53 protein-coding genes (2 of these 53 running past the window's edge) are annotated in these 55,629 nt (G+C 68.7%); 33 read left to right on the top strand and 20 right to left on the bottom strand.

The genetic code is table 11. The annotated features are described in order from the left end of the window. On the top strand, positions 1-94 hold the 3' end of the coding sequence (locus BGP17_RS11480; protein WP_286712014.1) for a TonB-dependent receptor. Its footprint begins 1,961 nt before the window's first position; 94 of the gene's 2,055 nt are visible here — the last part of the coding sequence; the start codon falls outside the window, past its left edge; its stop codon occupies positions 92-94. A gap of 6 nt (positions 95-100) precedes the next feature. On the opposite strand, the gene BGP17_RS11475 is transcribed toward BGP17_RS11480, so the two are convergent. Continuing rightward, positions 101-1,195: a glycosyltransferase gene (locus BGP17_RS11475; RefSeq protein WP_286712013.1), complete on the bottom strand. Its 1,095-nt coding sequence runs from the start codon at positions 1,193-1,195 to the stop codon at positions 101-103. 189 nt (positions 1,196-1,384) lie between these two features. Here BGP17_RS11475 and BGP17_RS11470 point away from each other — a divergent pair, with 189 nt between their 5' ends. The 3 genes from BGP17_RS11470 to BGP17_RS11460 are packed head-to-tail and all read left to right on the top strand — an operon-like array spanning position 1,385 to position 4,058. Next, the gene (locus BGP17_RS11470; protein ID WP_208413598.1) at positions 1,385-2,317 is read left to right on the top strand and encodes a hypothetical protein; all 933 of its coding nucleotides are present in this window, start codon (positions 1,385-1,387) and stop codon (positions 2,315-2,317) included. Beyond that, positions 2,314-2,847, top strand: a complete 534-nt coding sequence (locus tag BGP17_RS11465) for a DUF2141 domain-containing protein (RefSeq protein ID WP_286712012.1) — start codon at positions 2,314-2,316, stop codon at positions 2,845-2,847. Before BGP17_RS11470 ends, BGP17_RS11465 begins: the two co-directional genes overlap by 4 nt. An 11-nt stretch (positions 2,848-2,858) precedes the next feature. Next, positions 2,859-4,058 (top strand): glycosyltransferase, encoded by a 1,200-nt coding sequence (locus tag BGP17_RS11460; RefSeq protein WP_167300377.1) that lies wholly within the window; start codon positions 2,859-2,861, stop codon positions 4,056-4,058. Here BGP17_RS11460 and BGP17_RS11455 read toward each other — a convergent pair. Then, a complete protein-coding gene (locus tag BGP17_RS11455) occupies positions 3,995-5,545 on the bottom strand; it encodes an ArnT family glycosyltransferase (protein WP_286712011.1) in 1,551 nt (516 codons plus the stop codon). The two genes, BGP17_RS11460 and BGP17_RS11455, sit on opposite strands and share 64 nt — an antisense overlap. 162 nt (positions 5,546-5,707) lie before the next feature. Here BGP17_RS11455 and BGP17_RS11450 point away from each other — a divergent pair, with 162 nt between their 5' ends. Beyond that, positions 5,708-7,327 carry an alkaline phosphatase D family protein gene (locus BGP17_RS11450; protein WP_167300379.1) on the top strand — a complete coding sequence of 540 codons (1,620 nt, stop codon included), beginning with the start codon at positions 5,708-5,710 and terminating at the stop codon, positions 7,325-7,327. 47 nt (positions 7,328-7,374) lie between these two features. Here the strand turns inward: BGP17_RS11450 and BGP17_RS11445 are convergent, their stop codons facing one another. The 3 genes from BGP17_RS11445 to pepN form a co-directional block, all read right to left on the bottom strand. Further along, the gene (locus BGP17_RS11445; RefSeq protein WP_286712010.1) at positions 7,375-8,886 is read right to left on the bottom strand and encodes an ABC1 kinase family protein; all 1,512 of its coding nucleotides are present in this window, start codon (positions 8,884-8,886) and stop codon (positions 7,375-7,377) included. Between the two features lie 37 nt (positions 8,887-8,923). Next, complete coding sequence (locus BGP17_RS11440; RefSeq protein WP_167300381.1) at positions 8,924-9,409, bottom strand: methylated-DNA--[protein]-cysteine S-methyltransferase; 486 nt, start codon at positions 9,407-9,409, stop codon at positions 8,924-8,926. Positions 9,410-9,481: 72 nt separating this feature from the next. Continuing rightward, complete coding sequence (gene pepN, locus BGP17_RS11435; protein WP_167300382.1) at positions 9,482-12,070, bottom strand: aminopeptidase N; 2,589 nt, start codon at positions 12,068-12,070, stop codon at positions 9,482-9,484. A gap of 120 nt (positions 12,071-12,190) precedes the next feature. On the opposite strand from pepN, the gene BGP17_RS11430 reads away from it, so the two are divergent. The 4 genes from BGP17_RS11430 to BGP17_RS11415 all read left to right on the top strand — a co-directional run bounded on the left by BGP17_RS11430 (position 12,191) and on the right by BGP17_RS11415 (position 18,051). After that, positions 12,191-13,879 (top strand): M28 family metallopeptidase, encoded by a 1,689-nt coding sequence (locus tag BGP17_RS11430; RefSeq protein ID WP_286712009.1) that lies wholly within the window; start codon positions 12,191-12,193, stop codon positions 13,877-13,879. Positions 13,880-13,881: 2 nt separating this feature from the next. Then, a complete protein-coding gene (locus BGP17_RS11425) occupies positions 13,882-15,489 on the top strand; it encodes a M20/M25/M40 family metallo-hydrolase (RefSeq protein ID WP_286712008.1) in 1,608 nt (535 codons plus the stop codon). Further along, positions 15,486-17,120, top strand: a complete 1,635-nt coding sequence (locus tag BGP17_RS11420) for a M28 family metallopeptidase (RefSeq protein WP_286712007.1) — start codon at positions 15,486-15,488, stop codon at positions 17,118-17,120. The genes BGP17_RS11425 and BGP17_RS11420 overlap by 4 nt, the downstream gene beginning before the upstream one ends. Before the next feature lie 118 nt (positions 17,121-17,238). Continuing rightward, the gene (locus tag BGP17_RS11415) at positions 17,239-18,051 is read left to right on the top strand and encodes a Rossmann-fold NAD(P)-binding domain-containing protein (RefSeq protein WP_286712006.1); all 813 of its coding nucleotides are present in this window, start codon (positions 17,239-17,241) and stop codon (positions 18,049-18,051) included. On the opposite strand, the gene BGP17_RS11410 is transcribed toward BGP17_RS11415, so the two are convergent. The 6 genes from BGP17_RS11410 to BGP17_RS11385 form a co-directional block, all read right to left on the bottom strand. Continuing rightward, positions 17,961-18,878: a DMT family transporter gene (locus BGP17_RS11410; RefSeq protein ID WP_286712005.1), complete on the bottom strand. Its 918-nt coding sequence runs from the start codon at positions 18,876-18,878 to the stop codon at positions 17,961-17,963. The two genes, BGP17_RS11415 and BGP17_RS11410, sit on opposite strands and share 91 nt — an antisense overlap. Positions 18,879-19,044: 166 nt before the next feature. After that, on the bottom strand, positions 19,045-20,046 hold the full coding sequence (locus BGP17_RS11405; protein WP_167300387.1) for a threonine aldolase family protein: 1,002 nt from the start codon (positions 20,044-20,046) through the stop codon (positions 19,045-19,047). A 90-nt stretch (positions 20,047-20,136) separates the two neighbouring features. Then, positions 20,137-21,138, bottom strand: coding sequence for an alpha/beta fold hydrolase (locus BGP17_RS11400; RefSeq protein WP_286712004.1), 1,002 nt, complete (start codon positions 21,136-21,138; stop codon positions 20,137-20,139). 52 nt (positions 21,139-21,190) lie between these two features. After that, entirely contained in the window at positions 21,191-23,323 is a 2,133-nt protein-coding gene (locus BGP17_RS11395) for a transglycosylase domain-containing protein (protein ID WP_380926322.1), read from the bottom strand. A gap of 270 nt (positions 23,324-23,593) precedes the next feature. After that, positions 23,594-25,180 carry a serine hydrolase gene (locus BGP17_RS11390; protein WP_286712002.1) on the bottom strand — a complete coding sequence of 529 codons (1,587 nt, stop codon included), beginning with the start codon at positions 25,178-25,180 and terminating at the stop codon, positions 23,594-23,596. Positions 25,181-25,252: 72 nt separating this feature from the next. Further along, the gene (locus tag BGP17_RS11385; protein ID WP_086127452.1) at positions 25,253-25,819 is read right to left on the bottom strand and encodes an HNH endonuclease; all 567 of its coding nucleotides are present in this window, start codon (positions 25,817-25,819) and stop codon (positions 25,253-25,255) included. Positions 25,820-25,917: 98 nt separating this feature from the next. Between BGP17_RS11385 and BGP17_RS11380 the strand changes: the two genes are divergently transcribed. The 6 genes from BGP17_RS11380 to egtD all read left to right on the top strand — a co-directional run bounded on the left by BGP17_RS11380 (position 25,918) and on the right by egtD (position 30,785). Next, the gene (locus BGP17_RS11380) at positions 25,918-26,880 is read left to right on the top strand and encodes a glutamyl-Q tRNA(Asp) synthetase (RefSeq protein WP_286712001.1); all 963 of its coding nucleotides are present in this window, start codon (positions 25,918-25,920) and stop codon (positions 26,878-26,880) included. Positions 26,881-26,889: 9 nt separating this feature from the next. Then, positions 26,890-27,123, top strand: coding sequence for a twin transmembrane helix small protein (locus tag BGP17_RS11375; RefSeq protein WP_086127450.1), 234 nt, complete (start codon positions 26,890-26,892; stop codon positions 27,121-27,123). 55 nt (positions 27,124-27,178) lie between these two features. Further along, positions 27,179-27,814 (top strand): LysE family translocator, encoded by a 636-nt coding sequence (locus tag BGP17_RS11370; protein WP_286712000.1) that lies wholly within the window; start codon positions 27,179-27,181, stop codon positions 27,812-27,814. Between the two features lie 65 nt (positions 27,815-27,879). Further along, the gene (locus BGP17_RS11365; protein WP_167300392.1) at positions 27,880-28,425 is read left to right on the top strand and encodes a cob(I)yrinic acid a,c-diamide adenosyltransferase; all 546 of its coding nucleotides are present in this window, start codon (positions 27,880-27,882) and stop codon (positions 28,423-28,425) included. A 52-nt stretch (positions 28,426-28,477) separates the two neighbouring features. After that, positions 28,478-29,752, top strand: a complete 1,275-nt coding sequence (egtB, locus tag BGP17_RS11360; protein WP_286711999.1) for an ergothioneine biosynthesis protein EgtB — start codon at positions 28,478-28,480, stop codon at positions 29,750-29,752. Positions 29,753-29,807: 55 nt separating this feature from the next. After that, positions 29,808-30,785, top strand: a complete 978-nt coding sequence (gene egtD / locus BGP17_RS11355; protein ID WP_167300394.1) for an L-histidine N(alpha)-methyltransferase — start codon at positions 29,808-29,810, stop codon at positions 30,783-30,785. 101 nt (positions 30,786-30,886) lie between these two features. Here the strand turns inward: egtD and BGP17_RS11350 are convergent, their stop codons facing one another. After that, positions 30,887-31,564 carry a queuosine precursor transporter gene (locus BGP17_RS11350; RefSeq protein ID WP_286711998.1) on the bottom strand — a complete coding sequence of 226 codons (678 nt, stop codon included), beginning with the start codon at positions 31,562-31,564 and terminating at the stop codon, positions 30,887-30,889. A gap of 239 nt (positions 31,565-31,803) precedes the next feature. Here BGP17_RS11350 and BGP17_RS11345 point away from each other — a divergent pair, with 239 nt between their 5' ends. Together BGP17_RS11345 and BGP17_RS11340 are read left to right on the top strand one after the other, a co-directional pair. Beyond that, a complete protein-coding gene (locus BGP17_RS11345; protein ID WP_286711997.1) occupies positions 31,804-33,099 on the top strand; it encodes a NupC/NupG family nucleoside CNT transporter in 1,296 nt (431 codons plus the stop codon). 216 nt (positions 33,100-33,315) lie between these two features. Beyond that, positions 33,316-34,197 carry a PilZ domain-containing protein gene (locus BGP17_RS11340; RefSeq protein ID WP_167300397.1) on the top strand — a complete coding sequence of 294 codons (882 nt, stop codon included), beginning with the start codon at positions 33,316-33,318 and terminating at the stop codon, positions 34,195-34,197. Here BGP17_RS11340 and BGP17_RS11335 read toward each other — a convergent pair. Continuing rightward, positions 34,194-35,063 (bottom strand): 3-hydroxyacyl-CoA dehydrogenase NAD-binding domain-containing protein, encoded by an 870-nt coding sequence (locus BGP17_RS11335; RefSeq protein ID WP_167300398.1) that lies wholly within the window; start codon positions 35,061-35,063, stop codon positions 34,194-34,196. The genes BGP17_RS11340 and BGP17_RS11335 overlap by 4 nt on opposite strands. Positions 35,064-35,124: 61 nt before the next feature. Between BGP17_RS11335 and BGP17_RS11330 the strand changes: the two genes are divergently transcribed. The 8 genes from BGP17_RS11330 to BGP17_RS11295 all read left to right on the top strand — a co-directional run bounded on the left by BGP17_RS11330 (position 35,125) and on the right by BGP17_RS11295 (position 40,328). Beyond that, complete coding sequence (locus BGP17_RS11330; RefSeq protein WP_286711996.1) at positions 35,125-36,135, top strand: DUF1176 domain-containing protein; 1,011 nt, start codon at positions 35,125-35,127, stop codon at positions 36,133-36,135. Positions 36,136-36,178: 43 nt separating this feature from the next. Further along, positions 36,179-37,075 (top strand): acetylglutamate kinase, encoded by an 897-nt coding sequence (gene argB / locus BGP17_RS11325; protein WP_167300400.1) that lies wholly within the window; start codon positions 36,179-36,181, stop codon positions 37,073-37,075. A gap of 136 nt (positions 37,076-37,211) precedes the next feature. Next, positions 37,212-37,475 (top strand): hypothetical protein, encoded by a 264-nt coding sequence (locus BGP17_RS11320; RefSeq protein ID WP_167300401.1) that lies wholly within the window; start codon positions 37,212-37,214, stop codon positions 37,473-37,475. A gap of 129 nt (positions 37,476-37,604) precedes the next feature. Beyond that, positions 37,605-37,901, top strand: coding sequence for a YggT family protein (locus BGP17_RS11315; protein ID WP_167300551.1), 297 nt, complete (start codon positions 37,605-37,607; stop codon positions 37,899-37,901). A gap of 7 nt (positions 37,902-37,908) precedes the next feature. Further along, the gene (locus tag BGP17_RS11310; protein WP_167300402.1) at positions 37,909-38,217 is read left to right on the top strand and encodes a DUF167 domain-containing protein; all 309 of its coding nucleotides are present in this window, start codon (positions 37,909-37,911) and stop codon (positions 38,215-38,217) included. Further along, positions 38,207-39,082 (top strand): bifunctional methylenetetrahydrofolate dehydrogenase/methenyltetrahydrofolate cyclohydrolase FolD, encoded by an 876-nt coding sequence (gene folD / locus BGP17_RS11305; RefSeq protein WP_286711995.1) that lies wholly within the window; start codon positions 38,207-38,209, stop codon positions 39,080-39,082. The genes BGP17_RS11310 and folD overlap by 11 nt, the downstream gene beginning before the upstream one ends. Continuing rightward, complete coding sequence (locus BGP17_RS11300; protein ID WP_286711994.1) at positions 39,079-39,690, top strand: Cif family virulence factor; 612 nt, start codon at positions 39,079-39,081, stop codon at positions 39,688-39,690. The genes folD and BGP17_RS11300 overlap by 4 nt, the downstream gene beginning before the upstream one ends. After that, positions 39,687-40,328, top strand: coding sequence for a MarC family protein (locus BGP17_RS11295; RefSeq protein WP_167300404.1), 642 nt, complete (start codon positions 39,687-39,689; stop codon positions 40,326-40,328). The genes BGP17_RS11300 and BGP17_RS11295 overlap by 4 nt, the downstream gene beginning before the upstream one ends. 15 nt (positions 40,329-40,343) lie before the next feature. On the opposite strand, the gene BGP17_RS11290 is transcribed toward BGP17_RS11295, so the two are convergent. Next, on the bottom strand, positions 40,344-42,182 hold the full coding sequence (locus BGP17_RS11290; RefSeq protein ID WP_286712773.1) for an AcrB/AcrD/AcrF family protein: 1,839 nt from the start codon (positions 42,180-42,182) through the stop codon (positions 40,344-40,346). Positions 42,183-42,354: 172 nt separating this feature from the next. Between BGP17_RS11290 and BGP17_RS11285 the strand changes: the two genes are divergently transcribed. The 3 genes from BGP17_RS11285 to BGP17_RS11275 are packed head-to-tail and all read left to right on the top strand — an operon-like array spanning position 42,355 to position 43,785. Continuing rightward, entirely contained in the window at positions 42,355-42,726 is a 372-nt protein-coding gene (locus BGP17_RS11285; protein ID WP_286711993.1) for a GtrA family protein, read from the top strand. A 1-nt stretch (position 42,727) separates the two neighbouring features. Next, complete coding sequence (locus tag BGP17_RS11280; RefSeq protein ID WP_286711992.1) at positions 42,728-43,459, top strand: class I SAM-dependent methyltransferase; 732 nt, start codon at positions 42,728-42,730, stop codon at positions 43,457-43,459. 5 nt (positions 43,460-43,464) lie between these two features. Then, a complete protein-coding gene (locus BGP17_RS11275; protein ID WP_286711991.1) occupies positions 43,465-43,785 on the top strand; it encodes a hypothetical protein in 321 nt (106 codons plus the stop codon). On the opposite strand, the gene BGP17_RS11270 is transcribed toward BGP17_RS11275, so the two are convergent. Next, complete coding sequence (locus BGP17_RS11270) at positions 43,786-44,808, bottom strand: glycosyltransferase family 2 protein (RefSeq protein WP_286711990.1); 1,023 nt, start codon at positions 44,806-44,808, stop codon at positions 43,786-43,788. It lies immediately after the preceding gene. 434 nt (positions 44,809-45,242) lie between these two features. Between BGP17_RS11270 and BGP17_RS11265 the strand changes: the two genes are divergently transcribed. Then, positions 45,243-47,477, top strand: a complete 2,235-nt coding sequence (locus BGP17_RS11265) for a TonB-dependent hemoglobin/transferrin/lactoferrin family receptor (protein WP_286711989.1) — start codon at positions 45,243-45,245, stop codon at positions 47,475-47,477. Positions 47,478-47,497: 20 nt separating this feature from the next. Then, entirely contained in the window at positions 47,498-48,451 is a 954-nt protein-coding gene (locus tag BGP17_RS11260) for a DUF6607 family protein (protein WP_286711988.1), read from the top strand. A 101-nt stretch (positions 48,452-48,552) separates the two neighbouring features. Here BGP17_RS11260 and BGP17_RS11255 read toward each other — a convergent pair whose 3' ends face one another. After that, the gene (locus BGP17_RS11255; protein WP_286711987.1) at positions 48,553-50,577 is read right to left on the bottom strand and encodes a hypothetical protein; all 2,025 of its coding nucleotides are present in this window, start codon (positions 50,575-50,577) and stop codon (positions 48,553-48,555) included. A gap of 186 nt (positions 50,578-50,763) precedes the next feature. Between BGP17_RS11255 and BGP17_RS11250 the strand changes: the two genes are divergently transcribed. Then, positions 50,764-51,039 (top strand): hypothetical protein, encoded by a 276-nt coding sequence (locus BGP17_RS11250; protein WP_286711986.1) that lies wholly within the window; start codon positions 50,764-50,766, stop codon positions 51,037-51,039. A 41-nt stretch (positions 51,040-51,080) separates the two neighbouring features. On the opposite strand, the gene BGP17_RS11245 is transcribed toward BGP17_RS11250, so the two are convergent. Beyond that, positions 51,081-53,171, bottom strand: a complete 2,091-nt coding sequence (locus tag BGP17_RS11245) for a RelA/SpoT family protein (protein WP_167300411.1) — start codon at positions 53,169-53,171, stop codon at positions 51,081-51,083. A gap of 112 nt (positions 53,172-53,283) precedes the next feature. Beyond that, positions 53,284-53,595: a CC_3452 family protein gene (locus tag BGP17_RS11240; protein ID WP_086127430.1), complete on the bottom strand. Its 312-nt coding sequence runs from the start codon at positions 53,593-53,595 to the stop codon at positions 53,284-53,286. 149 nt (positions 53,596-53,744) lie between these two features. Between BGP17_RS11240 and BGP17_RS11235 the strand changes: the two genes are divergently transcribed. Together BGP17_RS11235 and BGP17_RS11230 are read left to right on the top strand one after the other, a co-directional pair. Continuing rightward, complete coding sequence (locus BGP17_RS11235) at positions 53,745-54,245, top strand: winged helix-turn-helix transcriptional regulator (protein WP_286711985.1); 501 nt, start codon at positions 53,745-53,747, stop codon at positions 54,243-54,245. A 171-nt stretch (positions 54,246-54,416) separates the two neighbouring features. After that, positions 54,417-55,055 carry a hypothetical protein gene (locus tag BGP17_RS11230; RefSeq protein ID WP_286711984.1) on the top strand — a complete coding sequence of 213 codons (639 nt, stop codon included), beginning with the start codon at positions 54,417-54,419 and terminating at the stop codon, positions 55,053-55,055. Here the strand turns inward: BGP17_RS11230 and BGP17_RS11225 are convergent. Both BGP17_RS11225 and BGP17_RS11220 read right to left on the bottom strand, forming a co-directional pair. Further along, positions 55,052-55,471 (bottom strand): acyl-CoA thioesterase, encoded by a 420-nt coding sequence (locus BGP17_RS11225; RefSeq protein WP_167300414.1) that lies wholly within the window; start codon positions 55,469-55,471, stop codon positions 55,052-55,054. The two genes, BGP17_RS11230 and BGP17_RS11225, sit on opposite strands and share 4 nt — an antisense overlap. 70 nt (positions 55,472-55,541) lie before the next feature. Beyond that, a protein-coding gene (locus BGP17_RS11220) for a sulfite exporter TauE/SafE family protein (protein WP_167300554.1) crosses the window boundary here: on the bottom strand, positions 55,542-55,629 show its end. It continues 689 nt past the right edge of the window; the window shows 88 of its 777 coding nt (coding positions 690-777); the start codon falls outside the window, past its right edge; it ends in the stop codon at positions 55,542-55,544.

The following is a 55,629-nucleotide window of genomic DNA, read 5'->3' as shown; positions in this document are numbered from 1 at the left end:
TGCCGAGGTGCAGGCCGGGATCAGCGGCCCGGGCGCGATCGAGCGCGCGCTGCCGCGCACCCTGTGGCTGGGCGTGCGGTTGCGGCTGCGCTGATCCCCGTCATTGCCGGTGGCTGTCCACCACGCGGTCGAACAATGCCAGATAGTCCGCGATCGAATCGCCCGTCGCCATCACCGGTGCGGGCCGTACCGCGTCCGGCCCCAGCCAGCGATCGAGGGCGGCGACCAGCGCATCGCCATCCTCGCGCGCGATCACCGTGCCCAGTTCCGGCGCATGGACGATCTCGCGCACCGCGACGCTCGATTCGGTCGATACCACCGGGGTGCCCACCGAAAGCGCCTCGCGCAGCACGCCGGGCACGCCTTCATAGTCCGATGTCAGCACCGCCACCGCCGCACCCTTGAGGGCAGGCAGCGGATCGCCGGCATGGCCGGGCATAACCACCCGGTCGCCCAGTCCCAGCGCCGCGATCTGCGCGTCGAGGGCGCCGCGCGCGCCGCCTTCGCCGAGCAGCAGCAGCTTCACCTGCTTGTCGGCCAGCCGGGGCAGGGCGGCGAGCAGCCGGTCCCAGCGCTTCTGCGGCTCCAGCCGCCCGACGCCGATCAGATAGCGGCCCGCGGGCAGCGCAACCGGCGCGGCGCCCGCGATCGGCCGGGCGGGCGGATTGGCGATCACCCCTACGCGCTCGGACGGCATCCCCATCTCGGCCATCGCCTCGGTCGCCATTGCCGGGGTCATCGCCACGACATGGTCGAGGAAGCGCGGATGCAGCCGCAGCCAGCGCCGATAGCGCCATGCCGCGCCCCGCGAGAGCTCGGGGCGCACCAGCGCGTTGGAGACCTTGCCCACGATCGGCGGCGCGGCGGCGCCCAGCCGCAGCCGGGCGAGCGCAGTGACTCCGGTATAGCGGTTGCCCGGGCAGAACAGCAGGTCCGGCCGTGCCCGCCGGACTTCGTCCGCGAGCCGGAACAGGGCCTGGTGCCGCCCGTCGCCCAGTTCGATCAGTTCGATCCCGCCGGGGATTTCCGCGGCCAGCGGCCCTTCGCTGCTGCCCAGCACCAGCGTCACCCGGCGTCCTGCCGCGTGCCATCCCGCGGCCATGCGCAGCATCGCGCGTTCCACACCGCCGCCCTGCAATTGCTGGGCATAGGTGAGGATGTGTTGTGCGGTTTTGGATTGGGTGCGGTGCAACATAGGTCTTGCGGATTGCCACTCTTAAGCCCAAATCGCCCCCGCAATAAACCGCAATCTGCTGCCACCAGCCATTTTCGTGTTGGCGTAAACTGGGGGGCTGTACGCCGCAAGACGCGGATAAAGTGCTGGAAACGGCCGTTTTGGGCGGCGGAATGTGAATCGGTGAACGAACCAAGTCTGGAGGCTTCGTTGAACACGAGCGTTGTCGAGGCCGTCCCCCTCCCGGGCGCGCCCGACCTTGCGGGTCTCGAACCCGTCGAAAAGATCAGGCGCCGCTGGCCGGCGATTCTCGGTGGCGCGCTGACGCTGCTCATGATCGTGGCGCTCGGCCGCGAGCTGTTCGGCTCGGGCTTGCAGGGCCTCTATCGCAGCCTGCCCACCAACCCGCTCTTCTACCTGGTCTTCGCCCTCTATTATGTCGGCCCGCCGACCTTCGACTATGTGATCTTCAAGCGGTTGTGGCAGATCCCGCTCGCCGGGCTCGCCGCGCTCCACAAGAAGCGCATCTCGAACGAAGTGCTGTTCGGCTATTCGGGCGAGGCCTATTTCTACGCCTGGGCGCGCCAGCGCACCCAGATGGTCGCGGCGCCGTTCGGTGCGGTGAAGGACGTGATGATCCTGTCGGCCATCGCCGGCAACGCGATCACGCTGATCATGATGGTCGTCGGCCTGCCGCTCTATCTGGGCCTGGTGCCGCCGCAATGGAAGGGCGCGGTGCTCGGCTCGGTGGTGGTGCTGCTGCTGATGTCGGTGCCGTTCCTGCTCTTCTCCAAGCGCGTGTTCTCGCTGCCCCGCCGCGAGCTGTGGTGGGTGTTCCTGGTGCACTGCGCGCGCATCGTCACCGGCTCGCTGCTCGTCGCGATCGCCTGGCACCTGGCGATGCCGAACGTCTCGATCGGCGTGTGGCTGATGATGGCGGCCGGCCGCCTGCTCGTCTGGCGCCTGCCGCTGGTGCCGAGCAAGGAGGCCGCCTTTGCCGCGATCACCGGGGTGGTGATCGGCCAGGGCTCGGCCATGTCCGAGCTGATGGCGCTGATCGCCGGCCTCACCCTTCTCGTCCATGTCACCTTGATCGGAGGCTTCAGCGTGCAGGCCCTGCTCACGAGGAACAAGCAGCCATGATCCGCCTCCCGATCGCCTCGCTGGCCACCGGCGCCGCGACCGCGCTCGCCCTCGCCGCGGCGCCTGCCGCCGCCGCGCAGCCCGATCCGGTCGACGGCAATTGCGCGACGCGGGCCGGCGTGCCGCTCTACGTCAACGTCACCGGCCTCAAGGACCGCACCGGCCGGCTCAAGCTGGAGATCTATCCGCCGAACGAGGAGGATTTCCTGCGCGACGACACGTCGCTGAAGCGCGAGAACAAGCCGTTCCGCCGCATCTGGGCGCAGACGCCGGCTTCGGGCCCCGTCCGCCTGTGCATCCGCGCGCCGGGCCCGGGCACCTGGGCGGTGCTGTTCACGCACGATCGCGACGGCAAGAACAAGTTCAACTTCTGGGAGGACGGCGCCGGCTTCCCGAGCAACCAGAAGCTCGGCCGCAGCCGCCCCAAGGTACGCCAGGCGCTGGTCAATGTCGGCCCCGGCGGTGGACAGATCTCGATAAAGGCCCAATATCTCAGGGGTCTGGGCGGCTTCGCGCCGCTGGACGACTGAGGGGCAAGGCGATGCGCATCGTCGACGTCAACGAGTTCTACTCGCCGACCGGTGGCGGCGTGCGCACCTATCTCGATCGCAAGATGGGGATCATGGCCGATATGGGCCATGAGCTGACCGTGATCGCGCCGGCGCTCGAATCGAGCGTCGAGGAGCGGCCCGGCGGCGGCCGCATCTTCTGGGTCAAGGCGCCGCCGCTGATCCTCGATCGCAACTATGGCATCTTCGTCCATGACGAACCGGTGTGGAACCTGCTCGACGCGCTGAAGCCCGACATCGTCGAGACCAGCTCGCCCTGGCTCCCGGCCTGGACGGTGGCGCGCTGGCAGGGCGATGCGGTGAAGGTGTTCTTCGCCCATGGCGACAATATCGGCGCCTATCCGCAGCGCTGGCTCGACAGCGTGGCGACGCCGATCCAGGTCGAGCGGGCCTTTGCCTGGTACACGCGGTACATGAGCCGCTTCCTCGGGCATTACGACGCGTTCGTCACCAACGGCCCGGCACTGGCCAAGCGGTTCCGCCGGCGCGGCATGCATGTCCATGCCTCGATGCCGCTGGGGATCGAGCGGCAATGGTTCTCGCCCGACCTGCGCGACGAGAAGCTGCGCGTGGCGCTGCTCGCCCAGCTCGGCCTGCCGCCGGAAGGGCATCTGCTGCTCGGCCTGGGCCGGCATCACAAGGAGAAGCGCTGGCCGCTGGTGATCGACGCAGTGGAGGCTGCGGCGAACGACCTGCCCGTCGGCCTGATGCTGATCGGCGACGGCCCGCAGCGCCGCCAGCTCGAGGCCCGGATCGCCGGCAGCCCGCATATCAAGATCTTCCGTCCGGTCTATGACCGGGTGCGCTTCTCGCGGATCATGGCCAGCTGCGATGCGCTGATCCACGGCTCCGATGCCGAGCCCTTCGGCCTCGTCGCTTCCGAGGCGCTGGCCTCGGGCCTGCCGTTGATCGGGCCCGACGAGGGCGGCTTCGCCGAGCTTGCCGATCCGCTCTTCGCCGAAACCTATCGCGCGCGCGATGCCTATTCGGCGGCGGACGCGATCCGGCGCATGTTCGGCCGCGAGCAGGCCATCCTGCGCAACGCCGCCCGCGTCGCCGCGGGCAAGGTGCGCAGCGACGCCGACCACGCCGCCGAACTGATGGCCTATTACGAGGGCTTGCTGGAGGCGAGGCGCGGCGGCGCCGGCGCGCGCGGCGCCGGCAGCGCGTAGACCGAGATATTGAGGTCGCCGAGCGGCCAGCGGCCGCGCAGGCGATAGCCGAGCTCCTCCATCCGCTTCACCGCGAGCTGGTGCGACGCCATGCGCTCGCCGAAATAGGCGGGGCGCATCACCACGATCTCCGGCCGCTGGGTGAAGATGCGGTCGATCTCCTGGAGCTGGTCGACGCCCAGCGCGCCATTCTCGCGCTCGCGCGAAAGGTGGCTCGGAAAGACCCAGGGCGACACGGTGCAGCGCCCGGTATAGCCGTACAGGATCGGATTGCCCGAATAGAGGTACATGCAGCCCGGCCCATGGCCGATGCCGTCGGCCAGCGCCTGAAGCTGCGCGGCATTGCCGCGATGCAATTTCACGCTGACCAGCCTGGCTTCGCCGCCGATGGCAGCCACGAGCAGCAGCAGCGGCGCCACCCATTTGCGGCCGGTCTCGGTGCCGCCCAGATAGCCGGCGCAGCACAGGCTCGCGGGCAGCAGGACCGGCAGCGCATAGTGATTGAACCAGGTACCGAACACCAGCAGCCCGATCACCGCGGCGATCAGCCAGCCGAAGAGCAATGCCCGCACCGGATGCTCGCTGCGCGCGCCCACGGGCACATGGCGCGAGAGCCCGGAGACGATCAGCAGCGGGGCCAGCATCAGCGCGACTTCCAGGAAGTTGCGAATCAGCACCATCGGCGGATCGCTCTGCCGCGCCAGGATCGAGCCGAAATTGGCATAGAACCAGGGGTCGCCATGGCCGAGCAGGATGAACGCCGCCCAGGTGGCGAGCGTGGGCAGCCACACCGCCGCCGCCCAGAGCGCGCCGCGGCGCAGCACATGCGCCGCGCTGGTCCCCAGGCGCGCCTCGGTCCACATCAGCCACAGGCCGAGGAATATCGCCTCGAAGACCACCGAATATTTGACCTGCATCGCCAGGCCGATGATCAGCATCGCCGCGGTGGCGCGATGGATGCGCCGGCGGTCGTCGCTCGCATCGTCCGGGTGCGGCACGATCAGCAGCACCGCCCATGCCGTCAGCAGGTTGTAGAAGACCGGCGCCTGCCCGCCCTGGCCGTCGGCGAAATTGAGCATGAACAGATAGAGGAGCGCGGCGGGGAGGCCGCCGCGACTCCAGCCGGCCTTGTCGGCGAGCCGCCAGATCAGCAGCGCGGTGCCCACCACCGCGGCCAGCGCCATCATCTGGTAGATCCAGATGCCCGCCGGGACCCCGAAGGCGGCGGGCAGCAGGTAGATCAGGAACAGCCCCACGGGCTTGCGGTCCCAGACATCGACAAAGGGAACGGCGCCGTGCAGCATCTGCTGGGCGGTGACGAGGTAGAATTCCTCATCGATATGGACGACGGGATTGCCGAAGGTGATCGCGCGCACCGCCACGGCGGCGAGCAGCAGGATCGACCAGCGCGGCAAGGCGGCGATCGCGGCGACCAGATCGGAAAGGCGAGCAGTCCGGCTCCCCAGCACTTCGGACTTGCTTGCCATCAGGAGCGCGGCGCCCCGGGCGGGAGGAGATGCAGCATGATTGTCGAACGGGCCCTTCCCGGTTAATTCCGGTCCGTGCTTAGCGCCGCGCGCGCGCGCTGTCACGAACTCGCCACGGGAACGCGGCAAGGCGTGCGACGAAATTGTCCGGGAACGCTACAAATGACGCTTCGTACCGATCGCCGCTCGCTTCTTCTCACCGGCACGCTGGGCCTCGGCGCCCTCGCGCTTCCGGGCTTCTCCCTGGCCCAGGCGCTGGCCGCCGGCTTCACCCATTCGGTCGCCAGCGGCGAGCCGGGGCAGGACACGATGCTGCTCTGGACGCGCTACGTGCCCGCCGATGGCGGCGCGGTGAAGCTGAGGGCGGAGATTTCGAAGACCGCGGATTTCGCGAAGATCGTCTCGGGCGGCCAGCAGATCACCGGCCCGTGGCGCGACCATACCGCCAAGATCACGGTCGAGGGGCTCGAGCCCGGCACCAGCTATTTCTATCGCTTCGTGGCCCCGGACGGCAGCTTCTCGCCGGTGGGCAGGACGAAGACGCTGCCCATGGGCAATGTCGGCCGCTTCGGCATCGGCGTCTTCTCCTGCGCGAACATGCCGTTCGGCTTCTTCAACGCCTATGGCCATGCCGCGGCGCGCGCCGATATCGACCTGTGGGTCCATCTCGGCGATTATCTCTACGAGTATAAGCGCGGCGGCTATGCGCCGGCCGGCGGGGCGGTGGCGGATCGCTGGCCCGAGCCGGCGACCGAGATGGTCCATCTCGCCGATTATCGCCTGCGCTATGCCAGCTATCGCAGCGATCCCGATCTCCAGGAACTGCACCGGGTCAAGCCGATGCTGATCCAGATGGACGATCACGAATCGACCAACAACAGCTGGGAAGGCGGCGCGCAGAACCATCAGCCGGACGAAGGCGACTGGAGCATCCGCAAGGCGGCGGCGCTCCAGGCGTTCAAGGAATGGATGCCGGTCTCCGAGACGCCCTGGGGCAGCTACGACATTGGCGGCCTCGCCACGCTGTTCCGCACCGAGAGCCGCCTCCTCGCGCGCAGCGACGAGCCGGATCTCGCGCCGCTGTTCCGCTCCGCCGACGCGCAGAAGGCGCTGATCGCCTTTCGCGACGGCGAACTGCAGGATCCGGCGCGTACCATGCTCGGCACCGAGCAGGAGGCGTGGCTCGGCCATGCGATGCGCAAGTCGGTGCGCGCCGGCCAGAAGTGGCAGCTGGTCGGTTTCGGCACGATCATGGGCAAGCAGCGCATGCCGGAGCAGGCGCTCGACTGGATCAAGCCGGATGCCCCGGCCCGTACGCGCGCCTATGTCCAGTCGGGCGTGATCGCCAGCAAGCTCGGCGTGCCGTCGGACCTCGACAATTGGGGCGGCTTCCCGGCGGCCCGCGCGCGCTTCCTCAAGTCCGCCCAGGCGGCGGGCGCCAATCTGATCGTGCTGTGCGGCGACAGCCACAATGCCTGGGCGTTCGACCTGGGGCAGGACGGCAAGCCCGCCGGCGTCGAATTCGCCGGCCATAGCGTCACGTCGCCGGGCTATGAGAACAGCACCGCTACCGATCCGAAGATCATCGCCGCCGGCCTGGTCGCCGCCAATCCCGAGCTGAAATGGTGCGACACCAGCCGCCGCGGCTATATGGCGCTCACGCTCACGCCGGAAAAGGCGAGCAACGACTGGGTGTTCCTGGACACGGTGACCCAGCGCACGACCAAGGCCAGCGTGGGGCACACCGCCGTGGTGACGCGCGGCCGCAACGTGATGGCGTAGCGCCAGGGCCCGATCGCAAGATCCCGGATGCTGGTTCGGGCCCTGGACTAGACCAGCACCAGCACCAGCGCCACGGCCAGGATCGCCGCCCCGCCCAGCAGCGCGGCGGCGATCCAGCCCGTGCCCGTCCGGATCGCGGCGGCAGTCGCGGCGTCGTTCGGCGGCTCGGCCTCGATCCGCCGGATCGCGGCGCGCAGCAGCCGTGGCGCGTCGTCACCCAGCCCTGCCAGGGTCCAGGCCAGCATGCCGCCGCTCGCGGCCAGCCGCCCCGGCGCGAAGCGCGCCGCCACCAGCCGCGCCGCCGCCCGCCGGATCGCGCCGGACAGGTCGAAGCCCGGCGCGATGCGCGCGAGCACGCCGTCCATCGTCACAAAGGCCTTGAACACCAGCAGCAAGTCCGGCGGCATCACCAGCCCTTCCTCGCGCAGCAGCCGCAGGAAATCGGGCACCATCTCCGCCATCACGATGCGCCCGCCGCCATGGCGCTGGACGATCTGCTCGGCGGCGCGGTCGATGCGGCCACGCGGCACACCATGCCCTTCGGACCAGAGCGCCAGCGTTTCCGCGAGCGCCCGCGGATTGCCCCAGGCCAGCGACGTGACGAAGCCCAGGAATTCCTCGCGCCGCCCCGGCCCGATATGGCCGATCGAGCCCAGGTCGAGCAGCGCCAGCCGGTTGCCGGGCAGGCAGAGCAGGTTGCCGGGGTGCGGATCGCCGTGGAAGCGGCCATGGACCAGCACCATCTCGATGACGAGATCGGCGCCGAGTTCGGCGATTGCCTCCGGATCGATCCCGCGCGCCGCCAGCGCCTCGGCGGAAAGCGGCTTCACCCCCTCGACATAGTCCATCACCAGCAGGGTCTCGCTGGTCCACTCCCAATGGATGCCGGGCACCAGCACATCGGGCTGGCCGACCAGGTCCTCGCGGATGCGATCGGCGTTGCGGCCCTCCTGGGTGAAGTCCAGCTCCTCCAGCATCGCCTGGCGCAGCTGTCGCGCCAGCGCCACCGGCTCGAAGCGCCGCGCCTCGGCGCTGCTCCGCTCGACCAGCGCGGCCAGTTCGGCGATCAGCCGCATGTCCGCTTCCATCGCGCGGCGAATGCCGGGGCGGCGGACCTTGAGCACCACGTCGCGCCCGTCCTTCAATCGGGCGCGGTGGACCTGCGCCATCGACGCGGCGGCGAGCGGCACCGGATCGAAATGCGCGAAGGCGGCCTCGGGCGGCTCGCCCAGCGCGTCCTCCACTGCCGCGCGGATCGTCTCGAAGGCCAGCGTCGGCGCGTCGCTGTGGAGCTGCTCGAGCTCGGCGATCCATTCGGGCGGCAGCAGGTCGCCGCGCGTCGCGAGGATCTGGCCGATCTTCACGAAGCTCGGCCCCAGCGCCTCGAGCGCCAGCCGGGTGCGGCGCGGGAGCGGCAGCGCCCCCGCGTCGGCATCCGCGCCTTCGCCGGCGAAGCCCAGCCGGGCGAGCAGCACGCCCAGCCCGAAGCGCGCGGCCACGGCCGCGATCTCGCCCACCCGGTCGCGATCGCGGGCAGTGGTGGCGATCAGCTTGATCATGCGGCGCCAACGCGGGCCCGGGGCGAACGCTCCCGCGTCAACCGGCGCGGCGCTCCAGCGCGAGCAGATATTCCTTGGCGTCCAGCCCGCCTGCGAAGCCGGTGAGCTTGCCGGTCGACCCGATCACCCGGTGGCACGGGGCGACGATCGAGATCGGGTTGCGTCCATTGGCGGCACCGACGGCACGCGACGCTTTCGGGCGGCCCAGCTTCGCGGCGATCTCGCCATAGGAGCGCGTCTCGCCAAAGGGGATGGCCAGCAGTTCGGCCCATACGCTCTTCTGGAAGTCGGTTCCCCGGAAATCCAGCGGCAGGTCGAAGCGGGTGCGGGTGCCGGCGAAATATTCGCGCAGCTGGGTCTCGGCCGCCATCAGCACCGGATGCCCGGCATCGCCGGCCGCTTCGCCCAGCTTCACCCGATCGGGCGAATCATTCTCCCAAAGGATCGCGACGAGGCCCTTGTCGCTTGCGACGAGGGTGAGTTCGCCGACGGGCGAGGGAACGGTCTTGGTCGACAAGGTCATGCTGTGTCTCCTTACCCTGCCGATATGGACGGCGGCGCCGGGAATCGCTTCCCGCACCTTGTCGCCAAAGCCTCAGTCCAGCGACTTGCTCGCCTGCTCGAACATATCCTTGCTCAGCCCCGGCGTGGCGATGATCCGCTCCAGCTCGGCGCGCATCCTTGCCGCACGCGCCGGATCGAAGCGCTTCCACCGGCCGAGCGGCGGCACCAGCTTGGCCGCGGTCTGCGGATTGAGCCGGTCGAGCGCGATCAGCTGGTCGGCGACGAAGCGATAGCCGCGGCCCGAAGGATCGTGGAACGCCCGCTGGTTGACGCTGAACGCGCCGATCAGCGCCCGCGCCCGGTTTGGGTTTGCGAGCGTGAAGTCCTTGTGCGCGGCCAGTGCCTCGACGGCCTGCGCGGCATCGTCGCGCGACGAGAGCGCCTGGGTCTGGAACCATTTGTCTAGCACCAGCGCATTGCCCTGGTAGCGCTGGTAGAAGGCCGCCAGCGCCGCCTCGCGCTTGTCCGAATTGCCGTTGACCAGCGTGGTCAGCGCGCCCTGGCGATCGGTCATGTTGTCCGCCGCCTCGAACTGGCCGAAGGCAAGCGCGGCGGCGTCGTCCGCTCCGCTCGCGGCGATATAGCCGAGCGCCACCGTCTTCAGGCGCCGCGCGCCCTTGGCCGCCGGCGAATATTCGAAGCGATTGGCCTGTGCCCCGTCATAGGCGGCGCGCCATTCGCTCTCCAGCGCCGTGCCCAGGTCCGCGCGCAGCGCCTCGCGCGCCGCGAAGATCGCGTCGGGATCGACCATGCCCATCTGGTCGCCGATGAAGCTGTCCGACGGCAGCAGCACGGCTTCGGCGACGAATGCCTTGTCGAGTGCCGAATCGAGCAGCGTGTTCCGCACCGCCTCGATCACTGCGGCGTGCTCGCCCTTGCCGCTCGTCACCGCGGCGACCAGCGTGTCCAGCATCAGCTGCTGCATCGCCTCGTAGCGGGCGAAGGGATCGTCGTCATGCGCCGAGAGGAAGGCGAGGTCCTTTGCCGTGCGGTTGGTCTCGACGATCACGGGGGCGGAGAAGCCGCGGTTGATCGAGAGCACCGGCGGCTCGGACAGGTTCTCGAACAGCATCTCGTGCGCGGCGTCCTTGAGCAGGACCAGCTGCTCGTCGCACATCGGCCGCCCGGTGATGCCGCCGAACAGCTTGAGCCTGAGCGGCAGCACCATCGGCTCCTTGGCCGGCTGGCCCGGCGTCGGCGGCACGGTCTGGGCGAGCCTGAGGCGGGCGCGGCCGCCTTCCTGGGCCAGATTGGCCGAGACGCGCGGCGTGCCCGCCTGGCTGTACCAGCGGCGGAACTGGGTGAGGTCCACCCCGCCGGCCTCCTCCATGCAGCGCACGAAGTCCTCGCAAGTGGCGGCGGTGCCGTCGAACCGGTCGAAATACAGGTCGGTCGCGGCGCGGAACTTCTCGCGGCCCAGGATGGTCGACATCATCCGGATCACTTCGGCGCCCTTGTTGTAGATGGTCGCCGTGTAGAAGTTCGATATCTCGATATACTCGTCCGGGCGCACCGAATGGGCGAGCGGGCCGGCATCCTCGGGGAACTGGCTGGCGCGCAGGCCGCGGACATCCTCGATCCGCTTGACTGCCTTGCTGCCCTGGTCGCCCGAAAAGCTCTGGTCGCGGAAGACGGTGAAGCCTTCCTTCAGGCTGAGCTGGAACCAGTCGCGGCAAGTGACGCGGTTGCCCGACCAGTTGTGGAAATATTCGTGCGCCACCACCGCGGCGATCGCGTCGTAATCATAATCGGTGGCGGTGTCGGGATCGGCAAGGATGTAGCGGCTGTTGAAGACGTTCAGCCCCTTGTTCTCCATCGCGCCGAAGTTGAAGTCGTCCACCGCGACGATGTTGAACACGTCGAGATCATATTCGCGGCCATAGACGGTCTCGTCCCAGGCCATCGACAGCTTGAGCGCGTGCAGCGCGTGATCGGTCTTGGGCAGGTCGCCCGCGCGCACCCAGATGCCGAGATCCACCTTGCGCCCGCGCATCGTGGTGAAGACGCCCCTGTTGGCGACCAGGTCGCCGGCCACCAGCGCGAACAGATAGCTCGGCTTGGGGAAGGGATCGTGCCACTCGGCCCAGTGGCGCCCGTCGCCCGCATCGCCCTGCGCGATCGGATCGCCGTTCGCCAGCAGCACCGGGAAGCGCGCCTTGTCGGCAGCCATCCGCACCTTGTATTTCGAGAGCACGTCCGGCCGGTCGGGGAAGAAGGTGATGCGGCGGAAGCCCTCGGCCTCGCACTGGGTGCAGAGCATGCCCGACGAGGCATAGAGGCCCTGAAGCTGGGTGTTGCGCTCGGGCGCGATCGTCACGACCGTCTCGATCTCGTGCGCGTCGCCGGCAAGCGGGATCACCAGGTCCGGGCCGTCCATCCGCCAGCCCTCGGCCTCGGCGCCGTCCACCTTCACGCTCTCCGCCGCCAGCCCGTCGCCGTTCAGCACCAGCGGCCGATCGTGCGCGCCGCTGCGCTCCACCAGCAGCGTGGCGCGGACCCGGGTCGCCACCGGATCGAGATCGAAGTCGAGCGCGATCTCGGGAACCGTCCAGTCGGGCGCGCGATAGTCCTCGCGGCGAGTGACGTGCGGAGTCTGCGGGGCGTTGGAAGCGTCTGCCATGATGCCTCGGATATAGGGGCAAGCTCGGCGCTCGCCACCTTGAAAATCTGCCGGCTTGCGCCTGCGTCAAGCCGTGCTACCGAAGCGATATACCGAGTTGCCGCCGAGAGGTTCCCCCACATGATCCGCACCACCACGCCGCTGGCCCTTGCGCTGATGCTGGCGCTGCCCGCTTATGCCCAGAACGCGCCGGCGCCTGCGCCCGCCCCGGCGCTCACCGCCGCAGAGCGCAATGCGATCGTCAATGCCGAGCTGCCCGCCGACCAGGCGGCGCTCAAGAGCCATGTCATGTTCCTCGCCGCGGATGCGCTGAAGGGCCGCGAGGCCGGCAGCCCCGAGTTCGAGATCGCCGCGCAATATGTCGTCTCGCAATTCTATGCGGCCGGGCTGAAGCCGGCGGGCGACGAGGGCGGCTATCTGCAGAAGGTCCCGCTGGTCAGCGCCAAGCTCGACGGCCCCGGCACGATGACGGTGACGCGCAAGGGCGGCGCGCCGGTCGCGCTCGAATTCGGCAAGGACTTTGTCTCCTCGGCCAATCCCGAGACGCCCAGCTATGCCGTCACGGCGCCGGTGGTGTTCGTCGGCTATGGCATCGTGGGCCAGGGCCGCGACGACTATAGGGGCGTCGACGTGAAGGGCAGGATCGTCGCCTATTTCGGCGGCGCGCCCGAGAGTTTCCCCGGCGAGGTCGCCGCGCATTTCTCCAATCCCGCCGCCAAGGCGGAGATCGCGGCGAAGCATGGTGCGATCGCCACGATCACGCTCGAATCGCCGCACACCGTCAAGGCGCGGCCCTTCAGCTTCTATGCCAATGCCGCGGCGCGGCCGCGCTTCACCTGGGGCAACCCCGACGGCACCGGCCATATCGCTGCGCCGGGCACGCCCTCGGCCGGCACCGTCAGCCTGGTCGGCGCCGAGAAGCTGTTCGCGGGCGCCAGACAGAAATGGGCCGATATCGCCAAGGCGGCCGCCGCGCCCGACGCGGTGTTCAAGGCAGAGGCGCTGCCGGTGACCGTTAGCGTCGCCGCCAAGACCGCGCTCACCCCGGTGAAGAGCTACAACGTCGCCGGCATGCTGCCGGGCAGCGATCCCGCGCTGTCGAAGGAAGTCGTGGTCCTTTCCGCGCATCTCGACCATATCGGCGTCGGCCGGCCCGACAAGACCGGCGACACGATCAACAACGGCGCGCTCGACGATGCCGTCGGCATCGCCTCGCTGATCGAGGAGGCCAAGCGCTTCAAGACGGCGGGCACGAAGCCGCGCCGCTCGATCCTGTTCCTGGCGGTCACCGCCGAGGAGAAGGGCCTGGTCGGCTCGGACTATTTCGCCAACAACCCCACCGTGCCGCTGTCGAGCATCGTCGCCGACGTCAATCTCGACATGCCGATCATCACCTACAAGTTCCAGGACATCATGGTGTACGGCGCCGGCCATTCGACGCTGGGCCCGATCGTCGAGCGCGCCGGCAAGGCGATCGGCGTGCCGCTGTCCGACGATCCGCTGCCGGGCGAGAACATCTTCGTCCGCTCGGATCACTACAACTTCGTTCGCAAGGGTGTGCCCTCGGTCTTCCTCTGGCCCGGTGCGGGCGGCCCCGGTCGCGCGGCATATGATGACTTCATGAAGAACCATTATCACCAGCCTTCGGACGAGATCGGCCAGCTGCCGGCGATCGACTGGGAGTCCGGCGTGCGCTTCGTCGACGTGAATTATCGCATCGCCCGCGAGATTGCCGATGGCGAGCAGCGACCGGTGTGGAACAAGGGCGATTTCTTCGGCCTCACCTATAACGGTCCGGGGGCCAAGTGAGCATGAAGCGCGCACTTCTCCTCGCAGCGACTCTGCTCGCCGCCGTTCCCGCCTTCGCCCAGAATCTCGACAAACAGGATCTGGACAGGGACGCGGCGGCGCTGAAGGCGCATGTCCAGTTCCTCGCATCCGATGCGATGAAGGGCCGTGACACGGGCTCGCCCGAACTGGCCATCGCCGAGCAATATGTCGCGGCGCAGATGCTCGCGGCCGGGCTCAAGCCTGCGGGCGTGAACGGCACCTGGCTCCAGCCGGTGCCGCTGGTCGCCTACAAGTCGGCCGGCCACGGCACGCTCGTGCTTCGGCGTGGCGAAACGTCGATCCCCCTCGAATGGGGCAAGGACTATATCGCCCGCCCCACGCCGAGGACGCCGAAGGTCGCCGTGTCGGGCCCGGTGGTCTTTGTCGGCTATGGCACCGAGGAGGAATATGCGGGGCTCCAGGCGAAGGGCGCGATCGTGGCGATGCTGCGCGACGCGCCGCGCGGCCTGCCCAGCGATGTCCGCGCGCATCTCGCGCAGCCCGAGGAGAAGATGCGCGTCGCGGCGGCGCATGGCGCGGTCGGCGTTCTCCTGATCGAGAGCAACGCCCGTCACGCGCTCCGCCCGTTCGCCCAGGTGGTCTCCTTCGCGGAGAGCGAGGCGATGACCTGGTCGGACGGTGGCGCTGCGGCGGGCCCCGCCGCGCCGGCCTTCGCCTATCTGGGCTTCGACGGTGCCGCCAAGCTGTTCGAAGGTTCGAAGATCAAATGGGACGCCGTCCTGGCGGCGGACAAGGTGGGCGGGAAGATCGCGCGCGGGGCGCTCGCCGTATCCGCCACGGGCACCGCCGAGACTGCGCTGCGCAAATTGGCGGCGGACAATGTCGCCGGCCTGCTGGAAGGGACGGACAAGGCGGGCGAATATGTCGTCCTGTCGGCGCACCTCGATCATGTCGGCGTGGGCGAGCCCGATGCGACGGGCGACAGGATCTATAACGGCGCGATGGACAATGCGGTCGGCACCGCCGCGATGCTCGAAGTGGCGCGCCGCTTCCAGGCCTCCGGCAAGCGGCCGCGCCGTTCGATTCTGTTCGTCGCAGTGACGGCGGAGGAGCAGGGCCTGGTCGGCTCGGAATATTTCGCCGCGCACCCGACCGTGCCGGGCCGATCGATCGTCGCCAATGTCAATCTCGACATGCCGATCCTGACGTATGATTTCGTCGATCTGGTCGCCTATGGCGCGGATCGCAGCTCGGTCGGAAAGCTGGTGGAGGCGGCCGCCGCCGCGGAGGGAGTCAGGCTGGTTCCCGATCCGGAGCCGGACCAAGCCTATTTCGTCCGCTCGGATCATTACAGCTTCGTCAAGGCGGGCATCCCCGCGGTCTCGCTCGATCTGGGGCCGGGCGGTCCGGGCGCGGCGGCGACGAAGGAATTCCTCGACAAGCATTACCACCAGCCTTCGGACGAAGTGGGGCTGATCGACTGGAAGCAGGGGCTGCGCTTCGTCGGCCTCAACTATGCGATCGCTCGCGCCATCGCCGATGCGGAGGCCAGGCCGGTGTGGAACAAGGGCGATTTCTTCGGCACGCTCTACAAGGGGCCGATGGCCCAGGGACCTTCGGAAAAGTGATCTTCCGCCGTTTCCTCCTCGCCGCGGCGGCGCTGTTCGCCGCGCCGTTCGCCCAGGCGCAGACCGCGGCCCAGCCGGCCGCCCAGCTTCCGCCCGAGCAGGCGGCGCTGAAGGCGCATGTCCAGTTCCTCGCCTCCGATGCGCTTCGCGGGCGCGAGGCGGGAACGCGCGACTATGACGTGGCGGCCGAATATGTCGCGGCGCAGATGCTGGCGATCGGCCTGGTGCCCGGCGCGGCGGGAAGCTGGTTCCAGCCGTTCAAGCTGGTCTCGTACAAGCCGGCCGAGAAGGCGAAGTGGAGCCTGGTGCGCGGTGCGATGGAAATCCCGCTCCAGTTCGGCATCGACTATGTCAACACGCCGGCGCCCGCCACGCCCGACTTCAAGGCCGAGGGCGGCATCGTCTTCGCCGGCTATGGCATCGTCTATCCCGAAGGGAAGCGCGACGATTACAAGGGGCTCGACGTGAAGGGGAAGATCGTGGCGATCCTGCCCGGCGTGCCCCAGGGCCTGCCCAACGAAGTCGAGGCGCATTTCGGCGACGACGAGCAAAAGGCGGCGATCGCGCAGCAAAAGGGCGCGGTGGCGGTGATCGTGCTCGAATCGCTCGCCCAGCGCGAGCAGATCCCCTTCGAGGCGATCGTTCCCTATTACGACTATGAACGCACGACCTGGGCACGGCCCGACGGCACTGCCTTTGCGACCGCGCCGGGCGCCCCGCCGGTGGGCTATGTCGGCCCGGCCGGGGCGGAGAAGCTGTTCCAGGGGGCGAAGATCCGCTGGGCCGATGTGCTCGCCGCGCAGCGCAGGGGCACGCGGGTCCCTACCGGCGCGCTCGCGGGCACGCTCAGGGTTGCGAGCAAGACGCGGCTGGTGACGCAGGCGACGCGCAACGTGGCCGGGCTGATCCCGGGGACCGATCCGTCGCTCAAGGCGGAATATGTCGTCCTTTCCGCCCATCTGGACCATGTCGGCGTGGGGGATGCGGTCAATGGCGACCGCATCTACAATGGCGCGATGGACAATGCGATCGGCGTCTCGACCATGCTCGAGGTCGCCCGCAAGTTCGTCGCTTCGGGCGAGAAGCCCCGGCGCTCGATGCTGTTCGTGGCTCTGGCGGCGGAGGAGAAGGGGCTGCTCGGCTCGGACTATTTCGCGCATTATCCGCCGGTGGCGAAGGACCGGCTGGTCGCCGACGTCAACATGGACATGCCGATCCTCACCTATCCGCTGGTCGATGTCGTCGCGCTGGGGGCCGAACGCTCCAGCCTGGGCCCGGTGATCGCCGCGGCGGCGGCTGGCGAGGGCCTTGCCGTCGTCCCCGATCCGAGCCCCGAGGAGATGTTCTTCGTCCGCTCGGATCACTACAGCTTCGTCAAGTCCGGCATTCCGGCGGTCTCGATCGATACCGGCCCGGGCGGGCAGGGAGCGGAGGCGCAGAAGAGATTCCTGGCCGAGAACTATCACAAGCCCTCGGACCAGATCGATTTGCCCTTCGACTGGAACTCGGCCGCCAGATATATGCGCCTGAACTATGCCGTCGCCCGCGCGCTCACCGATGCGCCGGAACGCCCGCGCTGGAACAGGGGCGATTTCTTCGGGGTGCGGTTCGGGGGATATGGGGCGCAGTGACGTTCCGATCCTCCCCGCGCGGTGGAGGGGTGGCGCGCCACCGGCGACATCGCTCGCGGAAAATGCCCCTCCGCCGGCGTCGCGCGTCCTCCTGCCTCCCCAGGCGAGGGCCTAGGAAATGCGTCTCCTGATCTTCGGCCCCGGCTATACCGCCATGCGCCTGGTCGCGCGGCTGGCCGGCCGGGCGGAAATCGCCACCGTTGCCCGCGAGACCTTCGCCGGCCGCGCGGGCGACATCGCGCGCGCCACGCACATCCTCTCCACCGTCCCGCCGGGCGAGGACGACCCTGTCCTCGCAACCTATGGGAGCGAGATCGCCGCCTCCCGCGCCTGGATCGGCTATCTCTCCTCGACCGGCGTCTATGGCGACACCGGCGGCGCCTGGGTCGACGAGACGGCGCCCATGGGCACCGGCCGCCGCATCGCCCGGGCAAGGGCGGACGCCGCCTGGCTGGCGCTTGCCGGCGCGCATGTGTTCCGCCTGCCCGGCATCTACGGCCCCGGCCGCTCCCCGCTCGATCGCATCCGCGCCGGCGCCGCGCCGCGGATCGACCTGCCGGGCCAGGTGTTCAGCCGCATCCATGTCGACGACATCGTCGAGGGCGTGATCGCCGGCTTCGCCGGGCCGCCCGGCGCCTATAACCTGGCCGACGATCGCCCCGCTCCGCAGAGCGACGTCATTGCCTATGGCTGCGCGCTGCTGGGGTTGCCGGTGCCGCCGATGGTCCCGCTGGAGCAGGCGGGGCTAAGCCCCCAGGCCCGCGCCTTCCATGCCGAGAATCGTCGCGTCGCGAACGGCAAGGCGAAGCGGGTGCTGGGCTGGCGGCCGCGCCATGCCGATTACCGGTTGGGCCTGCGCGCCCTCAGCGCCACCACCAGCCCCGCGAGCACCAGCCCCGCGCCGCCCTCCGCCAGCGCGGACCAGCGATAGCCTTCGAACAGCGTCGAGAACAGCATCGCGATCACCGGGATCAGCACGCTGGTATAGGCTGCCTTGGCCGGGCCGATCGTGCGGATCAGCCGGAAATAGATGCTGAAGGTCAGCGCGGATCCCAGCACGCCGAGATAGAGGATGCCGCCCGCATAGCTGGGCCGGGGATCGAATGCCGGCGGCCCCGCGGTGGCGAGCGCGAACAGCCCGTCGATCGCCGCCCCGCTCAGCATCGCCCAGCCCAGCATCGTCGCCATCGGATAGGCCTTGGCCGTATCGGTCGCCTGCATGATGTTGGCGATCGAGGCGCACAGGACGCCGGCCAGTGCGATGACGATGCCGAGCAGGGCCTGGGCCGGGCCCACCGGGCTGAGCCGCGCTTCGTGCAGGAACAGCAGGGCGACGCCCGCCATCGCGATGGCCGAGCCGATGATCAGCTGGCGTCCCATCTTCTGCCCGAGGAAAATCCGCGCCATCACTGCATTGGGCACCAGCAGCAGCGCATAGACCACCGCCACCACGCCCGAGGTGATGTGCTGCTCGGCGCGATAGACGAAGTTGAAGTTGAACACGAACTGCGCGAGCCCGAGCAGGACCGCGAAGCGCACGCCCCGCGCATCGAGCCGCAGCCCGTCGCCGCGCAGCGCCGCCCAGGCCAGCATGGTCACTCCGGCCACCGCGAAGCGATAGGTGACCGACCAGCTCGGCGGCACCACCGAGAGCTGGTCGCGGATCACGATCCAGGTCGATCCCCAGATCAGCGTGACGATCGCGAAGGGAACCAGGACGGAGAGGCGGGCGGATTGCGGGGCGGGTGCGGCCGTCATCAATTCCTTCCCCCGCTTGCCGGGGGAAGGGGGCCGCGCCGCGAAGCGGCGTGGCGGAGGGGGCGCCGCGATCCGGCGGCGACTCGCTGTGCTCCTGCACCACCGGCTCCGCCGGCGGTTCCCTTCCCCGACACAGGCCCAGGGAGGATTTCAGGGGAGCCCGTCCTCACAGCGCCGCGATCGCATCGGCCAGCGGCCGTATCGCTTCCTCGGCCTGGTCCCAGCTGATCACCAGCCGCGCCTCGCCCACGCCCCAGTCGTAGAAATCGAAGCCGAGCGCGCGCAGGCGCGCCGCTTCCTCGGCGCGCATCTTCAGGAACACCTCATTGGCTTCGACCGGGTGCACCAGCCGGTCCCCCGCCGCCCGGGCGAGCAGGCGCGCACCGGCATTGGCCGCGCGGGCGTTCTCGAGCCACAGGTCGTTCTCCAGCATCGCCAGGATCTGCGCCGCCAGATAGCGGCCCTTGGAGGAGAGCAGCCCCGCCCGCTTGCGGCGATAGAGCGTCGCCTCCGCCAGTTCGGGCCGGAAGAAGATCAGCGCCTCGGCGCTCATCCCGCCATTCTTGACGAAGCCGAAGCTGAGCGCGTCCACGCCCGCGCGCCAGGTCAGGTCGCCGGGATGGCAGCCGAGATGCGCGACGGCGTTGGCGAAGCGCGCGCCGTCCATGTGCAGCCCGAGCTTGCGCTCCTTCGCCAGCGCCCCGATCGCCGCCACTTCGCCCGGCGTATAGGCCAGGCCATATTCGGTCGCGTTGGTGATCGAGACGGCATGCGGCTGCACCTGGTGCACGTCGGGACGGATCGGATCGATCACCGCGCGGATCGCATCGGGCGTCAGCTTCGAGCCCGGGCCCTCGCCGGCCAGCAGCTTGGCGCCGTGCGTATAGAATTCCGGCGCGCCGCACTCGTCGACATTGATGTGCGCCTCGCGGTGGCAGACCACGCCGCCATAAGGCGGGCAGAGCGCGGCCAGGGCGAGGCTGTTCGCCGCGGTGCCGGTCGGCACCCACAACGCGCGCACCTGCGTGCCGAACAGGTCCGAAAAGGCGCCGTCGAGCGATTGCGACCATCTGTCTCCGTCATAGGCGGTGTCGAGCTGGTTCACGCTTGCCAGCGCGGCGAGCACTTCGGGGCAGACTGCGGCGGCGTTGTCGGAGAAGAAGCGCATGGGAGGTCCATGCTGGGGGTGCCGGGCGGCGTCAACAGCGCAACCCAGAATCCGCCTTCAAGGACGAGGGGAGAATCTTGGCCCTGCCCTTCAGGGGCGCGCGAAATGCCGCCGGAGGAAGTTCGCGATGGCGCCGTCCACCGCCGCACGATCCTCCAGCAGCCCGTGGCCCACGGCGTCCAGCGTCACGACGTCGCCTCCGAGAAAGGACGCATATTGCGCGGCGTTGGCGGGCGGCATGAAATCACAGGAGCCGCGGAGAATCAGCACCGGGAATCTGCCCGGCGCGATGTTCGCCGGCTTCACCTTCGCCACGCTCGCGGAGACGAGGCGCTGGACATAGAGATTGCCTCCGCCGGGCAGGGCCGGCGGGGAAATGCCGGATCCCTTGCACAGGAAGCCGTCGGCCAGCTGGCTGCCGACGAAGTCGTCGAAGATCCTGCCGGCATCGGACTGGCTAAGCCGGCTCTCGGCGGCGGCGCCTTTGCCGTCGATCAGCGCAGCGGCGCTCTTCATTTCCCGGGACATGACGACCGGAGCCCTCTCGGTTCGCGAGAAGTCGCGTTCCACGGTCGTTCCCGGGAAGGTTCCGGGCGACGTCAGCACCAGGGCTGCGACATGCTCGGGATATCGTGCCGCGTAAGCAGTGGCGAGCGAGGCGCCGAAGGAGTTGCCCCACAGGATAAGCCGGCCCGCATTGAGATGGACGCGATAGGCCTCCAGGTCTGCGATCTCTCGCTCGAACGAATATTCCGCGGCGGGAAGCCGTTCGGAAACGCCGCCGCCCGCGCGATCATAATAGGCAGTCGTAAAACCCGCGCGCCGAAAGACGGCGCCTTCGTCGATGCGTCGTTGCTCGGTGTAGAGGCCGGGTCCGCCGTGAACGAAGACCACGATGGCCTGCTGCCGGGGGGACGCCTCGCCGCGTACGATCCATTCGCCGACATTCGAACCCGTCGACAGGTGGACCTTCGCGGCGCCGTCTCGAAATCCGGAGACCTGGGCCCATGCCGGCACCATCGAAAATGCCGCCAGGGCGACGACCCACCAGCCCCGCCGGAATCGGATCGACGGTACCCACAAGTGAAACATCCGATTTCCTCCGGCACTGCTGGAGCGTCTTGTATCGATACGATGATGGATCCTACCGCTCCTCGCCGCGCCGGTCGTCCGGCCGGAAGCGATCCGGCGGAGGCGGTCCGTCCGGTGCCTGCTCGCGGCGGGGGCGTCGCCCGGGCGCCTCGCCCGGCCGGCCGAGGATCGGCGCCTCGCCCTGCGCGTCGGGGTCGACGCCTTGCGGCACCACCTGGGTCTCGATTCCCGTCCCCTGGATGAAGTCGCCCACGCCGTTCAGCACCTCGTCCAGCGTCACGTCGTTGCCGTCGGGCTCGGTCGTCGGCTCGGGCGGCGGGATGCGCAGGTCGAGCGCCCGGGTCATGAAATCGCGCCACACCCGCGCGGGCAGGCCGCTGCCCGACAGGCCCGGATTCGGCGAATTGTCGTCATTGCCCAGCCACACGCCGCAGACGATGCCGCCGGCATAGCCGATGAACAGCGCGTCGCGATTGTCCTGGGTGGTGCCGGTCTTGCCATAGGTCGGGATCGGCAGCGCCGCGCCGCGCCCGGTGCCGTCCTCCACCACCGTGCCGAGCAGGCTGCGCAGGTCGTCGAGCTGGCGCCCGTTGAAGCGAGTGGGCCCGCCCAGCCGCTTGGCCAGCCAGTCGCTTGCCGCCTCGTCGTCGCTCAGGCCCTGCGGCCGTACCGGATAGGCGCCATTGGCCACCGCGGCATAGGCGGCGGTCAGCTCGAGCAGCGATACGGTGGAGGTGCCGAGCGCGATCGAGGCGTCGTCGCCGATCGGCGTGGAGATGCCCAGGTCGCGCGCCGCCCGCGTCACTTCGCGCACCCCCAGCTTCTGGGTCAGCCGCGCGGCGACGACGTTCGAGGATTTGGCGAAGGCCTGGCGCAGCGTGATCTTGCCGGCATAGCTGCCATGCGAATTCTCGGGCTTCCAGTCGCCGATCTGGACCGGGCTGTCGTCCACGATCGTGTCGGGGTCCATGCCGCCGCGCAGCGCCGCCAGATAGACGAACAGCTTGAAGGTCGACCCCGGCTGGCGCCGCGCCTGGGTGGCGCGGTTGAACGGGCTCTCGCCATAGCTCTTGCCGCCCACCATCGCGATCACCCGGCCGTCCGGATGCATCGCCACGATCGCGATCTGCGATTTCCTGAGCCCCGCGCCGCGCACCGCCCGCTCGGCGGCCTGTTGCGCGTTCAGCTCGAGCGTCGTCTGCACCGTCTGCTCGGTGCCGACGCCGCCGGCGCGGTCGCGCGCCTGGGGCAGCACCCAGTCGGCGAAATAGGTGCCGTTGGGCAGGTCTTCCTTCGACTTGCTGACGTGCAGCACGCCCGGCCGGATGGCATCGGCCCGCGCCTTGGTGATCAGGCCGGCATCCACCATCGCGCCGATCACCAGCTTCTGCCGCTCGCGCGCGCCCTTCAGGTTGCCGGTGGGGGCAAGCCGCGAAGGCGCCTGCACCAGCCCGGCCAGGAGCGTCGCCTGGCTCAGGGTCAGGTCCTCGGGCTCGGTGCTGAAATAGTGCCGCGCGGCGGCGCGCAGGCCATAGACATTGTCGCCGAAATAGACGTTGGAGAGATAGCGCGAGAGGATTTCGTCCTTGCTCAGCCAGGCCTCGAGCCAGAAGGCGATCAGCACTTCCTGCGCCTTGCGCCCGAAGGTGCGCTGCGAATTGAGGAAGGCGTTCTTGGCGAGTTGCTGGGTGATCGTGCTGCCGCCCTGCGAGCCGCCGCTCTGGGTGACGTTGTGCACGAACGCGCGCAGGATGCCGCGCGGATCGACGCCCCAATGGCTGTAGAAGCGCCGGTCCTCGATCCCGACGAACGCGTTGCGGACATGGGCGGGCAGCTTCGTCGCGTCCACCGGCTCGGCGATCACTGCGCCGCGCCGCGCGATCGGCTTGCCTTCGGCGGAGAGCAACGTGATCGAGGGCGGCGCCGGCGGCTGCAGCGACTTGGAGAGCGGTGCGGTGAGCGCCAGCCAGGCGACCGCGAGGAAGAACAGCAGGATGAAGCCGGCGATCGCCCAGCTCGCCCAGCGCAGCCAGTTCCGCCTCCGGACCACCACCGGCAGGTTGGTGGTGTAGCCGCCGGCCGGGAGCGGCTCGGCATGGCCCGGCTGAATCGGCGGCGGTGGCGGAGGGGCGGGCGGCGGCGCCGCGCGGCGCCAGCGCGGGGCATAGTCCCCGGGCGGGGGCATGCCGCCGGAAAGCTCGAGCGGCGGCTCCTGCCGCTGCGGCCGCACGCGCTTGAGCGCGTCGCCCACGATTCCCTCGAGCGAGGGCGGGCGCCAGGCGCGCGGTTCCGGCTTGGCCGCCGGAGCAGGCGTCGGCTCGAAATCGTCGCCGGACCGGCGCAACGGAAAACGGACGTTCCTCGGATCGTTCCCGTCAGCCATCAGTCGTCGATTCCGCCGCTCGCATGGCGCCCTTTTAGCGCAGCATCTGTATTACTACAATAATACAGTTGATTACGGCACCGGCACGAAGGCGAGGTGCTGATAGTCGTAGCTGAAGTCGGCGAGCGGCGAGAGCGGCTTCATCGTCACGCCGGCCACCTTGCCGTCCTTGATCTCGAAGCTGACCACGGCATCCTCGCCGGCATCCTTGGCGAAGCGGGTGCGGAAGCTGTCCGGCCCCCAGGGCTCGAGCGGGCTCTTGAACACGGGAGTCGGCACGAAGTCGATCCACAGCCTGCCGCTCTTCTGGCCCACCACCACGTCGCCATACCAGGGGTCGCGATAGCGCCCGGCATAGCCGGCGAGCGGCAGCGAGGGGCCGCCGGCCGGCGCCTTGTCCACGCCGCCCTCGACGCTCGCTAGCGCTTCGTCCTGCGCCGCCTTCTGGCGGGTGCGATAGCTCGACACCCAGTCGAACGCCGGGGCGTCGATCAGCCGGTCGAGGATGGCGTTGCGGATCGCGGCGGAGACGCTCTCCTCGACATTGCTCAGCACCGAGACGCCGATGCCGCGCGACGGGAGCATCCCCGAATAGGTCACCTGGCCGGACAGTCCGCCGCTGTGCTGGATCATGCGCATGCCGCGATAGTCCTGGACGAACCAGCCGAGCGCATAGGCGGCGAGCACCGCCCGCGCCGGATTGCTCTCGGTCGGCCCGTCGCTCGCCGCGGTGATCGTCTGCGGCTTCCACATTTCCTTGGCCTGTTCCGGCGACCAGAGCTGCTTGCCGTCGGGCAGCTTGCCCTGCGCCAGCTGCACCTGCAGCCATTTCGCCATGTCGGCGATGCTGGCGTTGATCCCGCCGGCGGCGTCGACCATCGGGCCCTCGTCGGGCTGCACCACTTCCAGCTTGCCGATCCCGCGCACCGGGGGGCCCAGGCGCGCGTGCCGGCCCGCGACATTGTCGGTGCGGAGCGATCCGCGCGATCCCACCGCGTCGGCCATGCCGAGCGGCGCGAACAGCCGCGCCTCGACGAACTTGTCCCAGGCCATGCCTGCCACGCGCTCGATCAGCAGGCCTGCGACGATGTAGAGGATGTTGTCATAGTCATAGCCCGCCCGGAAGCCGCGTGCCGGCTTGAGGTGCGGCAACGCGTTGAGCACGTCGGCGGCGACATGGCTGCCGGCGGGGAAGAACATCAGGTCGCCCGCGCCGAGCGGCAGGCCGGAGCGGTGGACCAGCAGGTCGCGCACCGTCATCATCTGCGTGACGGCGGGATCGGACATGCGGAACTCGGGCAGGTGCTTCACCACCGGGTCTTCCCAGCCCAGCTTGCCCGCATCGACGAGCAGCGCCAGCGCGGCGGCGGTGAACGCCTTGGAATGGGAGGCGATGCCGAAGCGCGTGTGCACGTCCACCGCGCCGGGCTTGCCGAGCGTGCGTACGCCATAGCCCTTCACAAAGGCGGGCGCGCCGGGACGGACGATCGTCACGGCGATGCCCGGCGTCTCGAACGCGGCCATGAAGGGCTGGACGATCGCGTCGACCGCGGCTTCGTCGAGCGTTGCCGCCAGCGCCAGCCGCGGGAAGGCGGCAACGGTCGCACCGCCCAGCGAAAGTGCCAGCGCTGTGCGCCGATCGATGGTGAAACCGCTCATGCTATCTCCCCCGGAACAGGTCGTTACGGAGAGATGCTAACGCCCTCGGCCCTGTGCGGTCCAGAGCGTGCGTCAGGCCAGCAGCTCCACGTCCCAGTAGAGCCAGTCGCGCCAGGTCTCGTGCAGATAATTGGGGGGGAAGCGCCGGCCATGCTCCTGGAGCTGCCAGCTGGTCGGCCGGATCGGCTGGATGTGGAGGGGCATCGCGGCCTGTTGCGGCGTGCGCCCGCCCTTCTTGAGGTTGCATGGGGCGCAGGCAGTCGCGACATTCTCCCAGGTGGTGCGCCCGCCCTGGGCGCGGGGAATGACATGGTCGAAGGTGAGGTCGCGCTGGGTCCCGCAATATTGGCAGGAGAATTTGTCGCGAAGGAACAGGTTGAAGCGCGTGAAGGCGGGGAATTGCGAAGGTTTCACATATTGTTTGAGCGCGATGACCGAAGGGAGCTTCAGCCTCGCGCTGGGACTTCGCACTTCCCGCTCGTAATAGGAGACGACGTCCACCCGTTCGAGGAACAGCGCCTTGACCGCAGTCTGCCAGGGCCACACGCTCAGCGGGTAATAGCTCAGGGGCGTATAGTCCGCGTTGAGCACAAGGGCGGGGCAGCTGTCCGGATGGCGGATCAGATCGGGATGATACATGCGCTCCCTCGCCCAAACTATGGTGCCCCGCCTCTCGCCGAGAAGCGTGACGCGCTGATGACAGCATATGCCGCGACTCGCGGTCAAGGGCCGGTTTGATGGTTATCCACACGCGATTCGCGCCGAGCCCGACGGGGCGCCTGCACCTGGGCCATGCCTGGTCGGCGATCCAGGCGCACGATCACGCGCGGGCGCATGGCGGCCGCTTCACCCTGCGCATCGAGGATATCGACGGCACCCGCTCCCGGCCCGAGCATGTCGAGGCGATCCTGCGGGACCTCGAATGGCTCGGCCTGGGCTGGGACGGGGCGGTGACCTGGCAGTCCCGGCGCCTGCACCTGTACGAGGCGGCGCTCGGCCGGTTGCGCGGGCAGGGCCTGCTCTATCCCTGTTTCTGCACCCGCGCCGACATCGCCGCGAGCCTCACCGCGCCGCACGGGCCCGAGGGCGCGCTCTATCCCGGCACCTGCCGCGGGCGCGAAGCGCCGGACCTGCGCCGGCCGCATTGCTGGCGGCTGGACATGGCAAGGGCGCTTAAAATCCTCCCCGGAACGGGGAGGGGGACCGCCGGCGAAGCCGGTGGTGGAGGGGGCGTGCCGCGAGCTATTCCCGATGAGGAGCGCCCCCTCCACCAGCCTGCGGCTGGTCCCCCTCCCCGTGCCGGGGAGGATCTATGGTGGCACGACGCCCATGCCGGCCGGGTCCGGGCCGATCCCGCCGCCGCCGGCGACGTCGTCCTCGCTCGCAAGGACGCACCCGCCAGCTACCACCTTGCCGTCACCGTCGACGACGCCGCCCAGGGCATCACCGATGTCGTGCGCGGGGTGGATCTGTTCGCGGCCACGCATGTCCACCGCCTGCTCCAGGCGCTGCTCGGCCTGCCGACGCCCGAATATCGCCACCACCCGCTCCTGGCCGGCCCGGACGGCACCCGCCTCGCCAAGCGCCACGGCGCCCCGAGCCTGGAGGCGATGCGGCTGGCGGGCGAGGACGGCCGCGCGCTCGCCGAGCGATTGCGCGCGGGGCAACTGCCGGTTGGCATCGCCGCGACAGGGGCGTAAGCTGTCCGGATGTTCTTCCTCGCCATCCTGCTCGTCGCCGCGATGTTCGCGACCCTGTTCGTCCTCATCAAGGGACTGGTGAACATGGCAGGCACCACCAGCCAGGACCTGGAGGGGCATGGCGACGGCCCGAGCCCGCGCGCGCTCAAGTCGCAGAAGCTGATGCAGCAACGCATCCTGCTCCAGGCGGTGGCGATCGCGGTGGCGGCGATCATCCTCTTCGTCATGTCGGCCAAGGGCTGACGCGCCGGGGCCCGCGGGCCCCTTCCCAAGACCCCCGATCGCGAAGGTCCGCGCGATGACACTCCAGACCTGGTGGCTTTTCGTCATGGCCGTGTTCCTGCTCTCGGGAACGCCCGGCCCCAACATGCTCCACATCCTCCAGCGCAGCGTCGATTTCGGCGTGCGGCGCACCGTGGCGGCGATGGCGGGCTGCCTGGCCGGGCTGATGACGATCCTCACCGCTTCCGCCGCCGGCCTCACTGCGCTGCTGCTCGCCATCCCCGGCGCGTTCGAAGTGCTGCGCTGGCTCGGCACCGCCTATCTGGTCTGGCTCGGCATCAAGGCCTGGCGCGCCGATCCGACGCCGCTCGATATCGGCAACGACCAGACGCTCGCCGACAGGCGCCTCACCCCGGCCCAGCTCTTCCGCGGGGGCTTCGCGATCAGCATCTCCAATCCCAAGGCGCTGCTCTTCGCCGCCGCCTTCTTCCCCCAGTTCGTGAGCGCCGCCGCGCCCAAGCCGCCCCAGTTCGCGATCCTGGTGCTCACCTTCGCGGTGGTCGAATGCTTCTGGTACGCCGTCTATGCGCTGGGCGGGCGCGGCCTGGCCCGCCATCTCGCCCGGCCCGCGCTCAAGAAATGGTTCAACCGGCTGACCGGCACGATCTTCATCGGCTTCGGCCTGCTGCTGCTCCGCTCGAAGCACGCCTGAATTCCTTCGCCGGCAAGCCAGGGGAGGAATTGAGAAGCCTCCGCCGCCGGCGTAGACCCGTCCCCATGGTCAAGCTCAACAAGATCTACACGCGCACCGGCGACGACGGCACCACCGGCCTGGTCGACGGCTCGCGCATCTCCAAGGCCGATGCCCGCATGGCGGCGATCGGCGATGTCGACGAGGCGAACTGCGCGATCGGCGTCGCCCGCGCCACGCTTGGCCATCATGCGTTCGGCGGCATGCTGGCCCATATCCAGAACGACCTGTTCGACCTCGGCGCCGATCTCGCCACGCCGGACGAAATCGAAGGCGCGCTGCGCATCACTCCGGCCCAGGTGACCTGGCTCGAGGAGCGGATCGACCATATCAACTCGGCGCTCGCGCCGCTGACCAGCTTCGTGCTTCCCGCCGGGGCGCCGGGCGCGCCCGAGCTCCACCTCGCCCGCGCCGTCACCCGCCGGGCCGAGCGCGCCGCCGTCGCCGCCGGCGCGGCCGGCCTGCCGCTCGCCTATCTCAATCGCCTGTCGGACCTGCTCTTCGTCGCCGCCCGCGCAGTGAACCAAAGCGAGGCGGGCGACGTTCTATGGGTGCCGGGGGCGTCCCGCTGACCTATATTTTCTCCGGTTGACGGGCGGAGGCCTGTTGGATTAGGAGAACATAATGCGAACGGAAACGGGATCGGTGCCGGCTTCCAGCGCCCTGGGCGCGAAGTTCCACCGTACCCGCGCGCTGAGCGAGGCGCTGGTCCGGCCGCTCTCCGATGCCGATGCGACGCTCCAGTCGATGGACGATGCCTCGCCCGCCAAATGGCATCTCGCGCACACCACCTGGTTCTTCGAGACCTTCGTGCTGCGCGATCACCTGCCCGGCTATGCGCTGTTCGACGCGCGCTGGCCCTTCTTGTTCAACAGCTATTACGAGGCGGAGGGCCAGCGCCATGCGCGCCCGCGCCGCGGGATGCTGTCGCGCCCCGCGCTGGACGAGATCCTTGCCTGGCGCGCCCATGTCGACGCCGCGCTTGCCGATGCGCTGCCCGATCTTCCGCCGGCGGCCCAGGCCCTGGCGCTGCTCGGCTGCAATCACGAGGAGCAGCATCAGGAGCTGCTGCTCACCGACATATTGCACCATTTCTCGGTCAATCCGCTCGAGCCGGCCGTCTGGCAGGGCGCGCCCAAGGTGCCGGTGGCGATGCCCGGCCCGATCGGCTGGATCGCGGGGCTGGAGGGCCTAGTCGCGGTCGGAATCGCGCCGACGGAGCGGCCGGACGCTGGCTTCTCCTTCGATTGCGAGGGACCCCGCCACCAGGCGCTGCTCGCGCCCCACGCCATTGCCGATCGCACCGTCACCAACGGCGAATGGGCCGGGTTCATCGCCGATGGCGGCTATCGCGACTCGCGCCACTGGCTGTCGGACGGCTGGGCCTGGGTGCAGAAGGAAGGCGTGGAGGCGCCGCTCTACTGGCGGCGGGAGGGGGAGGGCTGGACGCGATTCGGGCTCGACGGCCGCCGCCCGGTGGATCCCGCCGCGCCGGTCACCCATGTCAGCTTCTTCGAGGCGGATGCCTATGCCAGCTGGGCCGGCGCGCGCCTGCCCACCGAGTTCGAATGGGAAGCGGCTGCCGCGGCGCACGATCCGGCGGGCGGCAACCAGCTCGACGCCGCCGGCCCGGTCGAGCCGCGCCCCGCGGCGGGCGGCCCGGCCTTTTTCGGCGATGTCTGGGAATGGACGGGCAGCGCCTATCGTCCCTATCCCGGCTTCCGGCCGGCGGCGGGCGCGGTGGGCGAATATAACGGCAAGTTCATGAGCGGCCAGTTCGTGCTGCGCGGATCGTCCTGCGCCACGCCGCGCGGCCATTCGCGCGCCAGCTACCGCAACTTCTTCTACCCCCATCAGCGCTGGCAATTCACCGGCGTGCGCCTGGCGAAGGACCTGTGAGGGGGTTCACGCCTCACTTCCCTCGCTGTCGTCGAAACAGAAAGGCCGGCCAGTCATGTTGAAGCAGGAACTCGAAGACGGCCAGACCAGCCTGGCCGATCCGCATTTCCGCGCCGACGTGCTGAGCGGCCTCGCCGCGCGGCCCCGCGCCATTCCCGCGCGCTGGTTCTACGATCGCCGCGGCTCCGAGCTGTTCGAGGAGATCACTCGGCTCCCCGAATATTATCCGACCCGCACCGAGACGGCGTTGCTGCGCGAGACCGGGCCCGAGCTCGGTGCGCTCGCGGCGCGCGGCGCGGCGGTGGTCGAGTTCGGCTCGGGCTCCTCGGTGAAGACGCCGCTGCTGCTGCGCGCCATCGATCCCGCCGCTTATGTGCCGATCGACATTTCCGGCGATTTCCTCCGCCAGTCCGCCGCCGAGCTGGGCCAGGCCTTTCCGGGCCTGCCGGTCCATCCGGTCGAGGCCAATTTCCTGCGCCCCGTGCCGCTGCCCGAGCAGGTGGCGGGCATGCCCAAGCTCGGCTTCTTCCCGGGCTCGACGATCGGCAACATGCAGGCCTTTCACGCAGTCGACCTGTTGCGCGCGATGCGCGACTGGCTGGGGGAGGGCGCGCGGCTGCTGATCGGGATGGACCGGGTGAAGCCGGCGGACGTGCTCGTCCCCGCCTATGACGATGCCCAGGGGGTCACCGCGGCGTTCAACCGCAACCTGCTCGCGCGGATCAACCGCGAGCTCGGCGGCACGATCCCGGTCGAGGCGTTCCGCCATGTCGCATTGTGGAACGACGATGCCGCGCGGATCGAGATGCATCTGGAGGCGGTGCGCGACGTGGAATTCACTGTCGACGGGCGTGCCTTCGCGATGGCCGCGGGCGAGACGATCCACACCGAGAACAGCCACAAATATGGCCGCAACGGTGCCCGCATGCTGCTGCGCGCGGGCGGCTGGACACCGATCCGCGAATGGACCGATCCCAAGGACTGGTTCGCGCTGATCCTTTGCGAGGCCCAGCCGCTGCGGATGGCGCCATAGGCCGGAGCCGGGCATCAACCCTTCCGCCACCTGCCTCCGCCATCCCCGCCTTCGCGGGGACGGCGGGGATATGTCGAGGGTTTGGCTGGGTCCCCAGAGCCTCAGTTCAGCCCGCGCCGCCCGTCGAGCATCCGGCCCAGCGCCACGAACAGGTAGATGGCCGGCGGCACCAGCACCACGCTCAGCACCACCTTGGTCAGCATCTGGCCGACCAGCAGCTCGCCGATCGGGAACACGCCGTAAAAGGCGACGGAGATGAAGATCAGCGTGTCGGCGATCTGGCTCAGCACCGATGCGATCGCCGCCCGCAGCCAGAGCAGGCTCCCGCCACCGCTCTTGAGCGCGGAGAAGATGGTGACGTTCAGGATCTGCGAGATGCCATAGGCGATGATTCCGCCCAGCCAGATGCGCGGCGTGCCGCTCATCATCAGCTCGAAGGCGTGGAGCCGGTCGGGCTCCATGCTCGGCGAGGCGGGAAGGCTGAGGACGAGGATCGACAGCAGGACCGAAGTGACCAGGGGCACGAAGCCCAGCAGCACCAGCCGCCGCGCCGTGTCGGGCCCGTGCAGCTCGGCGACCGCGCTGGAGACGGAGACGAGCAGCAGGAAGGCGAAGATGCCCGCCTCCACCGCGAGCGGGCCCACGCCCACCCAGTTGCCGATCTGCGAGATCGGCCCGAGCGCGACCTGCTTGTTGCCGAGCACGCCGGCGATGCAGACCATGCCGCCGTAGAAGATCGAGAGGAAGAAGAGCGAACGCGGGATGCGAATGGTGTCCATGGCCGGACGCTAGCGGGAAATGTCTGCGCCGCAAGCCCCGGCGCCGGGGCCGGGCTGTCAATGCAGGGCGATTGTCGTTCCGATGTCGTCGCCTCGCGGGGGTGGTTCGGCCCATATTCCGCCGACCTTGCCGTCCGGAATGTCTGGTTCTGCGGGGAATGGCGCGGGCGGGCTCTGGCCATGCGGTATCGAGCGTGTATGGTGGAAGGCTTGGGCGTACGCCTTGGGGGAATAAGCAGTTGAATCAGTTTCCGGTCGGCATCTTCGGCGTGATCGCGATCCTCGCCATCGCCTTCCTGCTTTCGTCGAACAAGCGCGCGATCAACCTGCGCATCGTCGGCGCCGCCTTCCTGCTTCAGGCCGGCATCGCGGCGCTGGTGCTGCGCACGAGCTGGGGCCAGGCGGCGCTGCACGGGCTCTCCAACGGCGTCTCCGCGCTGCTGGGCTATGCCGGCGCCGGCACCAGCTTCCTGTTCGGGCCGCTCGCCAAGCCCGAGCTGGGCGGCCAGAGCTTCGCGATCGCCGCGCTGCCGGTGATCATCTTCTTCGCCGCGCTCGTCTCGATCCTCTATCATCTGGGCGTGATGCAGTTCGTGGTCCGCTGGATCGGCGGCGCGATCGAGAAGGTGGTGGGCACCACCAAGGTCGAATCGCTGTGCGCGGCGGCGAACATCTTTGTCGGGCAGAGCGAATCGCCGCTGGTGATCCGCCCCTATCTCGCGCGGCTCACGCCCTCGCAGCTGTTCGCGGTGATGAGCGTCGGCATGGCGGGCGTCGCCGGCACGATCCTCGCCGCCTATGCCAGCCTGCTCGGGCCGACGGCGCTTCCCTATCTGCTGGCGGCGTCGTTCATGGCGGCGCCGGGCGGCCTGCTGATGGCCAAGATCATCATGCCCGATACGCCGGCGAAGGACGGCGAACCGACGCTCGGCGACGCGGCCGAGGACGAGGCGATCCGGATCGCCGAGCACGATATCGAGGAAGAGCGTGCCGCCAACATCATCATGGCTGCGGCGACCGGGGCGTCGACCGGCGTGAAGATTGCCGTGGCGGTGGGGGCGATGGTGCTGGCCTTCGTGGCGCTGGTGGCGCTCGCCAACGGCCTGCTCGCCGGGGCCGGCAACTGGGTCTACGAGCTGAGCGGCCATGCCGCCTGGGCGGAGGTCTTCCGGAACCTCAGCTTCCAGAAGATCATCGGCACGGTCTTCGCGCCGGTCATGTACCTGCTCGGCATCTCCTGGCACGAGGCGACCGCGGCGGGCGGGCTGTTCGGCACCAAGGTCGTGCTCAACGAGTTCGTCGCCTTCATCGATCTGGGCGCGATGACCGATCTTGCCCCACGCACCCGGGCGATCATCACCTTCGCGCTGTGCGGCTTCGCCAATTTCAGCTCGATCGCGATCCAGATGGCGGCGACGGGCAGCCTGGCGCCCAATCAGCGGCCGATGATCGCCAAGCTCGGCATCCGCGCGCTGGTCGCGGGCAGCCTGGCCAATCTGATGAGCGCCGCGCTGGCGGGGCTGCTGCTCCCCTGATCCGGTCCGGCCGCGTTAACTTTTTGGTTACCGGCCGCTCGGTAGAGATCGGGTAAATCCGCGGGAACAACGCTGCGCCGGGGGCGCGCTGGGCCTGCGATAACAACCGACATCGGATGGAGAGCGGGTCGCGCGCCATCGAACGTTCGTGCCGCGTGCTTCGTCGCGGAACGATCGCCGGATGTGCGCTCTCCAGGCATCTTGCGGGAGTGCTGCGTGACCAGTTTGCTTGCTTCGGGCCCGGACGTTCGTCCGCTGCGCATCCTGCGGCGACCTCCGCCCACGCCCGGCGAGGAAGCGCTCGGCCGGGTGGGGCGCTGCCTGCAGATCGCCTTCCCCCAGGCCGATGCCGCCGGCCGGCCGGCTCGCCCGCATTTACCACGGATCGTTGTGCCTTCGAAACGTTACAGACATCTGACGGACGCATGTTCTCCGCGGGTCACCACCATCACGCCGTCGGAGGCAGACATCCGCACCGAAATCTCCTTCCAGCCCGAAGTGCCTGTCATGGAACGTCGAATCGACGATCGCTCGAAAATCTCGGTCTACCGGTCCGCAATGCTGCGCTGGGGCGGCTATGAGGCGCTTTGCCTGATCCGCAACATCTCGCCCGGCGGCCTGATGGGCAAGCTCCACACCAGCCTGCCGCCCGGCGAGCCGGTAACGGTGGAGATCCGTTCGGGCAACGCGATCTCCGGGCGCATCGCCTGGTCGGCGGACGGAATGATCGGCGTGCAGTTCGACGATCGCATCGATGTGCTCGAAGTGCTCCATGCCCCGGTGCATGGCGAGCCAGGGCTCACCCAGCGCATGCCGCGGCTGCGCATCGCCTGTCCGGTAAGCCTGGTGGCCGAGGGCATGCGGGTGAGCGTCACGCTGGTCGACGTGTCGCAGGGCGGCGTGAAGGTCGAAGCCGATTTCCTGCGCGAAGGCGACGCGGTGACGGTGGGCGTCCATGGGCTCGAGCCGCGCCGCGGCGTGGTGCGCTGGGCGCATGACGGCCGGGCGGGGATCGGCTTCCTCGTCGCGATCCCCTTCGACACGCTCGCCAAATGGGCGCTCGACCGCCAGGCGGAGCTGGCCGCGGCCGACGCCTAGCGCGTCGGCACCGGCTCCGGGCCCGTATAGTCGTAGAAGCCGCGCTTGGTCTTGCGGCCGTACCAGCCGGCTTCGACATATTTCACCAGCAGGGGCGCCGGGCGGAACTTGGGGTCGCCCGTGCCCTCGAACAGCACGCGGGTGATCTCGAGGCAGGTGTCGAGCCCGATGAAGTCGGCGAGCGTGAAGGGTCCCATCGGATGGTTGAGGCCGAGCTGGCACGCCGCGTCGATGTCCGGGATCGTCGCAACGCCTTCGCCCAGCGCGAAACAGGCTTCGTTGAGCATCGGCATCAGCACGCGATTGACGATGAAGCCCGGGGCATCGTTGGCATGGACGATGCGCTTGCCGAGCGACTGGCCAAAGGCTTCGACGGCGGCGACGGTGCCGTCCGAGGTCGCCAGGCCGCGGATCAGCTCGATCAGGCCCATCACCGGCACCGGGTTGAAGAAATGCACGCCCATGAACCGGCCGGCGTCGGGCGCGGCCTGGGCGAGGCGGGTGATCGGGATCGACGACGTGTTGCTGGCCAGGATCGCCTGCGGGCCGAGCACCTTGCCGACGGCCTCGAAGATCTGGCGCTTGATCGCCTCCCGCTCGGTCGCGGCCTCGACGACCAGGTCGCAGGGCGCGAAGGCGTCGGTGCCGCCGACGCAGGCGATCCGGCCGAGCGCGGCTTCGGCATCGGCGGCGGCGATCTTCTCCTTCTCCACGGCCCGGGCGAGCTGCCTGGCGATCCCGGCCTTGCCCGCCTCGGCCCGCGCCTGGTCGACGTCCGAGAGCAGCACGGCATAGCCCGCCTGTGCCGAAACCTGCGCGATGCCCGCGCCCATCTGCCCTGCACCGATCACGCCAACCGTCTTCATCTCAGTCTCCTTCGTCGCTCGCTCCTACCGGGAGATTGGCGAATCGGCTAGGCTGCGCGCCATGCTGATGCTCGCGCTCCTCGCAGCCCTTGCGGACGATCCGCAACCCGGTGCCCTCAAGCTCTACGGCGACTGGGCCGTGGCCTGCGACAACACCCATCGCTGCGAGATGACTTCGCTCTATCCGCCCGACGGCCCGTCCGATGCGGACGCCGACTATCAGGCCACTGCGTCGCTGACCCGCGCCGCCGGGCCCGAAGGCAGCTTCGCCGTCGAACTCTATCCGGCCAACACCGTGAAGGGCCGCGTCTCGGTGCGCGTCGACGACGTGCCGGTGGCAAGCGTCCCGGCCAATGCGGCGGGCGACACGGTGACGCTGGCCGCGGCGGACTCGGCCCGGCTGGCCGCTGCGATGGCGAACGGCAAGCGGCTCACCCTCACCGACGCTTCGGGCAAGCTCGTCGCCCGCATCTCGCTCGCCGGCTCGTCCGCGGCGCTTCGTCACATCGATGCCGATCAGGGCCGCGCCGGCACCGTCACCGCGGCGGTTGCCAAGGGTGCCAGGGCCGCGAGCGCCGTTCCCGGCGCCCCCGTCCTGCCGCGCATCGCCGCCCTGCGGCCCTCGGGCGCGGCGGCGGCGCTCCCGCCGGCCCTGCGCGCCAGCCTCGAGCAACAGGGCGGCTGCAACGACTGGTATGAAGGTACGGAGAGCAGGCCCGAGACCCAGCTTCATGCCCTGGGCGGCGGCAAGACGCTGGTGCTGATTCCCTGCGGCGCCGGCGCCTATAACTATAACAGCCTGGCCTTCATCCTGTCCGGCGGCAAGGCAGTCGAAGCCGGCTTCGACCTTTCCTCGGGCGAGGGCGAGGGCAATGCGCTGGTCAATGCCGGCTGGGACAAGGGCGTGCTCTCCAGCTACTATAAGGGGCGCGGCGTCGGCGATTGCGGCCTCGGCGCCAGCTATGTGTGGGACGGAACCCGCTTCCGGCTGATCGAGATGCGGATGATGGACGAATGCCGCGGTTCGACCAACTGGCTCACGGTCTGGCGCGCAGAGCCCGTGTTCCGCTGAGCGACAAGTTGCGGGGCGGGCTCGCCGGCCCTATGGGCCGCGCATGACCAACGCCCCCGATCCCGCGCTGCTCGCCAAGGCCGAAACGCTCGTCGAGGCGCTGCCGTATCTGCAGCGCTATGCCGGCGCGACCTTCGTGGTGAAATATGGCGGCCACGCGATGGGCGATCCCGAGTTGCAGCGCGACTTCGCCGAGGACGTGGTGCTGCTCAAGGCAGTGGGGATCAACCCGATCGTCGTTCATGGCGGCGGCCCGCAGATCGGCGCGATGCTCAAGCGGCTCGGTGTCGAATCGAACTTTGTCGGCGGGCTCCGGGTGACCGATTCCGAAACCGCGAAGATCGCGGAGATGGTCCTGGCCGGATCGATCAACAAGGAGATCGTCAGCTGGATCGGCGCCGCGGGCGGCCGCGCGGTCGGCATCTCGGGCAAGGATGCCGGGCTCGTCACCGCCGAGAAGGTGACCGGGCGCGAGGCCGATCCGCTCCAGGGCATCGAGCGCCATGTCGACCTGGGCTTTGTGGGCGAGCCGACCGGGGTCAATCCGGCGATCCTGCATTCGCTGGCGGCGCAGGGCTTCATTCCCGTGGTCGCGCCGATCGCGCTGGGCGCGGACGGCCACACCTACAACATCAACGCCGATACCATGGCGGGCGCGATCGCCAGCGCCTGCGGCGCCTCGCGCTTCTTCCTGCTGACCGACGTGGCGGGCGTGCTCGACAAGTCGGGCGAGCTGATGACCGATCTCGATCCGGCGCGGATCGCCGCGCTCAAGGCGGACGGCACGATCAAGGGCGGCATGATCCCCAAGGTCGAGACGTGCGTGAACGCAGTCGAGCAGGGCGTGGATGCCGCGGTGATCCTCGACGGCCGCGTCCCGCACGCGATGCTGCTCGAGATCTTCACCCGGCGCGGCGCCGGCACGCTGGTCCACGCCTGATCCGGCTCGGCGCGCCGGCGATCGGGCCGGGCGCCTGGCCCGAAGCGCAGGTGCTTTCCTTCGCTATCCCTGGCGAAAGCCGGGATGGCGGGGTTGGCCGATTGAGTCGCGACCCCCAGCCCCCGAGGAGGACGAAATGAGCGAGCGCAACCACTTCGAAGACGAGAACAGAGCCCTGGCGCTGAGCGCGCTCACGCTGGTGAAGACGTTGATGAACGCTCTCGAAAGGAAAGGCGTGCTCGATGGCGGCGAGATCGACGCCGTCGTCGAGGAGTCGCTCGTGGCGCTGGAGTATCGGCACCAGGATGCGGCAACCGGCCTTGCGCGCCGGATAGTCGAGGCGATCGCAGTAATGCGCTCCGGCCATCTGCCCGGCCAGCCGCCCAAGGGGCTGGTATAGCGGGAGCGGCTTCCCGCGAAGGAACGCCAACTGCGGTGCGGCAAGCGCGCCGGGGTTGTTGCGGGGCGCCGCATTCCCTAATCTGTGTCGCAAGAGACCTCGGAGAGCGCATTGATCCCCTTCCTACTCATGATCCTCGACATCATCGGCTTCCTGTTGTCGGCGTTGAGCATCGTCATCGTCGTCCAGGCGATCCTGTCGTGGCTGATCGTGTTCAACGTGATCAACCTCTACAACGAGTTCGTCCGCTCGGTCTGGCAGGCGCTCGAAGTGATCACCCGGCCGATCTATCGCCCGATCCGCAGGATCCTGCCGGATTTCGGCGCGCTCGACCTGAGCCCGCTGGTGGCGCTGCTGATCATCTACATTCTCAACAACTTCGTCCTGCCGACGCTCGCCGCGCAGCTGGCCGCCACGGCCTATTGAGGCCGGGATGCCGGCCTGGCGGCGCGTTGCGGACGGGATCGAGATCGCCGTCCGGGTGACGCCGCGCGCGTCGCGCAATGCCTTTGCGGCGGGCACCGGCGAGCATTTCGCCGCCCGGCTTGCCGCGCCGCCGGTGGAAGGCGCGGCCAACGCCGCGCTGGTGCCGCTGGTAGCTGGCGCCTTCGGGGTGCCGAAGCGCGCCGTGACGCTGATCGCCGGGGATATGGCACGGCACAAGCGGCTTCGCGTGGAAGGCGATCCCGCGGCGCTGGAAGATATCGCGCACAGGCTCTATGGCGGGCCGCATGACGGCTGAGATCATCGACGGCAAGGCGTTCGCCGCGGGCCTGCGCGCCCGCGTGGCGGAACTGGTTCCCGCATTTCGCGAGAAGGCCGGCCGCGCGCCCGGGCTCGCCGTGGTGCTGGTCGGCGAGGATCCGGCCTCGGCGGTCTATGTGCGCTCCAAGGGCAAGCAGACGCGCGAGGCGGGGATGGAGAGCTTCGAGCACAAGCTCGGCGCCGACACCACCCAGGCGACGCTGATCGCGCTGGTCGACAAGCTCAATGCCGATCCCGAGGTGGACGGCATCCTCGTCCAGCTGCCGCTGCCCGGGCATATCGACGAGCAGGCGGTGCTCACCCGGATCGATCCGGACAAGGATGTCGACGGCTTCCACCCGGTCAATGCCGGGCGGCTGGCGACCGGGCTGCAGGGCTTCGTGCCCTGCACGCCGCTCGGCTGCCTGATGCTGCTCGAGGACAGGCTGGGCGATTTGAGCGGGCTCGACGCGGTGGTGATCGGCCGCTCCAACATCGTCGGCAAGCCGATGGCGGCGCTGCTCACCCGGGCGAGCGCGACGGTGACGCTCGTCCATTCCAGGACGCGCAACCTGCCGCATTACCTCAAGCACGCCGACATCGTCGTCGCCGCGGTGGGCCGCGCCCATTTCGTCAAGGGCGAGTGGCTGAAGCCGGGGGCGACGGTGATCGACGTCGGCATCAACCGGACGGACGAGGGCCTGGTGGGCGATGTCGATTTCGACAGTGCGGCGAGCGTGGCGGGCGCGATCACGCCGGTGCCCGGCGGGGTGGGGCCGATGACGATCGCGTGCCTGCTGCGCAACACCCTGGTCGCCGCGCATCGCAATGCGGGCGTGCCGCTGGCAAAGGGCGCGATATGATCCTGGCCGCGCTGACCCTCCAGGCCGCCGCGCCGCCGAGCGCGGTCGATGCCGAGCGCGCGTTCAACGCCGCGGCGCAGGCCAAGGGCCAGTGGACGGCGTTCCGCGCGTTCGCGGCCGAGGATGCGACGATGTTCGTGCCGCAGCCCGTGCAGGCGCAGGCATGGCTCAAGGATCGCAAGGATCCGCCGAAGTCGATCGAATGGTGGCCGATCGAAAGCCATGTCTCGTGCGACGGCAAGTTTGCGGTGAACACCGGCGGGTGGAAGCTACCCGAGGGCAGGGTTGGCTTCTTCAGCACCGTATGGCGGCGCGAGGCCGAGGGCGGCTGGAAATGGACCGTCGATAGCGGCGAACTGATCGAGACTGCGCGGCATCGCCCCGCCGAACCGAATCTGCGCCGCGCTTCCTGTGCGGGAAAACCGGTGCAGCCGCCGCGGTTCGGCTATCGCGAAGGACCAAGCGAGAGCGGCGCCTCGCCCGACGGGACGCTCGCCTGGCATTGGCACGTGTCGTCGAGCGGCGCGCGCCGGTTCCTCGCCTGGATCTGGGACGGCAAGGCCCTGGTGCAGGTGATCGACGACAAGATCGCGGCATCCGGCAAATGATCGAGCTCTTCATCTCCGCCTTCGTCACCTTCTTCGTGGTGATCGATCCGCCGGGCTGCGCGCCGATCTTCGCGGGGCTCACCGCCGGCACCAGCGCGGTGCATCGCCGGGCGATGGCGGTGCGCGCGGTGGTGGTTGCCGCGGTCATCCTGTTCGGCTTCGCGCTGTTCGGCGAGGTGCTGTTGCGGGCGCTCGGCATCAGCCTCAACGCCTTCAAGATCGCCGGCGGCATCATGCTGTTCCTGATCGCGCTCGAAATGGTGTTCGAGAAGCGCACCGAGCGGCGCGAGGACCGGGCCGAGAAGGTGAAGGCCAGCGAGCCGACTGACATCTCGATCTTTCCCATGGCGATGCCGATGATCGCCGGCCCCGGCTCGATCGCCTCGGTGATGCTGCTGATGTCGCAGAACAACGGTTTCGAGCGCACGACGGTGGTGCTCGCGGCGATGGCGGCGATCCTGCTGCTCACCATGCTGGCGCTGCTCGCGGCCGGCCCGCTGATGCGGGTGGTCGGCGCGAAGATCGAGGCGGTGGTGTCGCGGTTGCTCGGCGTGCTGCTGGGGGCGCTGGCGGTGCAGTTCGTGATCGACGGGATCAGCGCCGCGCTGGTCGCCGGGCGGGCGGCGACGGGGCATTGAAGCTCCGGAAGGGGCTCAGCGTTTCGCGGGCACCGGCGGCGCATCCGGCAGGTCGTAGCGGATCCGCCACAGCTTGAACGGCAGCGGCTTGCCCGGCTGGACCTCCCGCAGCGGCACCGGCTCGAGCCAGTTCGGCACCTGGCCCTTGGCCAGCGCCGCATAGAAGCCGTTCGGCCCGCGGCTGCGATAGAGCGTCGTCTCCGACATGTCCGGGCAGACCAGCAGATACTGCGCCTTGTGCGCGGCGGCGATCGGCCGGAAGTTCGGCGTCGCCCAGGTGAAGGCGTGGTGCACGTCGAGGATCGCGCGGCCGTTGCGGTGATAGGGGCCGGCGATGCCGCTGTGATGGGTGACGGTGATCAGCCGCGGGCCCAGGTCGACATGCGTGAAGATGATCCCGGCGGGCACGTCGTCGAGCACGCGCAGATTGCTCATCCGCGCGCAGGCGGCATTGGCGGCGGCGACCTTGTCGGGCGGTGCCGGCTTGCCCGGCCTGGCGTCGTTGCCGGCGGAGAAGAAGGGGACGACCAGCCCGGCCCACAGGCCCGAGAGCAGCAGGAAGGCGAAGACCGTGCCGAACACGCGCACGAGGATGCCGAGCAGCCGTGCGGGGCCCTCGCCGATCCAGCGCGCGAAGGGCGCACGGATGCCCAGGAACCAGGGCACCGCCACTGCCAGCAGCGCCACCGATCCCGGCACGGCCAGCAGCTGCGCGGCAGGCGCGGCACGCACCTGCCAGAGGAGCATCGCGCCGGCAAAGGCCGTGAACAGCGCCACGGCGGCCCAGCCGACAAGCGCCTCGCCGCGGCGCGCGCGCCAGGTGGCGAAGAGCGCGCCCAGGATGCCGATCACCGGCAGCACCGCCATGGGAAAGGCGGTCTTGAAGGCGTGCTTGTAGATCGGCCGCGCCTCGCGGACATTGTTGAGCCAGGTGTTGGCGAGCTCGTCCGAGACCTGTTCGGGCCGGCCCAGGCATTGCGGGAACAGCAGCGCGAAGCCGGCGACGATCGCCGCGCCGGCCAGGGCGGCCAGCGCGAGGCGGAGCCGGCGATCGGCCGGGTTGCAAAGGGACAGCGCGAAGAGCAGGGCGCCGGCGGCGACCATCACGGTCAGCCAGACGGGGGTGAGCGCGTCGCAGCGCATCGCCTGGTTGGCATTCGAGGCGAAGAGCGCGAAGCCGAGCGCCGAGCCGCCGCCGAGCGTCAGGCCATAGACCTGCATGCGGCGCACGTCCGCGCGGTCCCAGATCCAGCGGAGCGCGATGATCGCGCCGGCCATGGCGCAATAGGGCAGCATCTCCAGCCCGATGGTGAGCGAGGCGGCGCTGGACAGGCCGACAACGGCGCCGCCGCGGGCGCGGCGCGGATCGGCCAGGCCGGCGACGGTCATGGCCAGGAATGCCAGCTGCCAGCCATGATGGTCGATCCGCATCGGCGCGAACATCGACATGGTGGAGGCGCAGCCCATCAGCACGATCAGCGCCACCGGCCAGGCCCAGGGCGCCACGAGCCGGCGCACGGCGAGCGAGAGCCCGGCCATGGCGAGCGCCAGCGGCAGCAGCGGGGCAAGGCCGCACGCCCATTTCTCGGCGGTGGCGGTGCCGACGAACGGCTTGAAGGCGAGGATCAGCCCGGCGATCGGCAGGTCGACCAGGCGCGACCAGTGGATGTCGAACCCGCCCAATGCCGGATCGAGGCGATATTGCCGCAGATCGTACCAGCCCTGGCCTGCCAGCCAGGCGCGGACCTGCATCAGGCGCATATTGTCGTCGGTGTCGCCGAGCAGCAGCCAATAGATGTTGCCCTGCCGGTCGTGGAGGAACCAGGTGACCACGCAGAACCAGAAGAGCGCCATCCAGCGCAGCCAGTTGCGGTCCAGTTCTCGGTCGAGGCGGAACCCGCCCTTGGCTTCTGGCGTCAAAATCGCTTCCCTCGCTCCGCGCCACGCATTAGGGCGACCGGCGGTTCTTGGGCAAGCGATTGTGACGGCTGTAATCAGGCGATTTGAAGAGATGTGGGCGAATGGCGTGTTCGGGCAGCTCGTGCGCTTCGGCATCGTCGGGCTGGCGTCGACCTTCGTCTATGCCGTGGTCTATTGGCCGCTCGCCACCTATGCGATCCCGCCGGTGCTCGCGTCGATCGCGGGTTTCCTGGTCGCGGTGGTCTTCGGCTATGTCTTCCACAGCCGCTGGAGCTTCAAGGGGCACGAGGCGGAAGGCGGCGTCGGCACCCAGTCCAAGTTCGTCGCGGTCCAGTCGGTCGGCATGGCGATGAACGCCGCCTTCACCTGGGTGATCACCGGTCCGCTGCACCAGCCGACCTGGGTGCCGCTGCTTCCCGTCGTCTTCGTGACGCCGCTCGTTACCTTCGCGCTCAACCGCTATCTGGTGTTCAAATAAGATGGACCGCATCGTCTACGAGCGCATGGCAGCGCACGACACCACCCACTGGTGGTATCGCGCGCGCCGCGAGATCCTTTCCGACTATCTGAAGCGCTACGCCCATATTCCGGGCGGCGCGCGCATCCTCGAGATCGGCTGCGGCACCGGCCATAACCTGCCGATGCTGGCCCAGTTCGGCGAGATCGACGCGATCGAGATCGACGAGATCGCCGCCGCCAAGGCGAGCGAGCGGCTGGGCAAGCAGGTGGGCGCCTCGCCGCTCCCGGCGCTGACGGGCGTCGAGGACGGCAGCTATGACATGGTCGCGGTGCTCGACGTGATCGAGCATGTCGAGGACGATGTCGCGGCGCTGCGGGCGATCGCGCGGGTGCTCAAGCCCGGCGGCAAGATTCTGATCACCGTGCCGGCGCACCAGTGGATGTGGAGCGCGCACGACGTGGTGAACCATCACAAGCGCCGCTATTCCAAGGCGACGCTGACCGCCGCGCTGCAAAGGGCGGGGCTCGGCTGGCAGAAGCTGCGCTGGTTCAACTCGCTGCTGTTCCCCGTGGCGGTGGCGGCGCGGCTCGTCGGCAGGCTGACCGGCAAGGACGACAGCGACGATTCGCCCCCGCCCCGGCCGCTCAACGCCGCGTTCGAAGCGGTGTTCGGGATCGAGCGTCACATCCTCGGCCGGCTGCCGATGCCGCCGGGCCTGTCGATCATCGTGCTGGCGTCGCCGAAGGGCTGACAGCCGTGGAGCATCGCTTCTATCTCGTGGAACCGGGCGAACGGCCCTATTCCCCGATGGTAGCGGAGCATCTCTGGGGTGAGGGCTGTGACTTCGATTCGGACGGTAATGCCGACGAAGACATAGTCGGCGGCTGGACCGAACTGACCGTTGCCCTGCGTCCGGAATGCAATGCCCGGGTTGATATCGATCCGATTGATGATCGCTTGCCGCTGGTGCTGATCATCCGCTCAGACACGCGCGACCTTGCTCAGCGTGCGGCGGCATTTTTGCAAGGTTGGTCGGGCGGCACGCTTCTTGAGCAGCCGCCCGAGGGGCGCGGCTGATCAGCTCTCGCCGCGCGGGGTGACCGGCGAGACGCTGACCTCGCCCGAATCGGCATAGCGATAGCCGAGCGACGCATGGCCCATCACCGGGCCGGCGACATCCGCCACGATATAGAGCGGCCGGCGCTTCGATTCGACATAGAGGCGGCCGAGATACTCGCCGATCATGCCGAGCACGAACATCTGCACCGCGCCCAGCACGACGACGACCAGCATCAGCGATGTCCAGCCGGGAATCGCCGCGCCCATCAGGAAGCCGGCGAAGATATAGAGCACCAGCAGCGCCGACAGGCCGGTGAGCACCAGGCCGACATGGCTGGCGAAGCGCAGGGGCGCGGTCGAGAAGCCGGTGATCGCATCCAAGGCGAAGCGGATCATCTTGCCGAGCGGATATTTGCTCTCGCCGGCATGGCGCTCGTGCCGGTCATAGGGGAAGGGCACCTGCTTGAAGCCCACCCAGGCGACCATGCCGCGGATGAAGCGCGCCTGCTCCGGCAGCGACAGGAAGGCGTCGAGCGCGCGCCGCGTCATCAGGCGGAAATCGCCGGTGTCGAGCGGGATCGGCGTGTCGGTGATCCGGTCGAGCATGCGGTAGAAGAAGGCGGCGGTGATCTTCTTGAAGATCGTCTCGCCGTCGCGCTTGCGGCGCACCGCATAGACCACGTCGGCGCCCTGCGAGCGCATCGCGGCGCGCATGTCGGCGAGCAGTTCGGGCGGGTCCTGCAGATCCGCATCGATGATCAGGATCTCCTCGCCCGCGCACAGGTCCAGCCCGGCGGTGAGCGCGAGCTGATGGCCATGGTTGCGCGAGAGATTGATCGCGACGAGGCGCGGGTCGCCGGCGGAGAGGCGCTGCATCACGTCCCAGCTCCTGTCGCGCGAGCCGTCGTTGATCAGGACGATTTCATAATCGTCGCCCACCGCGGCACGGGCCGCGCCGGAGACGCGGCCGTGCAGCATCTCGAGGCACGCCTCTTCATTGTAGCAGGGGATGACGACGGAGAGCTTGGGCCGTTTTTGCATGACCGGACGCTCTAGCGTCGCGATGCGCCGCCGTCGAGCGGGGTCAGCGCATGCCGGCTCCGCCGAGCGGATGGTTTCATATGCCGACATTGGCGCTGTTCACGCGAGTCGCAGGAGGGCGGGCTCCGCAACGGAACGGTTCGCGGAGAGCGCTGCGTCGCGCAAGCGGACGGTCGTGGCCGCGGAAGTTCATACGGCCCGGCGCCGGGCGCGGCGAAACCCGCGCATTTCCGGGCGCTCCGCCATGCTGTGCCGGTGATCCGCTGAGGCAAGGAGCGGCTCGGAGGCACTACCGGCAATAGCGGAATCCGGGCCTGTAGGACAGGCGGCGCCCTGCGATCGGCCTTCGCTACCGGGTTGACGCTGCCGCGTGGGCCTCCTAACGCACATCGCGATTGAGAATCACTTGCATTAGCATAAAGGGGTTTTGGAGCATGGGGCGGTTCAGTGCGCTGGGGGTGAGCATGTTGGCATTGGCGGCGGCATTGCCGGTCCAGGCGAAGGACGAGCAGGAGAAGAAGCCGGCCGCGGCGCAGGAGTCGACGATCACCGTCACCGCCACGCGCATTCCGGCCGACGTCAAGGAAGTACCGGCCACGGTCACGGTGATCGACGACCGGAGGATGGCCGACGAACTGACCACCGACATCAAGGATCTGGTCCGCTACGAGCCGGGCATCAGCGTGCCGCGCGGCCCGACCCGTTTCGGCGCGGCGCTGGGCACCACGGGGCGCGCCGGCAATGAGGGCTTCGTCATCCGCGGCATCGGCGGCAATCGCGTGCTGATCCAGGTGGACGGCGTGCGCGTGCCCGACGGCTTCAGCTTCGGCGCGCAATCGACCGGGCGCGGCGACTATGTCGATCTCGGCCTGGTCAAGTCGGTGGAGATCCTGCGCGGCCCGGCCTCGGCGCTGTACGGCAGCGACGGCCTGGCCGGCGCCGTCAGCTTCACCACCAGCGACCCTTCGGATTTCCTGCAGGGCGGGAAGAAGGTCGGCGGGCTGGCGCGCGCCGCATATAGCTCGGCGGACAATGAATTCTCCGAGACCGGCGTGGTTGCCGGCCGCTTCGGCGATCTCTCGGCGATGGTCGCCTATACCCGCCGCGACTATCATGAACTCGACAACAAGGGCACGACCGGCGGCATCGGCACGGCCCGCACCGAGCCCAATCCGCAGAACGGCCATTCGAACGCCGCGTTGGGCCGGCTGGTCTACGAGCCCGACGCGCACAGCCGCTTCCGGATTACCGGCGAATATGTCGGCAGCCGTCTCTTCACTAATGTGCTGACCGGCCTGACGCCGCTTCCCGCCACCGGCACCACGATCGACCTGTTGCAGGCGCGCGACACCAGCCGGCGCGGCCGCATCGCCGGCGACTGGACCTGGCACGGCGAAGGCATGCTCGAATTCGCCCGGCTGAGCGGCTATTGGCAGAACAGCAAGGATCGCCAGTTCACCGACGAGGACCGCAGCCCCGTCGCCGATCGCGAACGGCTCAACACCTTCGAGAACCGCGTCTACGGCGCATCGGGCGAAGTGCGCCTGGGCTTCGGCGCGGACGACGGGCTGCGCGCCAAGCTGACGCTGGCGGGCGACATCAGCTGGACCAACCAGAAGGGCCTGCGCGACGGCGTGGTGCCGCCGGCAGGCGAGACCTTCCCGACCCGCGCCTTCCCCGTGACCGATTACATGCTGGCCGGCCTGGTCGCCGCGGCGGAAGTCTCGTTCGGGCCGGTCACGCTCTATCCGGCACTCCGCTTCGACGCGTACAGGCTGACGCCGGAGAAGGATCCGCTGCTGCCGACCTTCGCAGCCTCGGGGCAGGACGGCTCGCGCGTCTCGCCCAAGGTCGGCGCGGTGATCAAGCTGTCCGACGGCGTGCGGCTGTTCGCCAATTACGCGCAGGGCTTCAAGGCGCCCGAGCCGAGCCAGGTGAACAATTTCTTCGCCAACCCGCCGGTCGGCTATACCAGCATCGCCAACCCGAATCTGAAGCCGGAGAACAGCGAGAGCTTCGAGGGCGGCTTCCGCTATTTCAACACGCTGGTCTCGTTCGACCTGACCGGCTTCTATGCCCGCTATCACGACTTCATCGACCAGGTGGAGACCACCGGCCGGCCCTTCCCGTCGCCAGCCAATCCCTGGATCTACCAGTGGCGGAACCTGGGCGGAGTGAAGATTCGCGGCATCGAGGCGCGGGCCGAGGTGCGGCCGGCGCGGGGGCTGAGCGCCACGCTGGCGGTCTCCTATGCCCATGGCGACACGATCGGCACCAACGGCGCCAGGCTGCCGCTCCAGTCGGTCGATCCGCTCAAGGCAGTGGCCGGCATCGGCTATGACGCGGCCGACCGGCGCTTCGGCGGCCGGCTGATGGCCACCTATGGCGGGCAGAAGGAAATCGCCCGGACGCGCGGATCGGGCTGCTATGCGGCCACGGCCGGCGGGGTGCCGAACTGCTTCACCGGCAGCGATTTCGTCACCTTCGACATCACTGCCTATGTGCGCGTGGCCGAGGGCGTGACGGTGCGCGGCGGCGTGTTCAACCTGACCGACCGCAAATACTGGCTGTGGCAGGACATTCGCGGCCTGGCCGCCAGCTCCACGGTGCGTGACGCCTATACCCAGCCGGGCCGCAACGGCTCGGTGTCGATCAGCTATCGTTTCTAACCGCTTCTGAGGACCAAGACATGAAGCAGCTTCTTCCGATCGCCCTGTTCCTGCTGGTGCCGGTGCCGGTGCTCGCCCAGGCGGCGCCCGCCCCGGCCGCCCGGTCCGCCTTCGAGGCCGACCGTGCCGACATCCTCGCCATGGCGGGGACCTACAAGGTGAAGTTCGACATGCAGGAGAGCACTTCCTGGCGCGCCGACTACGCCCCGATCCCGGCCAAGGTCTCGGGCGGCGACGAGGTCGTCCGGGTGATCGAGGACAAGGGCACGGCGATCCGGCTCCAGCACCTGCTCGTCGTCGACACGGGCGACGGCAAGAAGATGGTGATCAAGCATTGGCGCCAGGACTGGCAATATGAGCCCGCCAGGGTGCTGGTCTATTCGGACCGCGATGCCTGGACCTGGGCCGAGGTGCCTGCCGCCGAACGCAAGGGCGCCTGGTCGCAGACCGTCTATCAGGTCGACGATTCCCCGCGCTATGGCGGCTGGGGCACGTGGAGCGAGGTCGGCGGCGTGCGCCGCTGGGAATCGAACCGCAGCTGGCGACCGCTCGCCCGGCGCGACGCAGTGCGCGGGCCCGTCTATGACCGCTATCTGGGCGTCAACCGCCACGCCATTGCGCCGGCCGGCTGGATCCACTGGCAGGACAATCTGAAGATGGACGGCAAGACAGTGCCGGTCGTCCAGGAATATGTCCTCAACAGCTATACGAAATTCGCGGGCTTCGACGTGAAGGCGGCGGACGATTATTGGGCGGCGACCAAGGGTTATTGGGCCGCGATCCGGGCCGAATGGGATCGGATCGCCACGGCCAAGGGCGGCATCCGCATCACCGAGGAAGCCGATCACGGCACGGTGATCGCCGGCCGCGTGCTCGAGATCGCCGACGAGATCCAGCAGGGCAAGACCAGCGAGGCGGACGGGATCAAGACCGCCCGGGCGCTGATGGACCAGGCCACCCGGGCCGCACGATAGCTTCCCCCCTCGGGAAAGGCCCGCTTTCCTTGGTCGGAGCGGGCTGGGGGCGAGCACGGTTCCCAAGCCCGTGCTCGCCCCCCTTTTTCATCCAGGCCGGGCTATTGGGCAAAGAACTGCTGCACCACCATGTAGCTGGCGCGCGGCGTGAGCTTGTCGGCGACGCCGCCGGTGAGCCAGCCGTCGCCGGCGATCGCCGGATCGGTGGAGTTCCGGCCGACGGGCAGGACCGAGCAGAGGCCGAACCATTCCTCTTCCCAGCAGGTGTAGAATTGCGCATTCGCCGGCCCCCAGGGCGCAATGGGGGCGTCGCGGAAATCGTGCACGCCGGCCGCCGTCTGGATCGTCGTCGGGTCCGTGACCGTCGGGTCCATCCATTTGTACCATTCGTCGGAGAATTCGAAGACCTGGACGCCCTGGAGGAGCTGGTTGGCGGGAGCGACCGAGTCGTTGCCCACCTGGAAGCCGGCGGCTGCCTGGAGATAGGCGTAGAGCGCGACTGCTGGGCCGGCCGCGGCCGGGGGATGCTTGGGGGTCCGCAGCGCTTCGAGCAGCGCCCCGTAGATCGTGGCGTCCAGCTGCATCCAGCTGGGCGGCGGCAGGCCGGGGCTGGCGGGATTCTGGGGCACGCCCTGGAAGAGCCAGTAGTTCCCCGTGTCGCTATCGTACGCGACCAGCCCGCCGGCATTGTAGGTGGGGTTCTCGGTGAAGAAGGTCGTCGACGTCCGCGCCGTGCTGGTGGTGGTGACGACCGCCAGGCTTTCCTGGCCCAGCACCGTGCCGGATATATAGGGCGAGAGGACCGCCGCGCCGGTGGTCGAGTCCCAGGTCGCCAGTTCGCCGTTGGGATTCGCCACATAGGGATCGTTGCCGCCCAGCGTACCGAAGCCGGTATTCGCGACCTGGGTGAAGCGCATCGCCTGGGGAATGCCGATCTCGCTCAGCACCACCGGCGCCATCGGCAGGCCGGCGGCCTTGCGCCCGCTCAGATAGGCGATGATCGGCGTGAGCGTGGTGGGTGCCGCGTAGAGGTTCCAGCCCCATAGATCCAGGCCATAGACATCGGTGGCGTAGGCGGGATTGTTGCCGGTGGCGGTCGTGGTGATGTTGCCCTTGCTGTCGACATAGAGCGGCTCGGTGGCCGGTGCGGAGCCGCCGGGAACGGGCGGCGAGACATATTGGACCAGCTGCGTCGTCAGCGTGGCAGTGTCGTCCTGCATCGCGGCCAGGGTGAGCTTGTTCGGCGCGCCCTGCTTCAGCGCCGCGCCCACCGCGTTCAGGAAATCCCAATATTCGCGATACTCATAGGTGCCGCTCGCGGTGGGCTGGTTCGTCTCGTTGGTGACGTAGAAGCCGGCCAGAGCGGGGTGATGGCCATAGCTCTGGCCGAGCCAGGTCGCCGTATCGAGATAATATTGCTGGACCTGGGTATATTGAGAGCCCGACGCCGGCGCCGGGTTCGTCGAATAGAAGGCAGCCGTCGACACGCCGACCGACAGGAACACGTAGATCGGATCGACTCCGCCGTTCCAGCACATGTCGAGAAAGACGTCGTGGCAATAATGATACCAATAGGGCGGCGCCTGCTTGTCGCTCGCTCCCGCGGGCATGTAGGTCGGATATTCCTGGCCGTTGGCCGGGACGTAGCGGATCGGGCCGAGCGCGGTCCAGTCGATCGTGGCGTTGCCGGCCGAAGGCACCACGGGCATGGCGTTGCCCGGGGCCGACAGCGTGAAGGGCGGCATGTTGAAGCTGCCATAGACGCCGATATTGTTGGCGCCGAGCTTGCGGATCAGGCCGTTCGGCCCGACGTCGCGGTCCCAGATCGGCTGGTACATGATCATGGTCGTGGCATCGGTGCCGGGGTTCTGCATGCCGATATAATAGAAGTCGCCCATCGGCGATCCGGCGGCGCCGCCATTGATGTCGAGCGGCGTCGGCTGGTAGCGCACGCCCTTGAAGACGAAGGGCTGCGGGGTTCCCGCGACGCCGGACGCGACCTGCGCGACCATCACCTGGCCGTTCGAGACGCTCCATGCGGTATCGGCATCCGGATAGAGGCCGGAATGGCCGACGGGCTGCTGGGGCGGCAAGGGGGGTGGGGGTGGAGATGGAGGCGTGGCCATGATCTTCCTCTCGCTGTCGCCGGACGCTCGCGGCGAGCGCCGGTCCGGATGGGCGAGCGGAAGGGCGTGCGCGATTCATCGGGGTCCGGGTGTCATGCGCATGTGAAACCGGCCCCCGCCGCTCATCGGCAGTCTAGCCGGGCGCGGGACGGATACGAAACGAAGTTGGCAGCGAAATGGTGGCTTATGGCGGGGCCTGCCGATCGGGTCGACCAGACCGAGAATTTCCGCGAGATGGGCGATGCCGTGGACCTGGCGCACCGGATCGGTGCAAGCCATGTCTATTTCGGCCGCATCACCAATTGGGGGACCTTCAGCCCCGACCAATATGCCGAAACGGCGGTTTTCCTGCCCGGCCATCCGGACCATGCCGAATTCCTCGCCGCGTGCCGCGATCCGCGTTTGCGCGACCCCATCGTGTGCCCGAGCGATCTGGACGAATTCATCCACGGGCGGGCCTGAACGGGCCCGCGTCGCGGCGGGCCAATCCGAGCCCGGCCTGGTTAGGCCCGTTCCGCCGAGCTCACCGCGTCCGCCGCGCGCAGTGCCGCCAGCAGGCGCATCAGGTGCGCGGCGTTGCGCACTTCCAGGTCCATCGTGTTGGTGTGGAAAGTGGTGTCGCGATTGTCCATGCGCAGGCCGAGGATGTTGGCCTTGTGCTGGCCGATCAGCGTGGCGACCGCGCCCAGCGCGCCGGGCTCGTTCTTCAGCGTGATCTCGATCTGGGCGATGCCGCCCTCGGCCTTGTTGCCCCAGGTGAGATCGACCCAGTCTTCCTCGGTGGTGTCGGCCAGGCTGGGGCAATCGATCCGGTGCACTTCGATCGGCTCGCCGGCCCGGCGGATGCCGACGATGCGATCGCCCGGCACCGGGCGGCAATCGACCGAGAAGTGGAACGCGACTCCCGGGGTGAGGCCCTTGATCTCGATCGCGTGCTGCTGGGGCGGCAGGTCGTGCTCGTCCTCGCCTTCGGTCGAGCCGGGCATCAGCGCTTCCATCACCTGGAAATCGGTGAACTGGCGGCGGGCGATCGCTTCCATCAGCGAAGCCTCGTCCTGCAGCTTGAGGCGCTTGAGCGCATCGGGGATCGCGCTGTCGCCCGGCGGCGTCGGCAGGCGCAGCACGATCTCGTCATAGAGCTTGTGGCCGAGCGCGATCGTCTCCTCGCGCTCCTTGTGGCGGATATGGCGGCGGATCGCCGCGCGCGCCTTGCCGGTGATCGCGAAGTTGAGCCAGTTGGCCTGGGGCTCCTGCGCCTTGGAACGCAGGATCTGGACCTGGTCGCCCTGCTCGATCTCCGTGCGCAGTGGCACGACGCGGCCGTTGATCTTGGCGCCCACCGCCTGGTCGCCCAGGTTGGAATGGACCGCATAGGCGAAGTCGATCGGAGTCGCGCGCTTGGGCAGCTGGATCAGTTCGCCCTTGGGCGTGAAGGCGAAGATCCGGTCCTGATACATCGCCATGCGGGTATGCTCGAGCAGCTCCTCGGGGCTCTCGGCATGTTCGAGGATCTCGATGAGGTCCTTGATCCAGCTGACCTGGGTATCGGGCCGGACGTTGCTGGCCTTGTAGGCCCAGTGGGCGGCGAGGCCATATTCGGCCTGGGCGTGCATGTCGCGCGTGCGAATCTGGATCTCGATGCGCGTGTCGCCGGCATGGATGATGCTGGTATGGAGCGAGCGATAGCCGTTGCGCTTCGGCGTGGAGATATAGTCCTTGAACCGGCCCGGCACCATCGGCCAGCGGCGGTGGATCACCCCGAGCGCGCGGTAGCATTCCTCCTCGGTGTCGACGATCGCGCGAAAGGCCATGATGTCGCTGAGCTGCTCCAGCGACACGTGGCGCTCGGACATCTTCTTCCAGATCGAATAGGGATGCTTCTCGCGCCCGGTGATCTCGGCCTCGATGCCGCCGCGCGAAAGGAGGAGCTTGAGGCCCGAGGCGATCTTGGCGATGCGGTCCTCGCCTTCGATCTTCAGGCTGTCGAGCCGCTTCTCGATCGATTCATAGGCTTCGGGCTCGAGCTCGCGAAAGGCGAGCGTCTGCATCTCCTTCATGAACTCGTACATGCCGATCCGCTCGGCGAGCGGGGCATAGATGTCCATCGTCTCGCGGGCGATGCGCTTGCGCTTGTCGGGATTCTTGATGTGGTGGAGCGTGCGCATGTTGTGCAGCCGGTCGGCCAGCTTGACGAGCAGCACGCGGACATCGTCCGACATGGCGAGCAGGAACTTGCGGAGATTCTCGGCGGCGCGCTCGCTCTCGGTCTGCGCCTCGATCTTGGAGAGCTTAGTGACGCCGTCGACCATGCGCGCGACATTGTCGCCGAACAGGCGCTGGATGTCCTCGGGCGTGGCCACCGTGTCCTCGACCGTATCGTGCAGGATCGCGGTGACGATCGTCTCGTCGTCGAGATGCAGGTCGGTGAGGATGCCGGCCACTTCGATCGGGTGGCTGAAATAGGGGTCGCCGCTGGCGCGCTTCTGGGTGCCGTGCGCGTTGACCGAGAAGACATATGCCCGGTTGAGCATCGCTTCATCGGCATCGGGGTCGTAGCTCAGGACCCGGTCGACAAGTTCATATTGGCGCAGCACGGGATCTAAGATGGGGCCCGGTGCTGTTGCTTTGCAATAAATTTGCGCGTCTTGCGGCGCTTTTCGTGCGGAGCCGGCCACTTCGACGGCGAAGCGGCCGGCTCCGATCGACTCAATTCGCCTTGGCGTTGCACTTTTCGAGCGCGGCCGCATCGAAATCGGCGCCGTTGGCGCGGAAGGCTGAAAGCTTGCCGACTTCGCGGGCGACGAGCTCGCAGACGATGCCGTCACGCGCGTTCGCCTTGGCGGCGGTGCAGGTGCCGGCGCCGCACTTCCACAGCGTCGAGCGCGTGACGAGGCTGGTCTTGGCAGGCGCGCTCACCGGAGTCGCGGAATAATAGCCGTTCGGGGCACCCTGCGCGATGCCGGCAGCGGGGACGAGGGCCAGCGTGGCCGCAGCCGCTGCGGCGAAGAAGCGGGTCATGGGAAATCCTCCTGGGGTCAGAACCTGCAGCCTGGGCTGCAACCCGGTTTTTAATTGACATCAAAGTAAGTTGCAACGAGAAACTTTTGCTGCGGCGCAAGAAGTTACGGCATTCCGTAGCGTCGGCTTTTACGGTAGGATGACAAGTTATGGGTGGTGCCATTCGAGAGTCGCTGCGCCAGCTGGCGAATGACTGCAGCCTGCCGGCGGCGCTGGAAGCGATGGGCGAACGCTGGTCGTTCCTGATCCTGCGCGGCTCGTTCAACGGGCTGCACCATTTCGAGGAATTCCAGTCCGAGCTGGGCATTGCGCGCAACATCCTGGCGAACCGGCTGGCCCGGCTGGTCGACAAGGGCATATTGCAGCGCCAGCCCTGTGCCGACGATCGCCGCAAGATCGAATATCGCCTGACCGACAAGGGCTATGCGCTGCTGCCGGTGATGATTTCGCTCCGGCAATGGGGCGAGCGCTGGGAGACGGGCGTGCCGGCCTTTCCGGTGCTGGTCGATGCGCGCGACAGCCGCCCGATCCGCCAGGTCCAGGTGTTGAGCCATGACGGGCGCGTGCTGGGCAAGGGGGACTTGCTCTGGGCGCTGGCCGAGGATGTGGTGCACGAGGACGAAGCGGCCGAAGTGAAGGCGGCGGAATAGGGGCGCCTTGCTGGCCAAGCCCAATTGCGGCATGATTGTGTCGCAATAGAGGCGGGATCGGTCAAGGCGATGGCGTTGCGCGGGCTTGGTTCGACAGGGCTGTTGTGCGCCGGCTTGCTGGCCGGATGCACGCTGGGCTCGGACCAACCCTTCATCCCCCGAGGCGATACCGTGCCCGGCCTTGCCGATGGCGACTATCAGCGGTTCATGATTGCCGGCCCGGCGAAGATGCCCGCCGCCATCCGCAGGGATTGCGTGACACCGGGCTATGTCTTCCCCATGCCGGACGAACGGGGCAAGCGGCGGAACCGCCAGGTGCAGCCGACCTATTGTCCCTATGACGGAGCCCAGCGGCTGCCGCTCATCCGGCTCGCCCGCGAAGGCGATGGCTATTGGCTGACGGCGCCCGACCGGCGGCTCAACATCCGCTTCAAGCTGTTGCGCCATGGCATCTATCTCGTGCAGTCGGACGATCCGGAAGGCGATGGCCTGCGCTACGGCTATGCGCTGACGCGCGAGGCGCCGGGCGGCATCGATATGGCGCTGCTCAACTGCGATTATTTCCCTGCGCTGAAGTCCATCCACCAGACCGATACCGCCAATGCGGCCGAGGAAGTGGCGATCGAGCCGGAAACTGCGCCAGCGCCCGAGCCTTCCGCCGCGCCGGGGCCACGCGAAGTGCTGCCCAGCCAGCACGGGGACTGCCGGGCGCCCTCGCTGGCGGCGATCCAGCCCGAGCTCGATAGGGTGGTCGATCGCTTTGCGCAGGGGCGCGAGATCGTCTGGTTCCTGCTGCGGCGCGTGGCCTAGCCCCCCAGCCCCTCCAGCCGCACGCGCACATTCTCCGGGATCGGCTTGGACTTGCGCGTCGCCAGGTCGACATGGACGCTGACCATCTCGACCTCGGTATGGAGTTCGCCGGTATCGGCGTGGCAGAGTTCGATGCGCATCGTCATGCTCGACGTGCCGACTCGCTCGACCCGGGCGAAGCCCTCGACCATGTCGTCGAACACGAACGGCTTCTTGTAGTCGATGGCGGCGCGGACGACGTTGAACTCGGCATCGAGCCAGTCGGGGCCGATATCGCCCAGATCGGCCCAGCGCCAGAACTCGCCGAGCGTGACGTCGGCATATTCGAGATAGCGCGAGTTGAAGACGATCTTCTGTCCGTCGATCTCGGAATAGCGGACGCGGAAGCGGGTGGAGAATTGGAAGCCGGGACGCATCGCGGCGAGGTGGCGCGAGGAAAGGGGCGCGTCAACTCCCGCTTCGCCGTTCCCGCGCGGGCGAGGACGCCTAGCTCAGCAGCCTCAGGCCGACGATAGCGAGCACGGTCGCCAGGATCGGCACCAGCACGCGCTCGGAGATGCGCGTCGCGATCAGG

Origin of the sequence: Sphingomonas sp. 67-41, assembly GCF_001899725.1 — a bacterium.
Taxonomy (GTDB): Bacteria; Pseudomonadota; Alphaproteobacteria; order Sphingomonadales; family Sphingomonadaceae; genus Sphingomonas; species Sphingomonas leidyi.
The sequence above is the reverse complement of the archived record's forward strand: the minus strand, read 5'-3'. Positions and strand labels throughout refer to the sequence as shown.

Coding starts and splice junctions, on each gene's coding strand:
- BGP17_RS11475 (WP_286712013.1), bottom strand. CDS start 1,195: ATGTTGCACCGCACCCAATCCAAAACCGCACAACACATCCTCACCTAT.
- BGP17_RS11465 (WP_286712012.1), top strand. CDS start 2,314: ATGATCCGCCTCCCGATCGCCTCGCTGGCCACCGGCGCCGCGACCGCG.
- BGP17_RS11460 (WP_167300377.1), top strand. CDS start 2,859: ATGCGCATCGTCGACGTCAACGAGTTCTACTCGCCGACCGGTGGCGGC.
- BGP17_RS11455 (WP_286712011.1), bottom strand. CDS start 5,545: ATGGCAAGCAAGTCCGAAGTGCTGGGGAGCCGGACTGCTCGCCTTTCC.
- BGP17_RS11450 (WP_167300379.1), top strand. CDS start 5,708: ATGACGCTTCGTACCGATCGCCGCTCGCTTCTTCTCACCGGCACGCTG.
- BGP17_RS11445 (WP_286712010.1), bottom strand. CDS start 8,886: ATGATCAAGCTGATCGCCACCACTGCCCGCGATCGCGACCGGGTGGGC.
- BGP17_RS11440 (WP_167300381.1), bottom strand. CDS start 9,409: ATGACCTTGTCGACCAAGACCGTTCCCTCGCCCGTCGGCGAACTCACC.
- pepN (WP_167300382.1), bottom strand. CDS start 12,070: ATGGCAGACGCTTCCAACGCCCCGCAGACTCCGCACGTCACTCGCCGC.
- BGP17_RS11430 (WP_286712009.1), top strand. CDS start 12,191: ATGATCCGCACCACCACGCCGCTGGCCCTTGCGCTGATGCTGGCGCTG.
- BGP17_RS11425 (WP_286712008.1), top strand. CDS start 13,882: ATGAAGCGCGCACTTCTCCTCGCAGCGACTCTGCTCGCCGCCGTTCCC.
- BGP17_RS11415 (WP_286712006.1), top strand. CDS start 17,239: ATGCGTCTCCTGATCTTCGGCCCCGGCTATACCGCCATGCGCCTGGTC.
- BGP17_RS11410 (WP_286712005.1), bottom strand. CDS start 18,878: ATGACGGCCGCACCCGCCCCGCAATCCGCCCGCCTCTCCGTCCTGGTT.
- BGP17_RS11405 (WP_167300387.1), bottom strand. CDS start 20,046: ATGCGCTTCTTCTCCGACAACGCCGCCGCAGTCTGCCCCGAAGTGCTC.
- BGP17_RS11400 (WP_286712004.1), bottom strand. CDS start 21,138: ATGTTTCACTTGTGGGTACCGTCGATCCGATTCCGGCGGGGCTGGTGG.
- BGP17_RS11395 (WP_380926322.1), bottom strand. CDS start 23,323: ATGCCCCCGCCCGGGGACTATGCCCCGCGCTGGCGCCGCGCGGCGCCG.
- BGP17_RS11390 (WP_286712002.1), bottom strand. CDS start 25,180: ATGAGCGGTTTCACCATCGATCGGCGCACAGCGCTGGCACTTTCGCTG.
- BGP17_RS11385 (WP_086127452.1), bottom strand. CDS start 25,819: ATGTATCATCCCGATCTGATCCGCCATCCGGACAGCTGCCCCGCCCTT.
- BGP17_RS11380 (WP_286712001.1), top strand. CDS start 25,918: ATGGTTATCCACACGCGATTCGCGCCGAGCCCGACGGGGCGCCTGCAC.
- BGP17_RS11375 (WP_086127450.1), top strand. CDS start 26,890: ATGTTCTTCCTCGCCATCCTGCTCGTCGCCGCGATGTTCGCGACCCTG.
- BGP17_RS11370 (WP_286712000.1), top strand. CDS start 27,179: ATGACACTCCAGACCTGGTGGCTTTTCGTCATGGCCGTGTTCCTGCTC.
- BGP17_RS11365 (WP_167300392.1), top strand. CDS start 27,880: ATGGTCAAGCTCAACAAGATCTACACGCGCACCGGCGACGACGGCACC.
- egtB (WP_286711999.1), top strand. CDS start 28,478: ATGCGAACGGAAACGGGATCGGTGCCGGCTTCCAGCGCCCTGGGCGCG.
- egtD (WP_167300394.1), top strand. CDS start 29,808: ATGTTGAAGCAGGAACTCGAAGACGGCCAGACCAGCCTGGCCGATCCG.
- BGP17_RS11350 (WP_286711998.1), bottom strand. CDS start 31,564: ATGGACACCATTCGCATCCCGCGTTCGCTCTTCTTCCTCTCGATCTTC.
- BGP17_RS11335 (WP_167300398.1), bottom strand. CDS start 35,063: ATGAAGACGGTTGGCGTGATCGGTGCAGGGCAGATGGGCGCGGGCATC.
- BGP17_RS11330 (WP_286711996.1), top strand. CDS start 35,125: ATGCTGATGCTCGCGCTCCTCGCAGCCCTTGCGGACGATCCGCAACCC.
- argB (WP_167300400.1), top strand. CDS start 36,179: ATGACCAACGCCCCCGATCCCGCGCTGCTCGCCAAGGCCGAAACGCTC.
- BGP17_RS11320 (WP_167300401.1), top strand. CDS start 37,212: ATGAGCGAGCGCAACCACTTCGAAGACGAGAACAGAGCCCTGGCGCTG.
- BGP17_RS11315 (WP_167300551.1), top strand. CDS start 37,605: ATGATCCTCGACATCATCGGCTTCCTGTTGTCGGCGTTGAGCATCGTC.
- BGP17_RS11310 (WP_167300402.1), top strand. CDS start 37,909: ATGCCGGCCTGGCGGCGCGTTGCGGACGGGATCGAGATCGCCGTCCGG.
- folD (WP_286711995.1), top strand. CDS start 38,207: ATGACGGCTGAGATCATCGACGGCAAGGCGTTCGCCGCGGGCCTGCGC.
- BGP17_RS11300 (WP_286711994.1), top strand. CDS start 39,079: ATGATCCTGGCCGCGCTGACCCTCCAGGCCGCCGCGCCGCCGAGCGCG.
- BGP17_RS11295 (WP_167300404.1), top strand. CDS start 39,687: ATGATCGAGCTCTTCATCTCCGCCTTCGTCACCTTCTTCGTGGTGATC.
- BGP17_RS11290 (WP_286712773.1), bottom strand. CDS start 42,182: ATGGCGCTCTTCTGGTTCTGCGTGGTCACCTGGTTCCTCCACGACCGG.
- BGP17_RS11280 (WP_286711992.1), top strand. CDS start 42,728: ATGGACCGCATCGTCTACGAGCGCATGGCAGCGCACGACACCACCCAC.
- BGP17_RS11270 (WP_286711990.1), bottom strand. CDS start 44,808: ATGCAAAAACGGCCCAAGCTCTCCGTCGTCATCCCCTGCTACAATGAA.
- BGP17_RS11265 (WP_286711989.1), top strand. CDS start 45,243: ATGGGGCGGTTCAGTGCGCTGGGGGTGAGCATGTTGGCATTGGCGGCG.
- BGP17_RS11260 (WP_286711988.1), top strand. CDS start 47,498: ATGAAGCAGCTTCTTCCGATCGCCCTGTTCCTGCTGGTGCCGGTGCCG.
- BGP17_RS11255 (WP_286711987.1), bottom strand. CDS start 50,577: ATGGCCACGCCTCCATCTCCACCCCCACCCCCCTTGCCGCCCCAGCAG.
- BGP17_RS11250 (WP_286711986.1), top strand. CDS start 50,764: ATGGCGGGGCCTGCCGATCGGGTCGACCAGACCGAGAATTTCCGCGAG.
- BGP17_RS11240 (WP_086127430.1), bottom strand. CDS start 53,595: ATGACCCGCTTCTTCGCCGCAGCGGCTGCGGCCACGCTGGCCCTCGTC.
- BGP17_RS11235 (WP_286711985.1), top strand. CDS start 53,745: ATGGGTGGTGCCATTCGAGAGTCGCTGCGCCAGCTGGCGAATGACTGC.
- BGP17_RS11225 (WP_167300414.1), bottom strand. CDS start 55,471: ATGCGTCCCGGCTTCCAATTCTCCACCCGCTTCCGCGTCCGCTATTCC.